Source organism: Caulobacter sp. GW821-FHT11A05, from assembly GCF_058809015.1.
Map to the genome: position 1 here is coordinate 1 of NZ_JBXASF010000017.1, position 55,675 is coordinate 55,675.

Consider the following 55,675-nt stretch of genomic DNA (forward strand, 5'->3'; position numbering starts at 1 on the left):
GCACAAACTCGCGCCGCTGCTCCATGGCCGACACCTCCATCCAAGGCATGGACCGCCCTCCTCAAGAGCCAATCCAGCAAATGATGTGTCAGCTATGTCCCCGAACACCTGTCAGGCATGTCCCCGGGCTGAACACTTGTGCCTAGGATCCCGCTGTCGACCGCACTCACGGATGCGTGGAGGCGCGGCCGCGCCTCCAAGGCAGAGGCTTGCGGCAGCTGAGCCCGGGATCCTAGGCACAAGGCCTAGGATGACGGGGTGTATGGGAGGAGGCCGTGGGGTGACCCGGTCAGGCGGCGACCGAAGTCACCTTCTCGCCGTTCGTCACCCGGTTCCGCCCGGCGCGCTTGGAGATGTAGAGGGCCGCGTCGGCGCGATCCATGGTGCAGACGCCGGTCTCGCCGGCCCTGCGGGTGGCCAGGCCGGCCGACACGGTGACGGTGCCCAGGTCCTCGTTGGTCGAGCGGCGCTTGAGCATGCGCGAGGCGACCTCGTCGCGGATCTCTTCCAGGCAGGCCTCGACCACCGCGGCGTCCTCGCCGGGGAAGATCATGGCGAACTCCTCGCCGCCGTAGCGGGCGGCGAAGCGCGGCGTGGCGCCGACCCGGCCGATGACGCTGGCGACGAAGCGGATCACCTGATCGCCGGTCTGGTGGCCCCAGGTGTCGTTGAAGTTCTTGAAATGGTCGATGTCCAGCACGGCCAGGGTCAGGGCGCCGCCCTGTTCGTCGGCGTCGGCGCAGGCGCGGGCCAGTTCGTCGTCGAAGGCCTTGCGGTTCGCCAGGTTGGTCAGGCCATCGGTGGTGGCGTCGCGGCGCACCTGCTCCAGGTGTTCGCGCAGGCGGGCGACCTCGGTGGTCGAGTCCGACAGCTTCTTCTCGAGGGTGTCGTTCTGCTTCTGGACGCGCTCGGTGGCGCTGGCCAGGGTCTGGACCATCTGCTTGATGGCGCCGGCGTCGGGGGCCGCGCCCAGGCCCTCGCTGGCCGAAGACAGGGTCTCGCCATAGGCGGCGGTCGACTTCTGGGCGGTCTGGATGGCCTTGGCGACGGCGGCCAGTTCCTTGGTCAGCTGGTCCCCGGCGTCGCGAATCTGTTCGTTCAGCTTGGCCTTGGCCAGATAGGCGGCGGCCAGTTCCTCGCTGATCGTCTCGGTCATCGGCTCGCCAGAGGCGATCAGGCGGGTCAGTTCCTTGGCCAGGGCGCCGTTCGGCTCGGCGACGAAATGCGACCAGAGCTCGAAGTTGAGCGGTGTCGGCCAGATGTTGTGGCGTTCCATCATATCGATGGCCTTGCGGGTGATCTTGTAGGCCTGAGGCCCCCGCAGGGTTTGTTCAAAATCGCCGGACATCGCGTCGTCTTCCCCCGAAACGCAGCCGCTTTCGGCGGATGCGCATGTTTCAGTCCGGTGACACTAGTGGGTAACGCCAAACGGCAGGTTAAAGGCCCTGAACCTTGTTTGCTTGCAGGGGGCGACATCCCCCGCCATTCTGATCAACGATCACCTGAGCCGGGGCAACCGGCCGCCTGGGAGGGCAACCATGACCGACGCCGCCGCCATGCAGGATATTCTCGCCCGCCAAAAGGCCGCCCACCTGCGCGACGGGGCCCCGACGGCCGAGCAGCGGATCGAGCGGATCGACCGCTGCATCGGCCTGCTGGTCGACCATGCCAAGGCCATCGAGGACGCCCTCAACGAGGATTTCGGCAACCGCTCCCGCGAGGCGACGCAGCTGACCGACATCGCCGGCTCCATCGGCCCGCTGAAGCATGCCCGCGACAATCTGCGCAAATGGATGAAGGGCGAAAAGCGCAAGACCAGCCCGGCCATCCTCGGCCTGTTCGGGGCCAAGGCCGAGGTGGTGTTCCAGCCCAAGGGCGTGGTGGGCGTGATCAGCCCGTGGAACTTCCCGGTCAACCTGACCTTCGCGCCGCTGGCCGGCATCCTGGCGGCGGGCAACCGGGCGATGATCAAGCCGTCCGAGTTCACCCCGGCCACCTCCGAGCTGATGAAGACCATGTTCGGCAAGGTCTTCTCGGAGGAGGAGATCGCCGTGGTCACCGGCGGCCCGGAGATCGGCCAGGCCTTCTCGGAGTTGGCCTTCGACCACATGATCTTCACCGGCGCGACCAGCGTGGCGCGGCATGTGATGCGGGCCGCCGCCGCCAACCTGGTGCCGCTGACCCTGGAGCTGGGCGGCAAGAGCCCGGTGATCATCTCGCGCAGCGCCGACATGGCCCTGACCGCCGCCCGGGTGATGAACGGCAAGACGCTGAACGCCGGCCAGATCTGCCTGGCGCCGGACTATGTGCTGACGCCGGAAGAGAGCGTCGGCGAGTTCGTCACCCAGGCGAAGGCGGCGGTGACAAAGCTGTTTCCGACCATCAAGGACAATCCCGACTACACCGCCGTGGTCGCCCAGCGGCACTATGACCGGATCATGGGCTACATCGACGATGCGCGGTCCAAGGGGGCCGAGATCGTCGAGATCAAGCCGGACGGCGAGGACCTGACCCAGCAGGAGCATCGCAAGATCGCCCCGACCCTGATCCTCAACCCGACCGACGACATGAAGGTCATGCAGGAAGAGATCTTCGGGCCGGTGCTGCCGGTGAAGACCTACAAGACCCTCGAAGAGGCCACCGGCTACATCAACGCCCACGACCGGCCGCTCGGCCTCTACTGGTTCGGCACGGACGAGGCGGAGAAGACCAAGGTGCTGGAAACCACCACCAGCGGCGGGGTGACCATCAACGACGTGGTCATGCACGTGGCCCAGGAGGAGCTGCCGTTCGGCGGCGTCGGACCCTCGGGCATGGGCAGCTACCACGGCCACGACGGTTTTAGGGAGTTCAGCCACCGCAAGGCCATCTACACCCAGCTGAAGAAGGACATCGGCCCGCTGGTGGCGATGCGGCCGCCGTACGGGGCGGCGATCCGCAAGATGCTGGCCGGCCAGATCACCCGGTAGCTGGCTGAACCAGGCCTGAATATCCGCGCCTGGCCGCCGGGACATAGAGCCGCAACATCCCGCCCTTCCAGCGCCGCTATTCCTACCTACATTGTAGGGGTCGCACCGATGCGACTCGAAACGGAGAATGCTCATGCGCGCCCCCATCCTGGGCGGGCTTATCCTGGCGACCCTGACCGGCTTCTCGGTTCAGGCCCAGGGCAGTGTCGACTTCCGGGCCCAGGCCCGGTGCCTTGCCGTCTATGAAGCGGCCGCCAGCGCGGTCGAGCAGGGCGGCGGCGACAAGGCCCTCGTCAAGAGCTTCGACCGTAACCGCGAACGCACCGCCCTGGCGTTGGCCGCTCGCCGCGATCTGCCCAAGGGCACCAACCCGGCGGCGATCCAGTCGGCCGAAGCCGACAAGCTGGAAGGCCAGGGCCGCGACGCCTTGGTCAACGAAGCCAAGGCCTGCGACAAGACGCTGGGGTATTAGGCTTCAGGTCTGAACGTCGAAACGCCCGCCGGCATCAAGCCGGCGGGCGTTTTGCTTTGGGGACTGGATCGCCGCGCAGGAGCGGAGATCATCGCGCTCAAACGACTGGTGCGGCGTTCCTGTCCCCGATCAGCGCCGATCGGGGACAGGAACGCCGCACCAGACACCTAGGCGCCAACGGCGCCGCACCTGCGCGGCGATCCAGTCCCCACGCTCTGCGACAGTCCCTCTAGTCGTCCTTGGACGGCGCCACGGTCGGGACCGGGCGGGCCAGGAAGGCGGGGAGTTCGTTGCCGAAGCCGACGACGCGGCGGTCGTCGTCGTCGCGCGGGGTCGGGGCGCGGACGCCGCGCACCGGGTCCGGACGGCGTTCGGGACGGGCCGAGCGCTCGTCGCGGTCGGCCCGTTCTTCACGCGCGGGACGGTCTTCACGGGCGGGGCGCTCGTCACGGGCCGGGCGGTCCTCGCGGACCTCAGTCGGCGCCGCCTCGCGGGGCGCCTCGTCGCGGGGCTTGCGGTCACGGCCACGGCCGCCGCGCTCACGGCGGGGACGCTCTTCGCGGGCCTCGCGTTCGACGGGCGCGGCTTCGGGCGCTTCAGCCTGGACGATGGCGTCCGTGCTGGCGCGTTCGGGACGCTCGGCGCGCGGGGCGCGCTCGGAGCGGGGCGCCCGCTCAGGACGGGGCTCGGGCGCGGTGATGGCGTCCATGCCGACGGTCGAGGTTTCCGACTCCGGACGGCCGCGGCTGAACTCGCGCTTGCGCTCGGGGCGGGCGCCGCCGCGCGGGCCGCGCTCGCGGTCCAGTTCCTTGCGGCGCTGGTCCTTTTCCTTGGCGCTGTTCCAGTCGAGGTCGAGCACGACCTCGGCCGGCGCCTTGCCGATCAGCTTGAGGACCTTGTCGAGGTTGCGGTCGTCGGCCGGGGTGACGATCATGTAGGTCTCGCCCAGCTTGCCGGCCCGGCCGGTGCGGCCGATGCGGTGGACGTAGTCGTCGGCGTGGTGCGGGACGTCGTAGTTGAAGACGTGGCTGACATCCGGGATGTCGAGGCCGCGGGCGGCGACGTCGGAGGCGACCAGCAGCTTGAGCTCGCCCTTGCGGAAGCGCTCCAGCGTCTTGGTGCGGGTCGACTGGTCGAGGTCGCCGTGGATCGGGGCGGCGTCATGGCCGTGGACGGTCAGCGACTTGGCGACGATGTCGACTTCGCTCTTGCGGTTGCAGAAGACGATGCCGTTGCGCACGTCGGCGCGCTCGACCAGCGACCGCAGCGCCATCCGCTTGGCGCCCGGCGAGACGATCGGCACCCGCACGATGTGCTGGGTGATGGTCTCGGCGGTGGTGGCCGGGCGGGCGACCTCGATGCGGATCGGGTCTTTCAGGAACTGTTTGGTCAGCCGGGTGATTTCCGGCGGCATGGTGGCGCTGAAGAACAGGGTCTGCTTCTTCGGCGGGGTCATCTTGAAGATGCGCTCGATGTCCGGGATGAAGCCCATGTCGAGCATGCGGTCGGCTTCGTCGACGACCAGCGTCTGGACGCCGGTCATCAGGAGCTTGCCGCGCTCGAAATGGTCGAGCAGGCGGCCGGGCGTGGCGATCAGCACGTCGACGCCGCGGTCCAGCTTCATCTCCTGGTCGCCGAACGAAACGCCGCCGATCAGCAGGGCCCAGCTGAGCTTCTGGCCCTTGCTGTACTTCTCGAAGCTGAGGGCGACCTGGTCGGCCAGCTCGCGGGTCGGGCAGATGACCAGGCCGCGCGGCATGCGGGCCTTGGTGCGGCCGGCCGCCAGTTTGTCGATCATCGGCAGGGTGAAGGCGGCGGTCTTGCCGGTGCCGGTCTGGGCGATGCCGAGGACATCGCGGCCCGCGAGGGCGACGGGGATGGCCTGTTCCTGGATCGGCGTGGCGACGGTGTAGCCGGTGTCAGCCACCGCCTGGAGGGTGAGGGGCGACAGCCCCAATTGGGAAAATTCGGTCATTATCACTTTGCTGAATTCGAAACCGCCCAGGCTGGGCGAGCGGGCGGCGCGGATTCGCCAGACCTGTCCCGAATGCCGGCCTAGATAGGCGTTATCCCCGCAAAGTCAATTCAAACCTCGATTTGCGGCAGACTTGATCAAGTCAACCAAAGCTGAACTGGCGCGTTACTGGGCGATGATGAAGTCTCTCATCCTGGCGACATCGCTCGCCCTGTTTCCGCTTGCCCAGGCCTCCGCCGCCTCGCCCGTCGAGGCCGCTTTCGGCAACACCATCGTCTCGACCTATCCCAGCGGCCGCTCGACCCGGCTGTGGCTGAAGCGCGACGGCACCTATGAGGGCCGGCGCACCAACGGCAAGCACACCTGGGGCCGTTGGACGCTGAAGGGCGGCAAGGTCTGCCTGAAACAGACCCGGCCGGCCGGCATTCCGCTGACCTTCTGTTCCAAGGTCCCGGCCGGCAGGGTCGGGATGAGCTGGTCCAGCAAGAGCCCGAAGGGCGAGCCGCTCAGGAACCGGCTGGTGGCGGGCCGTGGCTGAAAGAACGGTGGTTAACGAGTCGCCCGCTCTCCGCTAGGGTCCGCCCGCCCCGAGGGGGCTAATCAATGGTGGGAGCGAAATACATGAACATTCTGGCGAAGGCGGCGATCGCCGCCCTGGCCCTGGCCGCCTTGGCGAGCCCGGCCCTGGCTGATCCGATGGCCGGGACCTACGGCAACACGGTGGTCGTCACCTATCCTGGCGACGCCAAGGTGAAGGTCTACATCAATGCCGACGGCACCTACACCGGCACGGCCCCCGATGGTTCGGCCAGCGGCGGGACCTGGAAGATCGATGGGGCCCAGACCTGCTTCACGCAGACCGCTCCGGCGCCGATGCCCGCCGCCTGCGCCCCGACGGTCGACAAGAAGGTGGGCGACACCTGGACCGGCGTCGGCTACGGCGACGCGCCGATCACCCTGACGATCGTCGAGGGCCGTCCGTAGCTGAGGCGGGGGCGGCGTCGGGCATGACGTCCGTCCCCATCAGCCGGTCCCAAATCCGGAAGTGCAGGCCGAAGTTGGTCAGCATCCGCCTGTGATGCATGCCGTGGTGGGTGGCGGTGATCAGCCAGCCGCCGATGGGGCCACGCACGAAGCTTTGGGGCAGGATTTCGACGCCGCAGTGGTTGAGCGTCGCCGTCGCCGTCATGGCGATCAGCAGGAACAGCACCACCCCGACATGGATCGGGATCAGGAAGGTCAGCAGGGGCAGCACCCAGGCGACCAGCGCCGCCTCGGTCAGGTCGAAGGCGAAGCTGGCCCAGGCGGTCGGCGCATGGCTGCGGTGGTGGCCGGCGTGGAACCAGCGGAACATGCGCCGGTGATGCATCAGCCGGTGGACCCAATAGTAGTGGGTGTCCTGGATCAGCAGATAGACTAGCGCCGAGAGCGGGACCCACCAGAGCGGGTAGGCGCTCCAGTCGCTGTAGATGAGGGTGTGGCCGGCTTTCCACTGCTCGACGACATAGGCGGCGGGCAGGGCGTAGACGGCCGAGGAGGCCAGCGACAGCAGGATCTCGTGGCGCACGGCGCCCGGCGGCGGAACCGGCCGGTCGGGACGGCGCAGGACTAGGCCGTAGATCAGGCCGGAGGTCAGCAGGTAGCGGGCCGCGATGATGGCGGTCATGGCGGCGAAGGTGATCAGGAAGCTGGTCAGGAGCGGGCCCGGGGCGGCAGGGTGGTTTTGCGCTGTCGAAGCGATTGTAGCATATTCGGCCGAACCGGGCGCGGATAAAACGTTATAAAAAACAAGCGGATATGACCACCCTGAGGTCTGCGAACGACCTATCGGGGGGCGTCTTTCGACCGTGTTCTTAGCCGCGAGGGACCACCCGGAAACCACCCTGTATCGGCAGTCCTGTCGGCAGCGGGTGTGAACGGGCGTCGGGGACGGGCGAACTGACGATGAATATGTCTAGACATATTCATCTAACCGCCGAAGCGGCTGGAGTCGGAAGGGCGGCGTCGCTGTTCGAGCAACCCTCTCAACGCCAGCTGCCAAGCTTATGGGTGGGTCCTCCGGATCGCCCTGCGGGCGACCGAAGGATGACAGGGATGGGTGGGGTTTAGCGCGCCGTGCCGCCGACGCGAACCATGCGGGGGCTGGGTTTGGGGCGTTCGGCCAGGGCTTCCAGGAAGCCCTGCCACCAGTGGTCGAGGTTCTCGGAGTCGAGCCCCTCCTTCAGTTCGCGCCAGCGCAGCATGCGCTCGGTCAGGTCCATGGTCAGGGCCCGGTGGATGGCCTCGGCCATCTCGTCGCGGTCGTAGGGATTGACGATCAGGGCCGCCTTCATCTGGGCGGCGGCGCCGGCGAAGCGCGACAGGATCAAGACGCCGGGGTCGGCCGGGTCCTGGGCGGCGACATATTCCTTGGCGACCAGGTTCATCCCGTCGCGCAGGGGGGTGATCAGGGCGGCGCGGGCGGCGCGGTAGATGCCGGCCAGCTCGTCCTGGCGATAGCCGGAGTTGACGTAGCGCAGGGGCACCCAGTCGAGAGAGCCGTACTGGCCGTTGATATGGCCGGCGATGGCGTCGAGCCGGTTGCGGATGTCCTGGTAAGCCTCGACGCTGTCGCGGCTGAGGGTGGCGATTTGCAGCATGAAGACCTTTTCCCGGGCCTCCGGGTGGTCCTCCAGATACTGCTCGTAGGCCAGGAAGCGCTCCTCCAGGCCCTTGCTGTAGTCGAGGCGGTCGACGCCGAGGATCATCTGGCGGCCGGCCAGGCTCTTTTCGGTGCGTTTCTGGGCCTCGACCGAGGCCTCGGAGGCGTTCTCGGTGGCGAAGTCGGCAGTGTGGATACCGATCGGGAAGACGCCCAGGCGGGTCTTGCGGCCGAAGGCCTCGACGACGCCATCCTCGCCGACCTCGACGCCGCGTTCGTTGTGCAGATAGCCGGTGAAGGCCGACAGCCATTCTGCGGTGTGGAAGCCGATGAGGTCGTAGTCGAACAGCTGGGCGACCAGTTTCTCGTGACCGGGCAGGGTGGTGAACAGCTGCCGGGCCGGCCAGGGGATGTGCAGGAAGAAGCCCATCCGGTTGGTGAAGCCCAGCCTGCGCAGCTCCGCCGCCAGCGGGATCAGGTGGTAGTCGTGGATCCAGATGGTGTCGCCGGGCGCGATCAGGGCGCGCAGCGCCTCGGCGAAGCGGCGGTTCACCCGGGCGTAGCCGGCGGCGTAGGCGCGGCTGAAGTTGGTCAGGTCCAGCCGGTTGTGGAACAGCGGCCAGAGCGTGTTGTTGGAATAGCCGTTGTAGTAGTCCTCGACGTCCTGCGGCTCGAGATCGATCTTGGCGACGGTGACGTCGCCGATGCGGTCGAGGGACAGCTGGCCGGTGTGGACCGGGGTTGTTTCGCCGCTCCAACCGAACCAGACGCCCTGGTTCTGGCGCAACGCCGCCGTGATGGCGGCGGAGAGCCCGCCGACGGCGCCGCCGCCGACATCGCGCGACAGGCCCACCCGATTGGAGACGACGATCAGCCGGCTCATGCGGTCACCGGCGTCTTAAGGCAGGTTTCAAGCCAGGCGAGGAGGGCGCTGGGGTCCTCCAGCCGCCAGCGCGAGCGGCTGCGGCGCGGCTGGCCGATCAGGATGGCCTCGCCGCCCAGCGCCACGGCGGCGGCGAAGGCGTCCTCGTCGGTGAGGTCGTCGCCGATCATGATCGGCTTGCCGGCCAGGAAGGGGGGCTCAGCCATGAAGGCCTCCAGCGCCTCGCCCTTGTCGGGGCCGGGCGTGCGCAGCTCGGCGACCATATGGCCTTCCTGCAGGCTGAGGCCGGTCTGGCGGGCGAGGCGGCGGGCGCAGTCGATGACGGCGGCGCCGGCCTCGGGGCGCAGGCGGTAGTGCAGGGCGATGCTGGTCCCCTTGTCCTCCAGCAACAGGCCGCGGTCGGCCTTGGCCAGCCGGGCCAGGCATTCGCGGGCGTCGTCCAGCGCCGGATGCGGCGGGGTGGTGGTCAGGCGGCCGTCAGCGCCGCGGCGGTCGAGGCCGTGCAGGCCGGCGACGCTGGCGACGGCGCCTTCAAGGATGCGGTCGACTTCACTGATCTCGCGGCCGCTGAGCACGGCGAGGCGGCCGTTCAGGGCGCGGGAAAGGGCTCGCAGCACCTGGGTGCGGCGCGGGGCGGGACCGACCTCGCCTGGCGTTTCGGCGATGTCGGCCAGGGTCCCGTCGAGGTCGAGGAACAGGGATGTGGCGGCGAGGTCTAGACTCGGCGGGGTCTGGAAGGGGACTTCCAGGCGCTCGTCGGCAAGGGTGGTCATCGGTCTACCGTCAGCCCCAGGTACAGGCGCGGGGACCCTGCGGGCCTCCGCTCAACTTAAGGGTATGAACGCGGGGAGGGGGTGTTTGGCTCCCGGGTAGAGGGATTGTGAGTGAGAAGGTTTCGCCTCGGGGCTCCCTTCTCCCCTTGTGGGAGAAGGTGGCGCGAAGCGCCGGATGAGGGGTCGATGACCGGGTCAGCTGCGTTCCGGCGGTTCGGTTGGCAGGTAGGCTGGCGGCAGGGGCGCGCCGGTGTTGATCGCGTAGCGGTCCGTCGGTGCGTCGAAGTCATCGGTGGTGGGAAGGGCGACGGCTTGCAGGATGGCCGCAACGACGTCGTCGGGTCGATTGGACACGACGCCGTTTGGAAACCTGAGCACCCGAAAGCCATCGGACCTTAGCCAGGCGTCACGAACGGCGTCCCTCTCCGGATCGTGGAACGGGCCGTCGGCCTCGACGACCAGGCGGTGGCGGAGGCAGACGAAGTCAGCGACGTAGCGGCCCAGCGGGACCTGACGCCGGAACTTCAGATGCTCAAGGCGTCGGTTTCGGAGGAGCTTCCAGAGGAGCTCCTCGTGGAAGGTGGGGGCGTGCCGCATGCGGCGGACCAGAGCGCGTTTGAGTTCAGCCATCTCGAACGCGAACAAAACAGGAACTCTGTTCGGTGCGCAAGATCAATCTTGGCCGCCGGTGAACGCGGAATCGTCGAGAGCGGCTTGGAGAGTCTTCGACCCCTCATCCGGCCCTTCGGGCCACCTTCTCCCACCGCCGACGGAGAAGGGAACTCTCACGGCGGCTTGGTCTTTCTTGGCCGATCTAGATATCCAGTTCGCCGGCGAACTCGGCGTTCTCCTGGATGAAGCGGAAGCGGGCCTCGGGCTTGCGGCCCATCAGGTTCTCGACCAGCTCCTCGACCAGGTCCTCGGACTTGGGGAGAGTCACCCGCGCCAGGGTGCGGGTGGCCGGGTCCATGGTGGTTTCCTTCAGCTGGCTGGCCATCATCTCGCCCAGGCCCTTGAAGCGGCTGATCTCCGGCTTCTTGCCCTTGAACTCGGTCGCCATCAGCTCGTCCTTGTGGACGTCGTCGCGGGCGTAGGTCGACTTGCCGCCGTGGGTGATGCGGTAGAGCGGCGGCAAGGCGAGATACAGGGCGCCGGAGCGGATCATCTGCGGCATGGTGCGGTAGAAGAAGGTGATCAGCAGGGAGGCGATGTGGGCGCCGTCGACGTCGGCGTCGGTCATGATGATCACGCGGTCGTAGCGCAGGTCCTCTTCCTTGAACTTCGAGCCGGTCTGGACGCCGAGGGCCAGCAGCAGGTCCGACAGTTCCTTGTTCTGCGTCAGCTTCTCGCCGGTCGCCGAGGCGACGTTGAGGATCTTGCCGCGCAGGGGCAGGATGGCCTGGTTCTTGCGGTTGCGGGCCTGTTTGGCGCTGCCGCCGGCGCTGTCGCCCTCGACCAGGAAGATCTCGCTGCCCCCCGCCGCCTCGCCGGAGCAGTCGGCCAGCTTGCCGGGCAGGCGCAGCTTGCGGGTGGCGCTGGCGCGGGCGACGTCGCGGTCCTTGCGGCGCTTGAGGCGCTCCTCGGCCCGCTCGATGACGAAATCGAGCAGGGCGCGGGCGACCTTGGGCGAGGCGGTCAGCCAGTGGTCGAAGGGATCGCGCAGGGCGGTCTCGACCAGCTTCTGGGCGTCCGAGGAGCTGAGCCGCTCCTTGGTCTGGCCCTGGAACTCGGGGTTCCTGATGAAGACGCTGATCAGGGCGCCGGCGTTGGCGATGACGTCGTCGGCGGTGATGATGCCGGCCCGCTTCTCGCCGGCCAGTTCGCCGTAGGCCTTGAGGCCCCGGGTCAGGGCGGCGCGGAAGCCGCTCTCATGGGTGCCGCCCTCGGGGGTCGGCACGGTGTTGCAGTAGCTCTGCACGAAGCCGTCGGCCTCGCCAAAGCCCTGCGGCGTCCAGGTCACCGCCCACTCGACCGCCCCGGCCTCGCCGGTGCGCTCGATGCGGCCGGTGAAGGCCTCGGGGGTGACGGTGTTGATGCCCTGCGTGCGCTCGGCCAGGAAGTCGGCCAGGCCGTTGGGGAAGTGGAAGGTGGCTTCCGGGAGCGTCTTGTCCTGGATGCGGCTGGGGTCGCAGGACCATTTGATGGTCACGCCGCGGAACAGGTAGGCCTTCGACCGGGCCATGCGGTAGAGCCGGGCCGGCTTGAAGGCGACGCCTTCGCCGAAGATCACCGGGTCGGGAGTGAACTTGATGGCCGTGCCGCGTTTGCGGCTGGGGGCGATCTGCTCGAGCTTGCCCAGCGGCTTGCCGCGCGAGAACACCTGGCGGTGCTCGAAGCCGTCCTTCCAGACGGTGACCTCGACCCGCTCCGACAGGGCGTTGACCACCGAGACCCCGACCCCGTGCAGGCCGCCGGAGGTCTCATAGGCCTTGCCGGAGAATTTCCCGCCCGAGTGCAGGACGGTCATGATGACTTCCAGCGCCGACTTGCCCGGATATTTGGGGTGGGGGTCGATCGGGATGCCGCGGCCATCGTCGCGGACGGTCAGGGCGCCCTCGGCGTCGAGGCTGACCTCGATCAGCTTTGCGTGGCCGGCGACGGCCTCGTCCATGCTGTTGTCGAGCACCTCGGCGAACAGGTGATGCAGGGCCCGCTCGTCGGTGCCGCCGATGTACATGCCCGGCCGCATGCGGACCGGCTCGAGGCCTTCGAGGACCTCGATGCTGCTGGCGTTGTAGTCGCCGGAAGGCTTGGACAGGGCGGGCTTCGGCTGCGCCTTGGGCACCGGCTCGTGCGGGTTCGCCAGCGGCGGGGCGGCCGGCGGGTTCAGGGCATCGTCGAAGAGGGAGGGGAGCGGCTCTGGCTTGGACATTACGCTGGGGAGTCTAGGCGATTCGGGAGGGGACTAATGGGCTGACATGACGCCGCGCGCAACGATGTCGCGGCGATTCAGGTCGCCGCCTTCAGGTAAACCCGCGTTCCGCACAGGACGACTTCACCCGCGATGTCCGTCAGGCCCCGGTGTTTGGCCTTCTTGCGGGCGAAGGCAGGGTTGGGGAGGGTGACGTCGAAGCCGACGAGGCCTTCGCCGCGCACATTGCGAAGGGGAACGAAGCGGATTTCCCCGCCTTCCAGGGCAATCCGCCAGACCGCGCCGTCCCGGTGAGTGGGCAGTCCCAGGACCTCGCCCCAGCGCGCCGCCATGGCGGCCGGGTCCTCTGCCTGCAATTCGGCGCCGATGATGGCCTGACCGGGGCGGGCGTTGGCCTCCCAGCCCTGGCCGCCCCATTCCCAACGCTCCCACGGGTCCATCCAGTCGAGGGAGAGAATGGCGCCGCCGACATCGCGCGGGTGGTAGTGGGTGGCGGCGACGCCCTCGCGGTCGATCTGTTCGACGACGCGGGCGCCGGCCTCGGCGGCGCATCTGCGGGCGGCGGCCAGGTCGCGGACCTGCAGGATGACCATGTAGCCGCCGTCGCCGCCGCGCTTTTCGATCAGCCGGCCGGCCGTCGTGCCGGGCTGCCTGGGCGAGACCACTTCCAGGAAGGTCTGGCCGACGGCCCAGACCCCGTTGCGCAGGCCGTAGTGGCCAACGCCGGGGTCGTCATAGGGATTGGCGACGCCTAGCACCGCCTCGATGTCGGCGGAACAGGCGGCGAGGTCGGCGCCGACCAGGGCGATCTGGCGAAGGCGCATGGCGCCTATTCGAGCCCCGACAGGTAGTCGAACAGGCCCTTTTCAAAGGTCCCGGTCGAGGGGCAGGTCAGCGGCGTGCGCCGGATGCCGGTCGGGATGACGAGGAAGCGGCGCCGTCGGGCCGACTCGCCTTCACCGCTCATAAGAACGGTGACCGCCGAGCCGCCGGTGGCCGTCTTGTCGACGACGACCGAGACCTTGTAGGTGAGCCCCCGCAGGACGCCGCGCATGTGCGGGCAGTCGGTCCATTTGCCCTCCTCGGTCTTGCCCGAGGCCATCAGCGTATGGCCCTCGCGGTCCAGGCCGGATGGCGTCACCCCCATCACCGCGAAGTAGCGGACGACCCGCGACCAGGCCTCGTCCGGATTGGCCTTGAAGGTCCTGGAGGTCGGCGTGTCCTGGGCCATTGCCGGAGCGGCGACCAGGGCCACGGCGAGCGCGGCCAGCGGCAGGAGTTTCATCGGCGGGTGTCCTTGGGTCCGGCGGCTCATGGCTTGGCGTAGGCCGTCGGATAGCTCGACTTCGGCGCCGCGTAGCGGTCCCGCAGCTCGAACGCCCGAACATCCTGCGGCTGGCGCTGGCCGGCGATGAAGACGTCGGTGGGCCAGGTGGAGAGTTCCAGCGGATCGCCCGTCCAGACCACCACGTCGGCCGTCTTGCCGACTTCCAGGGTGCCGACCTGGCCGTCCATCTTCCAGATCTTCGCCGGGTTGAGGGTCAGGGAGGCCAGGGCCTGCTGGTAGGACAGGCCGTAGGATACCGCCATGCCGGCGTTGAAACGGGCCTGGCGCAGGTTGTTCTGGTCGCGGCTGCCGATGATGGCGACGGTGACGCCGGCGGCCTGCAGCCGCGCGGCGTTGTCGAGCCGCGAGGCAAGGGTCTCGAAGCTGCTGGGCAGGTCGCGCTGGGCGTCGACGATCACCGGAACCTTGGCGGCGGCGAGTTGCGGGGCGACCAGCCAGCCCTCCTCGGCGCCCTCGAGGATGACGCTGACGCCTTCCTCTCTGGCCATCTTGAGAACCTGCAGGATGTCGGAGGCGCGGCTGACGCGGACCAGCAGCGGGGTCCTGCCCTGGACCACGGGAACGAGGGCCTCCAGGTCGATGCGGGAGAGGCCGAACTCGCGGGTTTCGCCGCGGTCGTAGGCGGCCTTGTTGCGGGCGTAGGCGCGGGCGTCCTCGAAGGCCGAGCGGACCAGCACCATGGCCGCGCCGCGCGAGCCGGCGGCCTGGGCCCCAGCTTCGCCCATGTCGAGCACGACGGCCGCCTTGGCGCGGACCAGCAGGTCGGTCTGGCCCGAGGCCAGGGAGACGACGGCCGCCTGGCCGGCGAACAGGTGCGGATCGGCGTCGCCGACCCCGCCGCCGCCGGCGAAGTCATCGGCCCCGCTGTCGTCCTTGTGGCTGCCGCCGCCGCCGGAGAGCACGGGCGTGGCCACGGCGCGGGTCAGGCCGCTCTGGCGTGCCCAGGGGATCATCGTCGAGGCGGGGTTGACGCCATACTGGATGTCGAAGCCGGCCGAGAGCTTGCCCGAGCGGTCGTCGCGGGTGGATTGCACGGCCGAGACTTCCGAGACCGTCAGGTTGGAGGAGACGGCGATGAAGCCCGGCGTCACCACCCCGCCCTTGGCGTCGATGACCGTCGCGCCGGCCGGAGCCTGAACTCCGGCCCCGACGGCGGCGATCTTGCCGTCCTTGATGACGATCGTGCCGTTGGCGATGGGGCCGGCGGCCGTCACCGTCTCGATGCGGGCGTTGGTGATGGCATAGGTCTGGGCGGCGGCCGGGCCCGCGATGAGCAAGGCGGCGCCAGCGAGGAGGAGGGTTCTCATGGGTGGAAGGCCCCTTCGCCGGGTTGGCCGAGTTCGAAATCGGATTTGGGCTGGAAGCGCGGATCGCGCCGGTCGTAGGCGAGGCCGCCGTCGACGAAGACCTTCTCGGCCTGGCTGTAGACGCTGAACGGATTGCCGCTCCACAGCACGACGTCGGCGCGCTTGCCGGCGGTCAGGCTGCCGGTCTGGTCGGCGATGCCCATGGCCTTGGCCGGGTTGGCGGTGATCCAGGCGATGGCTTCGGCGTCGGTGATGCCAAAGCCGATGCGGTTGCCGGACGCCATGGCGATGGCGGCTTCCTGGTTCAGGTGCTGGGTGATGGTGTCGTCGTCGGAGTGGATGACGGTGCAGGCGCCGGCCTTGTAGGCGATGGCGGCGTTGGCCTCGATGCCGTCATAGCTCTCCATCTTGAAGGCCGCCCAGCTGGCCCAGGTGGCGAAGCAGACGTCGTTTTCCTTGAGAAGTGGGCCGATCTTGTAGGCCTCGTTGGCGTGGTGGAACATGGTGATGCGGTAGCCGAACTCCTTGGCCACATCGAGCATCACCGCCATCTCGTCGGCCCGGTAGCAGTGGTTCTGGACCAGGATGTCGCCGCGCAGGACGGCGGCCAGGGTCTCCAGCTGCAGGTCGCGCTTGGGGGCGTCGGCCTTCTCGTTCTTCTCGCGCTTGGCGTTGTAGTCGTCCCATTTGCGGCGGTACTCGGCCGCGTCGATCCAGGCCTTGCGGTAGCCAAAGACGTTGCCCATCGCCGTGGAGGGGCTGCGGCTCTTGCCGCCGTAGACGCGCTTGGGGTTCTCGCCGCAGGCCATCTTCAGGCCGTAGGGGGCGCTGGGGAACTTCATGCCCTGCATGGTGACGCTGGGCACGTTGCGCACCGTCACCGAGCGGCCGCCGAACAGGTTGGCGCTGCCCGGGAGGATCTGCAGGGTGGTCACCCCGCCGGCCCGGGCCCGGTTGAAGCCGGGGTCCTGCGGCCAGATCGAATGCTCCGACCAGACCTGAGCGGTGTTGGGGTCGGTGGCCTCGTTGCCGTCGGAGCGGGCCGAGACGCCGGGGGAGGGATAGACGCCCAGGTGGCTGTGGGCGTCGATGATGCCGGGGGTGACGTACTTGCCCTTGCCGTCGATGACGTCATAGCCGGCCGGGATCGCCGTTTCCGGTCCGCCGACGGCGATGATCTTGCCGTCGCCGAACACCACCACGCCGCCGTCGATCTGGCGACCGTCGGCGGTCAGCACCGTGGCCCCGACGATGGCCGTCGGCCGGCCGGGCAGGGGGCTGTAGGTCGAGGCATAGGGGGCCGCGTCGTCCTTGCCGCCGGCGCCGGGCGCGAGCGGCTTGGCGTCGGCCTTTTCCGCCGGCTTGGCGGGGGCGGTCCCGCCGGTGGTGGCGCAGGCGGCCAACAGGGCCGACAGCGCGACGGCGGTGGTCGCCGCCTTCCATCGAAATGTCATGTAGCGATCCCGAACAGCGGAGGCCCGAAGCAGAGGCCCGAAGCAGAGGAGAGGGAGATCAGACGAAAAGCCGCGCCGGATCAAGGGGCTGACCCAACGGCAGCTATCGCCTCCCGCGGCGGCGGCGACCATGTCGTGAACCGGCTCGGTCGGAAATGGCTATCAATTAGTACAGTTGATTTTCCGGAGGTGAAGTGGCGGCCATCGCGGAGAAAAAACCAAAATGCGACGTCGGGAGGTAAAACGACGCCTATACCCGTACTTAGCCGTCCGAAAGACATCGCGGCAGGCGAGTAGGCTGCGAACCCTGTCCTGTCCGCTTCGGACCGATGCAGGCGGATTACTACACTGTTGCCGCGGTCTCCTTCCGATCAGGCTTTGGACGCGCCGGCGTTTCCGCCGGATTCCGCACCGGAGCTTTCGATGCCTTTCGCCGCCGTCATCCAACTCAGCAGCCTCAACGGGGCCAATGGCTTCAAGATCAGCGGCTCCGGCGGCAACTTTGCCTTAGGCTTTTCCGTGTCCGCCGCCGGAGACGTGAACGGCGATGGCATCGCCGATCTGCTCATCGGCGCGCCCGGGACCGGCGGGGTGGGCGCGGTCAATGTCCTGTTCGGAAGGACGACCGGCTTTGCAGCCAACATTGTCGACACAAGCCTGACGGGCGCCACGGGAGTTCGGCTGACCAGCAACGTCGCCGGTGATGGCGGCGGCTTTTCCGTCTCTGGGCTTGGAGATATCAACGGCGACGGGATCGATGACTATGTGTTCGGCGGATACGGGGCCGATCCGAACGGTCTGACGCTGGCGGGGAGCAGCTTCGTCGCCTTCGGCAGCCTGGTCGGCACGATAGCCGGATTCGAGATTCACGGCGAGGCGGCCGGCGACAAGAGCGGACGAACGGTCTCCGCGGCGGGCGACATCAACGGGGACGGCATCAATGACCTGCTCATCGGCGCCCTCTACGCCGATCCCAACGGTAACAACTCGGGCGCCAGCTACGTGGTGTTCGGCAGATCCGCCGGCTTTGCCTCCAATGTTGAGCTTTCGGCCCTGGACGGGACCAATGGCTTCCAGATCAGCGGTGCGGCGGCGCTCGACTACAGCGGTGTCTCGGTGGCGGCGGCTGGCGACATCAATGGCGACGGCCTCGATGACCTGGTGATCGGCGCCCCGCTGGCGGATCCGAACAGCCGCCCGTCTTCTGGCGCCAGCTATGTCGTCTTCGGTCGCGTCACCGGCTTTTCCGCCAACCTGCAACTGTCCAGCCTGGACGGCGTCAACGGGTTCCGGATTGCCGGCGAACTGGCGGGCGACCGCAGCGGCTCCTCGGTCGCCGGGGCCGGCGATGTCAACGGGGATGGCGTCGACGACCTGATCGTCGGAGCGGAACTTGCCGATCCCAACGGCGCGTCCTCGGGGGCGAGCTATCTCATCTTCGGCCGGACAACCGGCTTCGCCGCCAGCCTTGACTTGGCCAGCCTGGATGGAACCAACGGCTTCCAGATCAGTGGGGGGACCGCGGGGGACCTCAGCGGCCATTCGGTGGCCTCGGCCGGCGATGTGAACGGCGACGGCCTGGGTGACCTTCTTATCGGCGCCCTCGGCGCGGACCCGAACGGCGCCTCGGATGCCGGCTCCTCCTATGTGGTGTTCGGCCGCCGGACCGGCTTCGCGGCCAACATCAACCTGTCCAGCCTGAACGGGTCCGACGGCTTCCGCATCAATGGCGTGGCGGCGGGGGACTGGTCCGGATTTTCCGTCGCCGGGGCCGGGGACGTGAACGGCGACGGCGTCGATGATCTGGTCATTGGAGCTTATCGCGCCGCTCCGACGGGGCCGCTCTCCGGGGCCGCCTATGTGGTGTTCGGGATCGCCGATGCCGTGACCTTCGTCGGCGGCGTCGGCGACGACACGCGCAACGGCGGGACGCTCGCCGACAGCCTCTCCGGCGGCGGCGGCAAGGACACCCTCAACGGCCTGGCCGGCGACGACATCCTGGACGGCGGCGACAGCAACGATGTCCTGAACGGCGGCGACGGGGCCGATGACCTGCTGGGCGGGCTGGGGGGCGACACCCTGCGCGGCGACGCGGGGGCCGACGAGCTGTCGGGTGGCGATGGGGCGGACAAGCTCTACGGCGGCACGGGGGCCGATCAGCTGAACGGCGGGACCGGCAACGACCGCATGGACGGCGAGGACGACGTCGACATCCTGACCGGCGGGGCGGGCAACGACTACCTGGACGGCGGCCTGGGCGCCGACATCATGACCGGCGGGGCCGACAACGACGTCTACATCGTCGACGACGCCGGCGATCAGACCATCGAGGCGGCGGCCGGCGGCTACGACATCATCCGAACGACCTTGAGCTGGATCCTGGCGTCCGAGCTCGAGGGGCTCGAACTGCAGGCCGCGACCAACGCCGACGGGACCGGCAACGCCGGGGCCAACAACCTGCAGGGCAATGCCGGGGCCAACATCCTGTCGGGTCTGGCCGGCGTCGACACCATCAGCGGCAATGACGGCGACGACATCATCATCGGCGGCGCAGGTAACGACCTGCTGCGCGGCGGCACGGGGGCCGATGCGTTCGCCGTCTCACACATCTTCAGCGGCGCGCTGGAGACCGACCAGATCTACGACTTCTCGACCGCCGAGGACGACATCATGGACTTCTCCGGCGCCTACGCCGGAACGATCGTCAAGGTCTCCAGCTTCACCCGCCACGCCGGCGAAATGACCCTGACCTTCGCGGGCGGGATCACCACCGTCCGCCTCGACATCGACGGCAACGGCACGGCCGAATACCAGGTCAAGATCAACGGCGACGTCACCCCTGACTACGGCGACTGGTTGCTTTAGGACAGGACCATCAGGCGAAAGCTTTCGCCGGATCAACGCCTTGTCCGGCAGCGAGCCGGGCCAGACCTCGCCGCGCCGCATAGGCGTAGACGATGACCGAGCCGGCGATGAACAGATCGAGGTTCCACTTCAGGTCCGGCAGGCAACGAAGGCGGCCGTCGGCAAGCTTCTCGATCAGGCCGGCGCCGGCCATGGCGTCGAGGATGCCGCGCACCTGCGGCCGCGAAATCTGGCAGTCCCGGGCCAGCGCCGCCAATGAGACCTCGAACGGCCCTTCGGGCGGGATGGCCCCGGTCGGTCCCTCGGCCAGCAGCAGTTCGGCGAGCACCGACATGCCGCGGAAGCGGTGCGAGACGACGTCGAGGGACGGGCCGGCCGGCCGGTAGCCCCTGAACGCCTCAATGGTGATTTCGCCGATCGCCGAGACATAGCCGGTGAGGGCCTCGTCCTTCGCGAACTGGCCACCGATGTCCAGGATGGCCGGATCGATCGGCCAGAAGACCTGGATGTCGCGCGACAGCCGAGCGCGAAAGGCTTCGATCATCCGTCGCGTCGGGACCATGGGCCGGGCGCGGCCATCCACGGTCGGGGGGCCCGGCTCGATGAAGCGGATGAAGCGCAGGAAGAGCAGGATGGAGCGCGCCCGGCCCGGGCCCGACATGCCGCTGGCGGCCAGTATCTCCGACAGGCGACCGACCGTCAGGCCGCCGGGCGTAGCGTCCAAGTGGATGGCCCAGATGCCGGTGAGGTAGCGGCCGACGTCGCGCAGATCGCGGGCCAGGCCGGACCGATCCTGCTCGGTCACCCGCCAGGTCTGCAGCCAGGGCCGCCACAGGGCGACGACCTCCGGGCGGGCGGCGATGGCGGCGAGGATCGCCACCTCACGCGACGCGGCGGCGGCATCCTTGGCGCTGCCGAGCCAGGCAGAATCGATCATGACAATTGGAGCCCCCGCCCGAATGGGGGTGGATTACTACAGTTGACAGCCTTCAACGACCCTTGATCGATAAATAACTCATCTCGGGTGGTGGCAGAGATTTTTGAGTAAAAGCAGCAAACAGCCGCCGCTCGGCGTGACCATTCGCGATGAATATCGCGCATAGAGCGAGGCAGCGGCGGCGGGCCCTAATAAATTGCGGTCGTATTACTCCACTGTCCGGCCGCAGTCGCGCCTCGCAGGATGAAGAGCGCGCAGGCCTCCTGGAGCGCGCGGCGCCCAGACAGCGAGTCCCCCATGCCCTTCGCCGCCCTTCTCACCCTCGACAGCCTTGATGGAACCAATGGTTTCCAGCTGAATGGACCTCATCTCTCCAGCCGGGCCGGCGTGTCGGTCTCCTCGGTGGGTGACGTCAATGGCGACGGTTTCGACGATTTCATTGTCGGCGCCTTTCAGGCCGGCCAGCCGGACTACGCCGGGGCGGCCTATGTGATCTTCGGCGCGGTCGGCGGATTTCCCGCCGAGATCGGTCTGGATAGCCTGACGCCGGGCAGCGGATTTCGGCTGTCGGGCACGGCCGGCGGGACAAATTTCGGCAAGCGGGTGTCCTCGGCCGGCGATCTCAATGACGACGGCATCGCCGACCTCGTCGTGGCGGCCCCCAGAGAAGGAGGGTCGGGAAACACGGGCGGCCGTCTTTATGTGGTGTTCGGAAAGACCAGCGGGCTGGCCGATATCAACGTGACCACCATGACCGCGGCGCAGGGGATCGTCCTTTCCGGGGCCTATGACGCGGGCTGCTCGGTGGCGTCGGCCGGTGACGTCAACGGCGACGGGGTCGAGGACCTGATCGTCGGCAGCGCGGTGGACGCCTATGTGCTGTTTGGCAAGGCCGGGGGCTGGAGCAATGTGTCCCTCGACGCCCTCGACGGAACCACCGGCTTCCGCATCGACACCCCGACCGCGGCGCGCGAGGTGTCGGGGGTCGGCGACCTGAACAACGATGGCTATGGCGACGTTGTCGTCGGCGCCCCGACCGCCACCATCAACAGCTTTCGGGATGGCGCCGCCTACATCGTGTTTGGGCATGCCGGAGTCTTTGCCCCTTCCATCAACACAGCCACCCTGGACGGAACGAACGGATTTCGCATGGTCGGGGAGGCCTCGCACTATCTCAACGGCCACAGCGTGGCCGGCGCGGGGGACGTCAACGGAGACGGCATCCAGGATTTGATCCTCGGCGCGCCCGAGGCGTTTTCTAATGGGGCGAGCGCGGGCAAGGCCCATGTCGTGTTCGGGCGTACTGGCGGCTTCACGGCCGACCTGAATCTCGCGACCCTCAACGGAACCAACGGCTTCCAGATTCACGGCGGGTTCGGCGACGACAAGCTCGGGACGTCCGTCAAGGCGGCCGGGGACGTCAATGGTGATGGGATCGATGACCTGATCGTCGGCGCGATCAACGTCAACGGCGATGCGGGCGCTGCCTACGTGGTGTTCGGCCAGAGCGGCGCCTTCGCCCCGACCGTCAACGTCGGCGCCCTGTCGGGCGCGGATGGATTCCAGATCGTCGCCGACTATCCCTACAGCCGGACAGGCTACGCCGTTTCCGGCGCCGGCGACGTCAATGGCGATGGCATCGACGACCTGCTGGTCGGCGCTCATCAGGCCTATCCGGCCGGCGCCAATTCGGGCGCCGCCTACGTCATCTTCGGTCAGCAGGGCGCGGTGAACTTCGTCGGCGGAGCCGCCGATGAAACGCGCAGCGGCGGATCGGCGGGTGACAGCCTGTCGGGCCTGGGCGGCAAGGACACCCTCAACGGTCTGGCCGGCGACGACACCCTCGATGGCGGCGACGGCAACGACCTCCTGAACGGCGGCGACGGCGCCGATGACCTGCTGGGCGGCCTGGGCGGCGACACTCTGTTCGGCGACGCGGGCGCCGATGAGCTGTCGGGCGGCGATGGGGCGGACAAGCTCTACGGCGGCGCCGGGGCGGACCAGCTGAACGGCGGGACCGGCAATGACCGCATGGCCGGCGAGGCCGACATCGACACCCTGACCGGGGGCGGAGGCAACGACTACCTCGACGGCGGCCTGGGGGCCGACGTCATGTCCGGCGGGACCGACAACGACGTCTATATCGTCGACAACGCCGGCGACCAGACGATCGAGGCGGCCGGCGAAGGCTATGACGTCGTCCGCACCGCCCTGGACGGCTGGGTGCTTTCCGCCAACGTTGAGGCGCTGGAGCAGCAGGGCTCAAGCGACATCGACGGGACCGGCAACAGCCTGGCCAACATCATGCAGGGCAACGGCGGGGCCAACACCCTGTCCGGCGAGGCCGGCAACGACACCCTCAACGGCAATGACGGCGACGACATCATCATCGGCGGCCTCGGCGGCGATCTGCTGCGCGGCGGCCTGGGGGCGGACATCTTCCTGGTCACCCACGCCTTTGGAGCCAGCCTGGAAACCGACCAGATCTACGACTTCAGCGCCGCCGAGGGCGATATCCTCAACCTGTCGGGCGCCTATGGCGACACGTTGGCTGTTGTCGGCGCTTTCACCAAGGTCGCCGGCCAGATGACGGTCGGGTTCGCCGGCGGCGTCACCACCGTGAAGCTGGACATCAACGGCGACGGCAAGGCCGACTACCAGATGCGGATCAACGGCGATGTCAGCAGCGAGACCGGCGACTGGCTGCTGTAGGCGGAATCGTTCAGGCGACGTTCAGCCGGTTCCTGCGTTACCTTGCCTCGACAAGGAGAGACGCCCGATGATCCGCCAGCTTCGCACCCTCATGCTCGTGGGCCTGACCGGCCTGACCATGACCGCCTGCCAGACCGACGGCTCGGCCCATCCGGCCCCGGGTCCCGACCCGCGCGCGCCCAAGGGCGTCGGCGAGATGTGCGGCGGCATCGCCGGCTTCCAGTGCCAGACCGGGCTCTACTGCCAGATGACCCCGGAGATGCAGAAGATCGCCGACGGCTCGGGAACCTGCCGCCAGCGGCCGCAGATGTGCACCCGCGAATACCGGCCGGTCTGCGGCGTCGACGGCAAGACCTACGGCAACGCCTGCACCGCCGCCTCGGCAGGGGTCAGCGTCGCCAAGCCCGGTGAGTGCTGACCTAGCGCTTCTGCGGATAGATGGTCTCGCCGCGTTCTAGCATCTCGACGAAGGCGGCGATCTTCTTGCTGCGGCCGGCCTCGGTCTTGAGGTTGTGGATGCGGAAGGCGAGGGCGAAGCGGTTCTGGGCGGTTAGTTTCGGCAGCATGGCCTTCGCCTTCGGACTGGCGTCGATGGCGGCCTGCAGGTCGTCGGGAATCGGCAGGCCCTTGCCGCTGCCGTAGGCCCGGTCCCAGCGGCCGTCGGCCTTGGCCGCCTCGACTTCGCGCAGGCCGTGCTCGGTCATCCGGCCCTCCTTGATCAGGCGGGCGACGTTGTCGACGTTCACTTTGCTCCAGATGCTCTTCCTGCCGCGCGGGGTGTAGCGCTGGAGAAAGCTGGCGTCATCGAAGCTCTTGCGGACGGCGTCGATCCAGCCCCAGCAGAGGACAACGTCGATCGCCTGTTTGGCGTTGATCGAGGGCAGGCCGGAAGCGACCTTGTGGATCTTGATCCAGACCTCGGTCTCGCGGTCGTGGTGTTTCGACAGCCAGTCGTAGAAGGCGTCGCCATCGACGAATTCGTGGACCTTGGCGGGATCGACGACGATGGCGGCCATGAACGCTCCTGAGGAAAACGAAAGGGCCGGAGATTGCTCCCCGGCCCCTCGTTCTAGCTCAGCTTTCGCCGACTAGCACTTGTAGTACATGTCGAATTCGACTGGGTGCGGGTGGAGCTGGAGGCGCATGACCTCTTCCATCTTCAGCTCGATGTAGGCGTCGATGAAGTCGTCATCCATGACGCCGCCCTTCTTGAGGAAGGCGCGGTCCTTGTCGAGGTTCTCGAGGGCTTCACGCAGCGAGCCGCAGACTTCCGGAACCTTCTTCTGCTCGCGGGGCGGCAGGTCGTAGAGGTTCTTGTCCATGGCGGGGCCCGGATCGATCTTGTTCTCGATGCCGTCGAGACCGGCCATCAGAAGCGCCACGAAGGTCAGGTAGGGGTTGCCCATCGGGTCGGGGAAGCGGGCTTCCAGACGCTTGGCCTTGGGGCTGTCGACATGCGGGATGCGGATCGAGGCCGAGCGGTTGCGGGCCGAGTAGGCCAGCTTCACCGGGGCTTCGTAGCCGGGCACCAGGCGCTTGTAGCTGTTGGTGGTGGAGTTGGAGAAGGCGTTGATGGCCTTGGCGTGCTTGATGATGCCGCCGATGTACCAGAGGCACTCTTGGCTCAGGCCGGCGTACAGGTCGCCGGCGAACATCGGCTTGCCGTTCTTCCAGATCGACTGGTGGACGTGCATGCCCGAGCCGTTGTCGCCGAACATCGGCTTGGCCATGAAGGTGACCGTCTTGCCGTAGGCGGCGGCTACGTTGTGGATGACGTACTTATAGAGCTGCAGCCGGTCGGCCATGGTGACCATGGTGTCGAACTTCAGGCCAAGCTCGTGTTGGGCGGGCGCCACCTCGTGGTGGTGCTTTTCCGGCTTCATGCCCAGCTCGCCCATGACGGCCAGCATCTCGCCGCGAATGTCCTGGGCGCTGTCGACCGGGTTCACGGGGAAATAGCCGCCCTTGGGACCCGGGCGGTGGCCCATGTTGCCCTCGGCGTATTCCTTGGCCGAGTTGCCGGGCAGCTCGGTGGAGTCATAGCTGTAGAAGGTGTTGTTCGGGGCGGTCGACCAGCGGACGTCGTCGAACATGAAGAACTCGGCCTCGGGGCCGAAGTAGACGGTGTCGCCGATGCCCAGCGACTGCACATGGACCAGGGCGGCCTTGGCGATCGAGCGGGGGTCGCGGTTGTAGGGCGTGCCCGTGTCCGGGTTCACGATGTCGCACATCAGGCAGAGGGTGGTCTGCTGGTAGAAGGGATCGATGATGGCGCTGCCGAGGTCGGGGCGCAGCTTCATGTCGCTCTCGTTGATGGCCTTCCAGCCGGCGATCGACGAGCCGTCGAACATGGTGCCGTCTTCCAGGAAGTCCATGTCGACCAGGTCGATGTCGAAGGTGACGTGTTGCAGCTTGCCGCGGATGTCGGTGAAGCGGACGTCGACATACTTGACGTCCTTTTCCTTGATCATCGCCAGAATGTCTTTAGCGGTCGTCATAGAACCTATCCCCTAGGTATTTGAATTGCTGAGAGTTTACTAAAGCTAGATGGCTTGCGCGCCGCTTTCGCCGGTGCGGATGCGGATGACGTCGGTGATGTCGGAGACGAAGATCTTGCCGTCGCCGATGCGGCCGGTGCGGGCGGCGTTCTGGATGGCCTCCAGGGCGCCGGCCAGCTGGCCTTCGTCGACCACCACCTCGACTTTGATCTTGGGCAGGAAGTCGACGACGTATTCAGCGCCGCGATAGAGCTCGGTGTGGCCCTTCTGGCGGCCGTAGCCCTTGGCCTCGAGCACGGTCATGCCCTGGACGCCCAGCTCCTGCAGGGCTTCCTTCACCTCGTCCAGCTTGAACGGCTTGATGACGGCTTCGATCTTTTTCATGACATTCCCAAGGGCCTGGGCCCGAGCAATTGAGGGCGAACGAACACAGGGGCGGGGCAGGGGACAAGCCTTGAGACAACCCACACTGTGGAGTGTGCAGTTGAGGCTGTGCGGCGCCGCAAATCAAGGCGCCCCATGCTCAGGATTCGGGCATGGCCGGAAAGGGCTTGGATACCGTCGCGTCAGGGCCTTATCCGGGCCCTGACCACCATCGCGGGAGTGCGGAAGATGCGGGACGACACGCCGGTTCTCATCGGAGCGGGCCAATTCACGTATCGGGGAAAACCCGAGACCGCGCCGTCGCCGCTGGAATTGCTGAAGATTGCGGCGGATCGCGCCGCCGCCGACGCCGGGATCGATGTTTCGGCGCTGGCGCAGCTGGACGCCGTGGCGGTGGTCGGCTTCACGGTCGATGCGCCGGGCGCGCTGCAGAACCTGCCGTTCCCGCGGCTGAAGAATCCGCCGGCCAGCCTGGCGCGGGCGCTGGGCGCCGAGCCGACCTACGCCCCCTACAGCCACATGGGCGGCAACAGCCCGCAGCAGCTGATCAACATCCTGTCGGAGCGCATCCAGAAGGGCGAGACCGACTTCGCCTTCGTCAGCGGCGCGGAGTTCCTCGGTTCGCTGATGAAGCGGCTGAAGGGCGGCATGTCGTTCGACGGCTATGGCGACGAGATCGAGACGGCGCCGGAGCGGATCGGCGACCCGAGGCCGGGCGCCACGCCCTATGAGTCGGCCCACGGCCTCGACCGGCCGATCAACATCTATCCGGTGTTCGAGAACGCCCTGCGGGCCCGTGACGGCCGCTCGATCGAGGACCACCAGGCGCGGCTCGGGAAGCTGTTCGCGCCCTTCACCAAGGTGGCGTCGCAGAACCCGGAAGCCTGGTTCCCGACCGAGAAGTCGGCCGAGGAGTTGATCACGGTCAGTGAAAAGAACCGGATGATCGGCTTTCCCTACCCGAAGAATCTCAACGCCATCATGCAGGTCGACCAGTCGGCCGGGGTGTTGCTGTGCTCGGTCAGGAAGGCGCGGGAGCTGGGGGTGCCGCAGGAGAAGTGGGTGTTCCTGCACGGCTGCGCCGACGCCTCCGACCTGTGGTTTCCGCTGGATCGCCAGAACTACCACTCCAGCCCGGCCATGCGGCTGACCGGCCAGCGGGCGCTGGAGATGGCCGGGGTCAGCATCGACGATATCGATGTCATCGACCTCTACAGCTGCTTCCCGATCGCCGTGGAGGTGGGGGCCGAGGAGCTGGGCATCGCGCTGGACGATCCGCGCGGGCTGACGGTGACCGGCGGGCTGCCCTATTTCGGCGGGCCGGGGAACAACTACGCCCTGCACTCCATCGCCGAGATGATGCAGCGGCTGCGGGCGAAACCGGGAGCCTGGGGCCTGTGCACGGCCAACGGCTGGTTCCTGACCAAGCAGTCGACGGGGGTCTATTCGACGACGCCGCCGGACAAGCCCTTCGACCGTCAGGATCCGAAGGTCATCCAGGCCCAGATCGACGCCCTGCCGCATCCGGAGATCGTCGAGGCGCCGGAGGGCCGGGGGACCATCGAGGCCTACACGGTGATCCATGACCGCGAGGCCTATCGCGGCGGGGTGGTCATCGGCCGCGACGAACAGGGCCGGCGGTTCGTGGCGGTGACGCCGAACGATCCGGTGGTGCTGAAGAGCCTGGAAACCGCCGAGGGCGTCGGCCGAAGCGGTGTGGTAGGCCGCCACCCCGACGGCAAGCGCAACCTCTTCGTTCCGGACTGAACACCCATGAGCCACGTCCACATGATCCGCCACGGCAAGCCGGCCTCGACCTGGGGCGACGCCGACGAGGATCCGGGGCTGGACGAGACGGGGCAGGCCCAGGCGCGCGCCGTCGCCGAGACGCTGCTGGCCTTGCCGGAAAAGCTGCGGCCGACGCGGGTGGTCAGCTCGCCGCTGCGGCGATGCCGGGAGACGGCGCAGCCGTTCGCCGAGGCGCTGGGCGTGGAGGTCATCATCGATGCGCGGGTCGGCGAGATCCCGACCCCTAAGGCGCTGTCGGCCGACGAGCGGCCGGCTTGGCTGCGCAACGCCTTTGGCGGCCACTGGCATGAGATCAAGGGCGACCTCGACTACGACCAGTGGCGGCGCGGCGTGGCGGCCGCTGTGGCGGGCTATCCGGGGACGGCTGTGTTCAGCCACTACGTCGCCATCAACGGCGCCGTCTCGACGGCCATGGACGACACCCGGGTCATGGCCTTCCGGCCGGACCACACCTCGATCACGACGTTCGAGATCGTCGACGGCGGTCTGACGATCGTCGAGCGCGGCCGCGAGGCGGCGACGCAGGTGTTGTAGCCTGGCGCTGGTGACAGTCTTCCGGCGCAGCCGGATGACTGTCACCGTCCGTGAGCGAGAAACGGTGACAGTCACGCTGCGCGAGACAGCCACCGGCGGCGATTGAGCTTTCGCCGCTCGCCGTGCCACTGTCGCGCGATGGCCCGTGAAATCCTTACCGTTGCGCAGATGACCGCCGCCGATGCGGCCGCCGTCGCCGCCGGGACGCCCAGCCTGACCCTGATGGAGCGCGCCGGGACGGCTGTGGCCGAAGCCGTCCGGGCCCGTCATCGGGCCTGCAAGGTGGCGGTGCTGTGCGGGCCGGGGAACAACGGCGGCGACGGTTATGTCGTGGCGCGGCTGCTCAAGCGGCGCGGCTGGGAGGTCTGGGTCGAGGCGTCGGCGCCGCCGGCCAGTGCTGACTGCAAGGCCAACGCCCGGCGCTGGGCGGGGCCGGTCTACCGGCTGGGCGCGGGACCGCGCTGCGACGTGATGGTCGACGCCCTGTTCGGGGCCGGCCTGACCCGGCCGCTGGACGGCGAGGCGCTGGCGGCGGCGCGGGCCTCGCACGGTCACCCGGCGGTGGTGGCGGTCGACATGCCTAGCGGCGTCGACGGCGACACCGGCCGGGCGCTCGGCCAGACGGCCTTTCGGGCCGACCTGACGGTCACCTTCCACCGACGCAAGATCGGCCACGTTCTCCAGCCGGGGGCGGGGGCTTGCGGCGAGGTGCTGGTTGCCGACATCGGCCTGGGGGGGATCGAGACCACGCTGTTCGAGAACGGGCCGGAGCTGTGGCGGCGAGCCATGCCCTTTCCTACGGCCAGTTCGCACAAGCATTCGCGCGGTCGCGCCGTCGTGGTCGGCGGCGACGCCCTGCACACCGGCGCCGCCCGGCTGTCGGCGCGGGGGGCGCTGCGGATCGGGGCGGGGCTGGTCACCCTGCTCAGCCCGGCCGACGCGGCCCGGACCTACGCCGCCGCCCTGGAGGCGGTGATGCTCAGCCCCTTCGAGACCGACGCCGACCTCGCCCAGCTGGCTGAAAAGGCCGACGCCGCCGTCATCGGCCCCGCCGCCGGCGTGACGCCGCAGACGCGCGCCAACCTCTTCGCCCTGACCCGCACCGGCGCGGCCTTGGTGGTCGACGCCGACGCCCTGACGGTGTTTCGCGAGCGGCCGGACGACCTGTTCGACGTGCTCGACAAGGACGATGTGCTCACGCCGCATCCCGGCGAGTTCGAGCGGCTGTTCCCTGGCCTGCTGGCCGCCGGCCCGACCCGCATCGACGCCGCCCGCGCCGCCGCGGCGCGGGCCGGGGCCGTGGTGCTGCTGAAGGGGGCCGACACGGTGATCGCCGCGCCCGACGGCCGGGCGGCAGTGAACCTCAACGGCACGCCCTGGCTGGCGACGGCGGGGTCGGGCGATGTGCTGGCCGGCTTTATCGCCGGGCTGATCGCCCAGGGGATGGAGAGCTTCCAGGCGGCCTGCGCCGGGGCGTGGATCCATGCCGATTGCGGTGCGCGGTTCGGACCGGGACTGATCGCCGAGGACCTGCCGGACCTGGCGCCGGCCTCCCTCGGCTGGCTGCTCGCCCGGCCGCTCTAGGCCGGATAGTTCGCCCGCACATAGCCGGCCGTCGGGCTGCTGATGTCATGGCAGGCGACGATCTGCTGCACGCCGCCGGAGGTCGCAAGGGCGGCGACGATGCGGGCGATGCGTTGCACCTTGAGGGTCGGCGAACTGGGCACAATGGTTTCGTCGTCCTGGATGTAGGCCAGGGTTCCGACGCTGGCGTAGCCGGGGTCGATGTGGCTGAGCAGCATGCTGACCAGCGGCGGCGCGCCCAGGGCCCCGACGATGCTGGTCTCGGCCGGCAGGTGGGGCACGATGTCGTTGCCGTACTCATAGCGGATGTGGTCGGCGCCGTTGTTGTAGGCCGCCGCGAAGACCGCGTCGCCGACCCGGGCCCCGGCGAAGCTGCGCACGACGATGCGCTTGCCCGGATAGTCCTGCCGCAGGCGCCAGGCGACCAGCGGGCAGATGGCCCCGCCCTTGCTGTGGCCGGTGACATAGATGGTCTGGTCGGGGAACGATTTGACGACCGCCTTCACGGCCGGCCCGAGCTTGCTCCAGAGCTGCATGAAGGAGGTGTAGAAGCCCAGGTGGATGTCGCCCGGGAACCCCGGCGGACTACCGGCCGCCGGCAGAAGCACGGCCAGGGCGTCGCTGCACCAGTCGACGATCACCTGCCGGGGCGGCTCGCCAGCCAGCGGCGGGGTGGTGCCGCGGATGGCGACGACGATGCCCTCGGGGATATTGCCCACCAGCCCGGCGTCGTCGTTGGCCAGGCCGGCAACGACGCCGTAGGGCGCCGCCATCCAGCCGATGGCGTTGGACGAGGTTGGCGCGGGACCGTCGTTGATGAGCGGGACCGGCCCGTCGCCGGTGATGGCGTAGGTCTGGCGCGCGACGCTCAGCAGCCGCGAGGTCAGGGTGTAGGCCACGTCGATTTCCCCGGGGTTGGACCAGCGGGGCGACGTTAGGCGTCAGGTTGTATTTTGCAAGGTACGCGTCACGGCGGTCAGTGACCGTCGTGACCCGCCGGTTTGCCATCGCCCAGCCGGAGCACCTTGATCGCAGTCACCAGCCGGGCCGAGCGGGCCGGGCGCAGGTCGCCCTCGACGATCAGGCGAAAGGCGCCGTCCTTGGCGGGCAGGGGCTGGCCATCCATGCGGTCGGCGAGGATGATCTTGTTGGCGCGGGTCCCGGGGTCGGCTTCGGCCAGGCCGATGACCACCTGATAGCCATCCGAAGCTGTGACGATGACGGCGTTGGAGAGCTCGCCGCCGCGCAGGGCCTTGCCGGTCGGGGCGCCGACCTTGGCCAGGACGTCGATCAGCAGCGGGCCCTCGAAGCTGTTTTTCTGGCCATGGGCGTCGAGGACGACGGCATGGCGGGGCAGGGCGGCGAGGTCGGCGGCTGTGACGGTGGCCGTCTGACCGGCCGGGCCGGTGAGGTCGAGCGACTGGGCCAGGGCGGGAACCGCGAGCAGGGAGAGGCAGGCGGCGAGGATCAGGGGGCGCATGGGGGCTCCTTGGTCTGGTGATGTTAGAGCGCGCCGAGAGCCTCGTCACCGGTGCTCAATCGCTCCGAACATGCGCCGACGAGAGTGGGCGGCACCTGGACCAGAGAATCGTGTCGCTCACGCATGCGACAGTTTTGGCATGCCGTGTTACAGCCACAGATTGTTCGTATCGAAGAGGTCTGTATAACAACGTTCGCTCCGATACTCGGCGCGACAGGTTCGACAAAGGGAGGTTTGCATGAGTGAATCGACACCCGCGCTCAGGAAGCTCTGGAAGGCCTACGAGTGCGCAGAAGCGAATATGGTGACCATCGCCTTCGGCCCGGACAGGATCAAAGTCGCACCTCCGACCGTGGATGCCTGGAAAGCGCTCGCCGCCGTGATGGCCGGGCATCGCTATGAGATTCGAACGACGGACACCGATAGCTACAATTGTCGAACCATCACCGGCGGCACCGAGAAGAGCCTGCATTCCTATGGCATCGCGCTCGACGTCAACTGGACCACCAACCCGTACATTGACCATACCGGCGATCGGGATGTCCGTTTCTCCTCCAAGGCGACCCAAGCGGCGCGAGCGCTCGATGTGAAGCAGGCGCTCGCAGACACTGACATGACGCCGGCGATGATCGCGGACGTCTCGGCCATCAAAACGAAGGGCGGGAAAAAGGTCTTCGAGTGGGGCGGTCACTGGCGGACGGTGAAGGATTGCATGCACTTCGAGATGGACGTCTCGCCGGACGACCTGGCAGCTGGTATCGACTGGTCCACGGTTAACGGATCGGCGACGTCGGAGCCTCGGTCTGGCGACCTGTTCAAGGTCATTGCGAGGTCCGGCCTACGTCTGAGAGAGGGGCCTGGACCGGAGTTCGCCGCCCGACGGACCATTGCCTACGGAACTGTCGTCGCTGTCCTTGGCTATTCGGGGGATTGGGCGCTCATCGATCTGGAAAGCGATGGCGCCGCCGACGGACATATGCACAGCGCCTACCTAGCGGCGGTTTGAAGAATGGGCAGCGACGGGAACCATGCCGGGGAGCTGGACAAAACGAACCGCACGCCTGTGCCAAAAAGCGAAATCGAGACGGACTTCGATCTCCTCGACCGTTACCAGGCCTTCTGATCTGTGCGGCGGCCGCCGCCCTCGCTCACCGCTATTTTTCGACCGACGGCATGTACTATCGCATGAAGGCCTTGAGAACGGTCGGTCCTGAGAGTTCGAGCGCGACCGACAAGGGCAACGAGATGTTCAACCGATCTGGGATCGCCATCAAATTTGCGCCGGCCTTTGTCGTGTTGGGAATCGCCAGCCTCGGTCTTGCTCTGATCATGGCCTTGTCGATGCCTGACGGACGCGCTCCCTCAGACAAGGCTCCCACCGCGTCATCGTCGTCCCTTGCCTCGCCCGCCAAGGCCCCGTAATCGAGCCGCGAACCTTGCGGATGTGGCGGAACTGGTAGACGCACTGGATTTAGGTTCCAGCGCCGCAAGGCGTGGAGGTTCGAGTCCTCTCATCCGCACCACCGATCGCGCCCTGACGGGCGGGGGACGCCTTAAGTCATGTTGCTCACCAGTCTCGCGGCCGCCGCCGCGCTCGCGTTCCAGCCCGCGCCCGCCGAAAAGCCGCCGGAAGACGCCACCGTGTCGGGTCTCGTCATCAGCGCGCCGCCGCTCGACGAGAAGAAGGCCATTGAGTCCTTCGTCGAGACGGTCGCCGCCGACAGCGGCAACGGCCGTATCGCCCGCTGGGACCGCAAGGTCTGTCCGGGCGTGGCCGGGGTGAAGCCGGAATATGCGCAGGTGGTCGCCGACCATATCGCCGCCCTGTCGCTGAAGGTCGGGCTGGAGCCCGGGGAGCCGGGCTGCAAGGTCAATGTGCTGGTGGTGTTCACCGCCGACGCCGACGGCTTCGTCAAACGCTCGCTGAAGGAAACCCCTCAGGCCTATTCGCGCTACGACCTGGAAATGACCTCGGGCCGCAAGGCGCTGCGCCAGTTCCAGGGGTCCGACGCGCCCGTGCGCTGGTGGCACGTCACCCACCGGGTGACCGAGGACGGGACCAAGTACAATTCCGGGGACCAGGTGCAGGTCTATTCGACGGGCCGCATCTCCAGCCGCACGCGCGACGATTTCGACCGGGCCATCGTGGTGGTCGACGCCAAAAGGGTGGGGCAGGTGCGGTTCGCCGCCCTGGCCGACTACCTGGCCTTCGTGTCGCTGGCCCAGATCGATCCGCAGGCCGAGCCGAAGACCGGCAGCTCGATCCTCAACCTGTTCGCCGACAAGGAGGCCGGCATCGAGCCCAGCGAGGCGCTGACCAGCTGGGACGTCGCCTACCTGACCGGCGTCTACGAGGCCCGCCGCGACACCCGCAACTCCGACGGCCAGAAGCGGGACATCACCCGCACCATGGGCAAGGAGCTCAAAGAGGGCGAAGAGGGCGGGGATAAGCCTAAGGAATAGGCGTCCATGCCGCCCTTGGGGCTTGGCCCTAGGGGCCCTGCGTGACATAAGGCCCGCTTCGCGCCGGGCCGGGCCTTATCATGGCCCTGTTCGGCGCGCCCGATCCAACCCCGACGCGGGGTGATCCGCTCCACTTGTAGCGGCGCGCCGCCAGATGAAGACGAACCATGCAGATTGTTGAAAAGTCCGGTGAAGGCCTGAGCAAGGTCTACGGTGTGACCGTCCCCGCCGGCGAACTGGCCGCGCGTCTGGAAAAGCGGATCGAAGAGATCCGGCCCCAGATGAACATCAAGGGCTTCCGCCCCGGCAAGGTGCCGGCCGCGCACGTCAAGCGCGTCTATGGCAAGGGCCTGATGGGCGAGGTGATTGACGCCGCGCTGAACGAGACCACCCAGAAGATTCTGGACGACAACAAGCTGCGCCCCGCCGCCCAGCCCGACCTGAAGCCGACCGTCAACATGGACGAGGTGATGGATGGCAAGTCGGACCTGGCCTACGACCTGTCGGTCGAGCTGATGCCCGACTTCGAGCCGCTGGACGTCTCCAAGCTGAAGCTGACCAAGCCTGTCTATGAGCCGACCGACAAGGAAGTCGATGAGGCCCTTGCCGACCTGGCCAAGCAGGCCCGCACCTACGAGCCGCGCACCGGCAAGACGGTCAAGGCCAAGGCCGACGACCAGCTGCTGATCGATTTCGTCGGCAGCATCGACGGCGTCGAGTTCCCGGGCGGCAAGGCCGAGGGCGCTGAACTGGTCATCGGTTCGGGCCAGTTCATTCCGGGCTTCGAAGACCAGCTGACCGGCGCCAAGCCGGGCAGCGACGTCACCGTGAACGTCAAGTTCCCGGAAAACTACCAGGCCGCCGAACTGGCCGGCAAGGATGCCGTCTTCGAGGTGAAGGTGCATGAAGTGCGCGCGCCGAAGGACAGCGAAGTCAACGACGAGCTGGCCACGCGCCTGGGCCTGTCGGACCTCGCCGCCCTGCGCGACATCCTCAGCAAGAACCTGGCCGACCAGTACGGCCGCGCCAGCCGCTTCAAGCTGAAGCGGGCCCTGCTCGATGAGCTGGACAGGGGCCACGACTTCCCGCTGCCGCCCGGCATGGTCGACGCCGAGTTCAACGGCATCTGGCAACAGGTCGAGGCCGACAAGACCGGCGGCAACCTGCCCGAGGAAGACGCCGGCAAGTCCGACGAGGACCTGAAGGTCGAGTACAAGAAGATCGCCGAGCGCCGCGTGCGCCTGGGCCTGGTGCTGGCCGAGATCGGCCGCATCAACAACGTCACGATCAGCGACCAGGAGCTGCAGACCGCCATCCAGCGTGAGGCCATGGCCATGTCGCAGCAGTACGGCCTGCAGCCGCAACAGGCCTTTGACCTGCTGCGCCAGAACCCCCAGGCCCAGGCCCAGATCCGCGCCCCCCTCTATGAGGACAAGGTCGTCGAGCTGATCTTCGACAAGGCCACGGTGAAGGACAAGAAGGTCTCCAAGGCCGAACTGGAAGCCGAAGACGACATGCCGGAAGGCTACTGATCGGTCTCACCGACCTGACATGATCAAGGCGCCCGGGCGGAAACCCGGGCGCCTTTTTCTTTGCCCGCCCGCGGACGTCAGCGGCTGACGAGGGCCTGCATGGTCGCGGGGTAGCGGGCGCCCAGCACCTCGATGGCCGACAGGGCGGCGGCGATCTCGGCCAGGTCGCCGGGCGTGAGCTCGAGATCGGCGGCGCCAAGGTTCTCTTCCAGGCGGTGGAGCTTGGTGGTGCCGGGGATGGGCACGATCCAGGGCTTCTGGGCCAGCAGCCAGGCAATCGCGACCTGGGCCGGGGTCGCGCCCTTGTCGGCGGCGATCTGGCCGATGCGGTCGACGAGGCCCTGGTTGGCCTTGCGGGCCTCCTGGGTGAAGCGCGGCGCGATGTTGCGGAAGTCGCCGGCCGCGAACTGGGTGCTGTCGTCGATGGCCCCGGTCAGGAAGCCCCGGCCGAGCGGGCTGAAGGGCACGAAGCCGATGCCCAGTTCCTCGAGGGTGGGCAGGATTTCCGCCTCCGGCTCGCGCCACCACATCGAGTATTCGCTCTGCAGGGCGGCGACCGGCTGCACCGCGTGGGCCTGACGGATGTTTGCGACGCCGGCTTCGGAGAGCCCGAAGTGCAGCACCTTGCCCTCGGCGATCAGGTCGCGGACCGTGCCGGCGACCTCCTCCATCGGCACCTGGGGATCGACCCGGTGCTGGTAGAAGAGGTCGATGCGGTCGGTGCGCAGGCGCTTGAGCGCCTCCTCGGCCACGAAGCGGATGCGTTCGGGGCGGCTGTCGACGCCGACGGTCGGCCTGCCGTCTTTGAAGCCGAACTTGGTGGCGATGACGACCTGGTCGCGGACCGGGGCGAGGGCCTCGCCGAGCAGCTCTTCATTGTCGCCGGGGCCATAGGCCTCGGCGGTGTCGAAGAAGGTGACGCCGCGATCGACGGCGGCGCGCAGCAGCCTGACGCCATCCGCCGTGGCCATGGCCGGACCATAGGCGAAGCTCAGGCCCATGCAGCCGAGGCCGATGGCGGAGACTTCGAGGCCGCCGGTTCCGAGTTGTCGTTTTTGCATGGGGAGTCCTCGCTTTCTATCCGCAAGGTAGGGCGTGGGCGCTTCTGCGATTAGCCGATAAGATGTGCATGTAGTCATGATCGAGGCTCATGAATGGCGCGCGAAACCCTCAACGACCTGAACGCTTTCGTCGCCGTGGCGCGGGAACGCAGCTTCACGCGGGCGGCGGCCCAGCTGGGGGTGTCGCAGTCGGCGTTGAGCCATACGATCCGGGGACTGGAGGAGCGGCTGGGCATCCGGCTGCTGACCCGCACCACCCGGATGGTCACCCCGACGCAGGCCGGCGACCGCCTGCTGGCGACGATCGGGCCACGGCTCGAGGAGATCGAGGCCGAGCTGGCCAACCTCAGCGCCCTGCGCGACAAGCCGGCCGGGTCGCTGCGCATCACGGCGGGCGACCATGCGGTCGAGACCATCCTGCTGCCGGCGCTGGCCCGCATCCTGCCCGACTATCCGGACATCAAGGTCGAGGCGGTAATCGACTACGGCCTGACCGACATCGTCGCCGAACGGTTCGACGCCGGCATCCGGCTGGGCGAGACGGTGGCCAAGGACATGATCGCTGTGCCGGTGACGGGCGACCTGCGGATGGCGGTGTTCGGCTCGCCGGACTATCTGGCGCGCCACGGGGTTCCGAGGACGCCGCAGGACCTGACGGCGCACAATTGCATCAACCTGCGAATGCCCACCTACGGCGGCCTCTATGCCTGGGAGCTCGATGTGGGCGGACGGGATATCCGGGTGCGGGTGGACGGCCAGTTGGTGTTCAACGGCAGCCGGCCGATCGTCCAGGCGGCGCTCGCCGGCCTGGGCCTGGGCTGTCTCATGGAAGGCCAGGTGCAGGAGCATCTGGACAGCGGCCAGCTTGTCCGGGTCCTGGACGACCGCTGCACGCCGTTCCCGGGCTACCACCTCTACTATCCCAGCCGCCGGCAACAGTCGCCGGCCCTGGCCGTGCTGATCGACGCCCTGCGCTATCGCGGGTGACGGAGTCTTAAAGGACAAAAAGGTCTCCAAGGCCGAACTGGAAGCCGAAGACGACATGCCGGAAGGCTACTGATCCTCTCCAGGGATCGGATGAGATCAGGGCCCCGGAGTGATCCGGGGCCCTTCTTCTTTGGGCGGGGAGGGGGCCGTCCATGTTCATCATTGGTCAGGCGCTTGAGGTGACAATCCGCCGCGCGGATCGGCCAAGTGTCCGCCGCCATCCGCCGAGGAGCCGTGATTGTTGAAATACCTGGCTATCCTTGTGCTTGGGATCATCGCCCTGGCGGTCGCAGCGGGAGCTGCTGTCGGCCTCTGGCAGAACCCCAACACACCGAAGCAAGCCGAGGCAGCCTGCCAAATGGTCGCCCGGCTGGAAAGCGAGCGTGAGCAGGCCGCGGCACGCAGTTGGGGGCGTGAACCCAATCTGTCCTATGACTACGTTCTGCGGGCAGCGCCGGGTCCTGTTCGCCGGGAAAGCCTCAAAGGCGTGAACCTCGCTGATCGCGCTAGGATTGCCTTGCTTGAACTCAAGCGTCGCATCCACGCCGAAGCCTACGACCGACCGCTCGACTGTTCGGCGGCCTTTCAAGCGCGACAGTTCCCCCGCGATCCCGGTTCGCAGGCCCGCGAGGCGCTGGCGCGCAGTCATCCGCTTCGTAGTGCTACGGTGGTCTCATCGGCCCGGCCGGTGGTCGGGTCCGATGGGTGGATGCTGATTCGACGAACGGAATTCGTCTGCGTCGCCAGCCATCACCTGCACCGCCCCAGTCACCCGGATATGCACACCCAGGCAATGAGGCTGGAAGGCGGGAAGTGGAGGTCGGTGGGCGACTATTCGCGGACGCTCCTGTATCGCGTCCTGCCCCTGGACCGCTGTCCGACTCCTTGAGGCCCCGGCCCTGTGACGACCGCTACGCCGTCTTAAGGCCTGGGCGATAGCCTGTTGGGATCTCGGAGACCTCCATGCCGCCCTGGATCATGGCCCTGATATTCGGATCGCTGGCGCTGGTCGCCGGCTGGGCGCTGGTGCGCGACATTCAGAGCGGACGGTCGGGCGACGATATCTGGCGGTTCAACGCCGACACCAACCCCGCCGGCTATGCCTCGCTGCTGGCCGGCAAGGTCTTCGTGCTGGCCTACGGGATCGCCACCGTGACCTGGGCGCTGGGGTTCAATGAGAACCCCTTTCTCCTGCTCAAGCGCATCTTCGACCCGGGTGCGCCTTAGCGCCGCCCTTGCATCCTGTTAACCCCGGACCGATATCCGGGAGAAGGGCGTCGGCGCGGCTCGATTCGCGACACGCCAAGCGCATTTCAAGGAGCCCTCATGTATTACGACGACTACGAACGCACCGCCATGAACCTCGTCCCCATGGTGGTCGAGCAGACCAGCCGCGGCGAGCGGGCCTTCGACATCTTCTCGCGCCTGCTGAAGGAGCGGATCATTTTCCTGACCGGGCCGGTCGAAGACGGCATGAGCTCGCTGATCTGCAGCCAGCTTCTCTTCCTGGAGTCGGAGAACCCCAAGAAAGAGATCCAGATGTACATCAACTCGCCGGGCGGTGTGGTGACGTCGGGCCTCGCGATCTACGACACCATGCAATACATCAAGAGCCCGGTGACGACGCTTTGCATGGGCATGGCCGCCTCGATGGGCAGCCTGCTGCTCTGCGCCGGCGCCGCCGGTCAGCGGATCGCCCTGCCTAACGCCCGCATCATGGTCCACCAGCCCAGCGGCGGCTTCCGCGGCCAGGCCTCGGACATCATGCGTCACGCCGAGGACATCCTGAAGACCAAGCAGCGGCTGAACGAGATCTACGTCAAGCATTGCGGCCGCACCTATGAAGAGGTCGAGACCACCCTCGACCGCGACCACTTCATGAGCGCCGACGAAGCCAAGGCCTGGGGTCTGGTCGACCATGTGCAGGCCTCGCGCGACGAGACCGAAGAGAAGGCCGGCTAGGCCAGGGCCTGCCGGACCAGGGCGAGCAGGGCCACGCGCTCGGCCTCGTCCTGGACCCGGAAGCGGTCGAAGTCGTCGCCGGCCAGTCGCAGGTCGGCGTGGAGGCCGGACGGGTCTTCGTGAAAATGCAGGAAGGCCCGGGACCGTCTGTAGAAGACGCCCCGGGCCTTTTCCTTGAGGCCCTCCAGGCCGCGCAGATCGTTCAGCAGGGGCTCCAGCTGGTCCAGCGCCGCTGGTCCGGCATGCTTCAAGGCTTGCCCTTGAAGACGCGGTAGCCCTGCTCCTGCGCGATGCCGAGCATCTCCTTGTCGCCGGAGGTGTCGCCGTAGGCGGCGGTCAGGGTTAGGGCCTCGCCGTAGGTCTCGCGCAGGCGGCGGACCTTTTCCGGCCCGCGGCAATTGGCCCCGGCCAGCACGCCCAGGCAGCGGCCGTCGGCGTCGAAGGCCAGTTCGGTGCCGATCAGGCCGTCGGCCCCCAGGCCTCGGGCGAAGGGGGCGACCACGAAGTCGGGCGAGGCGGTGACGATGACCGTCTTGGCCCCCTTCGTGCGCCAGCGCCGCCAGGTCTCGACGGCGTCGGGGCGCAGCAGGCGGCCGGAATTCTTTTCGGCGAACAGGCGGGCCTGCTCCTGCAGTTCACTCTGGCGGGCCCCTTTGAGGAACTCGCGGACGGCGGCGGCCTTCAATTTCCCGCGATTGTGGTCGAACAGGTAGGCGAAGGAGGCCGGGGCCAGTTTCACACAGCCGGTGAACCAGCGCAGCCCGCCGGCCCGCCATTTGAGGAAGGCGGTGAAGCTGTCCCTGACAGTCATCGTCCCGTCGAAATCGAAGGCAACCATCCCAAGCTCGTGAAGAGGATCGGTCATGATCCCCCCGCCGACGTTGAGCCGTCCGAGCATTGTCGCTTTGCGCGCCATGATCCCCATATAGCCCGGAATACCGAGCCTTCCCCTATACTGCGCCCGCTTGCATCACGATTCGTCACATTCGAGCGATGCGGCAGCGCCACAGCCGTTGTGCGGATACAACGGACACACCATCTAGTTTGTTAACGATGGGGCGGCCATTCGGGACGCCTCGGAGGCAATGTTCTGGTCCCTGTGGCATCGCGGCGCTTGCCGCGAAGCGGCGGATCGGGGAATGTCAAGGTTTAGACAACCCGCACAGTGTAACCTGCGAAATCCACTCGCAGGATCGTTCCGCGGGGAGGGGGCGTTACAGCCGTAAGGCTCGAGACGTCGCCGGAGTGTGAGAAGCGAAATGACCAAGGCCGCCAGTGGCGACTCGAAAAGCACCCTGTACTGCTCCTTCTGCGGAAAGAGCCAACATGAGGTGCGCAAGCTGATCGCCGGCCCGACCGTGTTCATCTGCGATGAATGCGTCGAGCTCTGCATGGATATCATCCGTGAGGAGCACAAGATCGCCTTCGTGAAGTCGAAGGACGGCGTGCCGACGCCCAAGGAGATTCGCGAAGTCCTCGACGACTACGTGATCGGCCAGGAGCACGCCAAGAAGGTGCTCAGCGTGGCGGTGCACAACCACTACAAGCGCCTCAACCACGCGACGAAGAATTCCGACGTCGAGCTGGCCAAGTCCAACATCCTGCTGGTCGGCCCGACCGGCACCGGCAAGACGCTGCTGGCCCAGACCCTGGCCCGAATCATCGACGTGCCGTTCACGATGGCCGATGCGACGACGCTGACCGAAGCCGGCTACGTCGGCGAAGACGTCGAGAACATCATCCTCAAGCTGCTGCAGGCGGCCGACTACAATGTCGAGCGGGCCCAGCGCGGCATCGTCTACATCGACGAAATCGACAAGATCAGCCGCAAGTCGGACAACCCCTCGATCACCCGCGACGTGTCGGGCGAGGGCGTCCAGCAGGCTCTGCTGAAGATCATGGAAGGCACCGTGGCTTCGGTCCCGCCCCAGGGCGGCCGCAAGCATCCCCAGCAGGAGTTCCTGCAGGTCGACACGGCCAACATCCTGTTCATCTGCGGCGGCGCCTTCGCCGGCCTGGAGAAGATCATCTCCAGCCGCGGCGTCGGCACCTCGATCGGCTTCGGGGCCAAGGTCACCGATCCGGACGAGCGCCGCACCGGCCAGATCCTGCGCGGCGTCGAGCCTGACGACCTGCAGCGCTTCGGCCTGATCCCCGAATTCATCGGCCGTCTGCCGGTCATCGCCACCCTTGAGGACCTCGACGAGGCGGCGCTGATGACCATCCTGACCGAGCCGAAGAACGCGCTGATCAAGCAGTACGGTCGCCTGTTCGAGATGGAGAACGTCGGCCTGAAATTCACCGACGACGCCCTGATGGCCGTGGCCCGCAAGGCCATCCTGCGCCGCACCGGCGCCCGCGGCCTGCGCTCGATCATGGAAGGCATCCTGCTCGACACCATGTTCGACCTGCCATCGTACGAGGGTGTCGAAGAGGTGGTGGTCAACGCCGAGGTGGTCGAAGGCCGGGCTCAGCCGCTGGTCATCTACGCCGAGAAGAAGGGCGGGGCGGGGGCGGCGTAAAGCGCCAACCTCACCGCTGGAATTGCGAAGGCCCGCTGGGAAACCGGCGGGCCTTTTCGCTCTCCGCCCCCGAGAGGGGGCGGAGGACGGTTCGGAGCGTGAGCGACGGACCAGGAGGCGGGGCCGCACCGGCGGTAGGGAGGTCCCTCCTGAACCGGCGGTGGGGACCCCCTCGGTTTGGCTCGCTTGCAGCGCTCGCCAAAGCCACTCCCCCATTTCATGGGGGAGAGCGAAGCGTCGAAAGCGCCGCCTAAAACGCCGCCTCCAGCGGAACCCCGGCCATCGTCACCCGGTGCATGAGCCGATAGTGGCCGTGGTAGTCGTTTTTGGCGAAGTGCCAGGTGGCGCGGTTGTCCCAGATGGCGACGGAGCCAGGCTCCCATTGGAAGGCGCAGGTGCGCGACTTGTCGATGGCGTGGGGGAGGAGCTGGTAGAGCAGTTCCTGGCCCTCTTCCTTGGACAGACCGACGAAGCCGGTGGTGAAGGCCGGGTTGACGTAGAGGACCGGCTTGCCGCTGCCGGGGTGCTTGATGACCACCGGATGGACGGTCTCGGGCAGGTCGCGGCTGCCCGACAGGGCGTCCTGGTCGGACTGGGCGTAGGCGCCGCCTTCGCCGAAGACGTGGGCTGTCGAGTGGATGGCCTGCATGTGGCGCACCCGGTCCTGCAACTCAACGGGCAGGCTGTCCCAGGCGGCGTACATGTCGGCGAACAGGGTGTCGCCGCCGCTGGGGGGCAGGTCGCGGGCGACCAGGATGGAGCCGAGGGCCGGTTCGGCGTCGTAGGAATGGTCGGTGTGCCAGCCGCCGCCGATGTTGCTAGTCTGGTCCTTGGTCTTCTCGACCTTGGCGATCTCCGGCCAGTCGGCGTCGGCCGGGAAGAAGCGGTTGACGTCGATGGGGGCGAAGGCGCGGGCCAGGTCCAGGTGCTGCTGGCGCGACAGGGTCTGGCCGCGGAAGAACAGGACGCCGTGCTCGAACAGGGCCTCGCGCAGGACGTCGGCCAGCTTGGCGTCGATGCGGGCGAGGTCGACGTCATGGACCATGGCGCCGCAGCCGGGCAGCTTCTCGACGGTCAGGGCTTCCTGGATCATGGCGTCCTCCTTGGTTGGCTGAATGAAGCCACGGGGGACGACAAGGGATTGTCACCGAGGTAACAGTTGATGATGGACCCGCAGCTCGCCCCCTATCGCGAACAGATCGAGCGGCTCGGCTGGCTGGCCGAACAGCCGACGGGGCTGCGCGAGGCCCTGCTGGCGGCGGCGCGGCTGCGCTGGCTGGCCCAGGGGGAGTGGGCGCATGGCGAGGGGGACGAGGCGGCCGGGGTGCTGCTGGTGCTGGAGGGGCGGCTTCGGCTGTTCGCCCAGGCGCCGGGGGACCGCGAGGCGCTGATCGGCGTGCTGGGGCCGGGGGCGGCGATCGGCCAGAGCCCGGTGTTCGGCGGCGGGCCCCGGCTGGTGACGGCGGTGAGCGCCGGGCGCAGCCTGGTCCTGACCCTGTCGGACGGCGCGCTTCGGCGCGTGCTGCAGGACTGGCCGGGCGTTTGGCAGGTGATCTCGCAGCTGATCTATCGCCAGCTGCAGTACTCGGTGCAGGTGGCGGCCGAGCGGGTGGCGCTGCCGCCAAAGGCGCAGCTTGCTTCGCGCTTGCTGATGCTGGCGCTGGGCGGGGAGACGGTGGCGGCCAACCAGTCGGACCTGGCCGAGCTGCTGGGGTTCAGCCGCAAGGCGGTGAACGGCTGGCTGGGCGAGCTGGAGGCGGTGGGGGCGGTGCGGCTGGGCTACGGGCGCATCGAGATTGTCAGCCGGCGGGGGCTGGAGCGGGCGGTGGCGCAGGAGCGGTGACGAAACGCGATCGGCGTGCGATCAGTCGGGCATGAATCTGCTCTACGACACGCTGACGGGCGCCGGCGCGGCCGAGGCGCCCTTCCTCGAACGGCCCGACGGCGCGGTCATCCGCTATGGCGACCTCGAGGGGCTGACCGGGCGGTGGGCCAATGCGCTGGTCCAACTGGGCGTGAAGCCCGGCGACCGGGTGGCGGTGCAGGTCGAGAAGAGTCCGGAGAACCTGATCCTCTATCTGGCGACGGTGCGGGCCGGCGCGGTCTTCCTGCCGCTGAACACGGCCTACACGCTTGTCGAGTTGGAGTATTTCATCGGCGACGCCGAGCCGGCGCTGATCGTCTGCGACCCGGCGGTCGAGGCTGGCGTGAGCAGGCTCGGCAAGACAGCGACCCTGGATGCCAAGGGGCAGGGGAGCCTCGCCGACCTCGCCGCTTCCGCCCCGGAGGCTTTCGAGACGGTTGAGCGCGCGCCGAAGGACCTGGCGGCGATCTGCTACACCTCGGGCACCACCGGCCGGTCGAAGGGGGCGATGCTGACGCATGGCAACCTGACGGCCAATGCGCTGACCCTGGTGAGCCTGTGGCGGTTCACGGCGGCGGATGTGCTGATCCACGCCCTGCCGATCTACCATGTGCATGGGCTGTTCGTGGCGACCAACGTCATCATGGCGGCCGGAGCCTCGATGATCTTCCGGGCGAAGTTCGATGCGGCCGAGGCGCTGTCGCTGATGCCGCGCGCGACGGCGCTGATGGGCGTGCCGACCTTCTACACGCGGTTGCTGGATCAGGCGGGGCTGACGCCGGAAGCGACGGCAGGGATGCGGCTGTTCATCTCCGGCTCGGCGCCGCTGCTGGCCGAGACGCACCGCGCGTTCGAGGCGCGGACCGGGCAGGTCATCCTCGAGCGCTACGGCATGACCGAGACGAGCATGAACACCTCCAACCCCTATGAGGGCGCGCGGGTGGCCGGAACGGTGGGGCCGCCGTTGCCGGACGTCGACCTGCGGATCAGCGACCCCGAAAGCGGCGCGTCGCTGGCGGCGGGCCAGATCGGCATGATCGAGGTGCGCGGGCCCAATGTGTTCGCCGGCTACTGGCGGATGCCGGAGAAGACGGCGGCGGAGTTCAAGCCGGGCGGCTGGTTCGTCACCGGCGACCTGGGGAAGATTGATGAGGCCGGCTACGTCCACATTGTCGGCCGGGGCAAGGACCTGATCATCACCGGCGGGCTGAACGTCTACCCCAAGGAGGTTGAGGCGGAGATCGACGCCCTGCCCGGCGTCGTCGAGAGCGCGGTGATCGGGCTGGCTCATCCCGACCTCGGCGAAGGCGTGACGGCGGTGATCGCCACCGGCGGCAAACCAACCGGGCTGACCGAAGAAGCGGTGCTGGCGGCGCTCTCCGAGCGGCTGGCGCGGTTCAAGCAGCCCAAGCGGGTGCTGTTCGTCGACGATCTGCCGCGCAACGCCATGGGCAAGGTGCAGAAGGCCCTGTTGCGCGAAACCCATTTCGACCTCTACAGGGGCTCATGAGCGACATCATCATCATCGGCGGCGGTCACAACGGTCTGACCTGCGCCTTTTACTTGGCCAGCGCCGGCCTCAAGGTCACCGTGCTGGAGAAGCGCGACGTGGTCGGCGGGGCGGCGGTCACCGAGGAGTTCCATCCCGGCTTCCGCAACAGTGTGGCGGCCTACACCGTCAGCCTGCTCAATCCCAAGGTCATCCGCGATCTCGACCTGCCCCGGCACGGGCTGAAGGTGGTCGAGCGCAAGGCGGCCAACTTCCTGCCGATCAGCGACAGCGACAGCCTGGTCACCGGCGAGGGCCGGACCCATGGCGAGGTGGCGCGGTTCTCCCAGAAGGACGCCGACCGGCTGGACGCCTACAACGACCGGCTGGACGCCATCGCCGACGTGCTGCGCGACATTGTCCTGCAGACGCCGCCGGACATGGTCGAGGGCGGTTGGCTGCAGGCGCTGCCGGAACTGCTGAAGAGCGCCGCGCTGGGCAAGCTGGTTTCCAACCTGGACACCACGGCGCGGCGTGACCTGCTGGCGCTGTTCTCGCAGTCGGCGGGGGACTGGCTGGACGGCTGGTTCGAGAGCGATCCGATCAAGGCGGTGCTGGGTTTCGACGGCATCGTCGGCAACTACGCCAGCCCCTACGCCGGCGGCTCGGCCTATGTGCTGCTGCACCATGTGTTCGGCGAGGTGAACGGCAAGAAGGGCGCCTGGGGCCACGCCATCGGCGGCATGGGCGCGATCACCCAGGCCATGGCCGCCGCCTGCCGCGAGAAGGGCGTCGAGATCCGCACCGGGGTCGGCGTGGCGACCATCCTCAAGGAAGGCGGCCGGGCGGTGGGCGTGGTCACCGACGCCGGCGAGACCCTGCGGGCGCGGGCGGTGGTGTCCAACCTGCATCCCAAGCTGACGTTCGAGACCCTGCTCGATCCGGCCGACCTGCCGACTGACTTCGCCGAGCGGATCGCGCGCTACCGGTCGGGGTCGGGCACGTTCCGGATGAACGTGGCGCTGAGCGAGCTGCCGAAGTTCACCTGCCGGCCGGAAGACGGCGACCACATGAGCGCCGGCATCATCATGGCCCCCAGCCTGGCCTATATGGAGCGGGCCTATATCGACGCCCGGACCCACGGCTGGTCGAAGGAGCCGATCGTCGAGATGCTGATCCCCTCGACCCTGGATCCGAGCCTGGCGCCCGAGGGCCAGCACGTGGCCAGCCTGTTCTGCCAGCATGTGGCGCCGGTGTTGTCCGACGGTCGGTCGTGGGATGACCACCGCGAGGAGGTGGCCGACCTGATGATCGCCACGGTCGACAAATGGGCGCCGGGGTTCAAGGCCTCGGTGCTGGGGCGGACGATCAAGAGCCCGCTGGACCTGGAGCGGACGTTCGGCCTGATCGGCGGGGACATCTTCCACGGGGCGCTGACCCTGGACCAGATGTTCTCGGCCCGGCCGGTGCTGGGGCACGGGGCGCACCGGGCGCCGGTGAAGGGGCTCTACATGTGCGGGGCGGGCACGCATCCGGGCGGCGGTGTGACCGGTGCACCGGGGCACAACGCGGCGCGGGAGATCCTGAAGGACGCCAAGGCGCGTCGGTTCTAGAAATCCGCGGCGCCTTCCGCCACGGCGCCCCTTCACGCGCGGTCCGCGTTCGATATCGTCGCTCCACGCCGCGTCAGACGGCGTCAGGGAGAGACCACCATGCGCGCCGTTGTTCGCCGTTCGGGCCAGCTCATCTGCGACGAGGTCGCCCAGCCGACGCCGGGGCCGGGGCAGACGCTGGTCAAGACCCTGCTGTGCGGCATCTGCGGGTCGGACCTGCATGCGCTGCACTACCTCGACCACATGGTGGCGCTGGCCAAGAAGGCCGGCGGGTCGGACCGGATGGATCCGACGGCCGACATGGTGTTCGGCCATGAGTTCGTCGCCGAGGTGATCGAGCACGGGCCGGCCGGCGGGCGGTTCAAGGCCGGGACCCGGGTGGTCAGCGTGCCGATGACCTTCGGCCCGGCCGGGTTCGAGGCGGTCGGCTATTCCAACAACTTCCCGGGAGGGTTCGCCGAGTACATGGCCCTGACCGAAGCCATGCTGCTGGAGGTGCCCAACGGGCTTGCGACCGACCTAGCGGCGCTGACCGAACCGATGGCCGTCGGCGCGCATGCCGTGGAGCAGGCGGACCTGCAGCCGGGCAGCGCCTCGCTGGTGCTGGGTTGCGGGCCGGTCGGCCTGGCGGTGATCGCGGCGCTGAAGCTGCGTGGGCATGGGCCGATCATCGCCGCCGACTTCTCGCCGGCCCGGCGCAGGCTGGCCGAGACGCTGGGAGCCGACGTTGTCGTCGATCCGGCCGAAGGCAGTCCACACCTGAAGTGGAAGGATTTCGGGGTGCCGTCGTCGCTGATGGAACACGCGATGGCGCGGATGGCCGGGCAGCTCAAAGGGCGGTCGGTGGTGTTCGAATGCGTCGGCGCGCCCGGCGTTCTGCAGAGCGTCATCGAAGGCTGTCCGCCCGGGTCGCAGATCCTGGTGGCCGGGGTCTGCATGGAGCCCGACAGGATCGAGCCGTCGCTGTGCATCAACAAGCAGCTCGATCTGAAGTTCGTCCTCGGCTACTCGCCCGAGGAGTTCGCCGGGACCCTGCACGACATCGCCGAGGGCCGGCTGGACGTGGCGCCGCTGATTACTGGCACGGTCGGACTGTCGGGCGTGGCCCAGGCGTTCAGCGACCTCAAGGACCCCGAGGCGCACGTGAAGATCCTGGTCAATCCGTCGTTGGCGTAACGTCCGCTCCGGAGCAGGCGGTCGATCAGAGACCCAGGCTGACGATAAACGGATAGCGATCCAGGATGGTCTCTATGCGTCGCTCATACTCGTCCAGGAAGTCGAGCAGGGCCTTCCGGTGAAATTTGCGTCGGCGCAGTGGCAACCGCAACCAGGCACAGCGTGCGTGCTTTTTGAGGATGACGTCGAAGTGCAGGCCAGCCTTCACATCCCGTCTCAACGCGGAAAACTGAGCCAGGACATCGCGCCATGCAGACGCCGGAATCCAGGCGACGCCGGTATAGTAGCCCTTGTCCCAATCAGGGTAGGCCCGGGCGATCATGGGTTCGATGAACTGGAAGGCATTGGCGCTGATCGTGAAGACGCCCGGAAGAGACTTGTCGTAGTCGTAGCGGCCCTTGAACCCCTCTTCGGAGGGCACATAGCTGAATGACAGCCCGCCGAAGGCGCCGTCCCTGATCCGATAGTCGATTTTCATGGAGTAAGCGGACGCTGTGCGCCGCGAGTTGCGATGGCCGGTGGGTAGCAGCCGGAACGGCGAGGTTCAATCCTGGCCTTGTCGTTGCCGGTCTAGGACGCCGTGAGCGCCACTGCCTCGGCCACCCGCGCCCGGTACAGCGCCGCGATCAGGTCGGTCTGGGTGACCATGCCGACGACGGTGCGATCTTCGCCGAGGATCATCACCTCGCGCCATTCGCCGTGCGAGAGGACGGGGAGGAGTTCGTCGATGGCGGTGGCTTCGCGGGCCGTCGGCGGGTTGGTTTCCATGGCCTCGACGACTGGGCCTTCGCCGCCGGCCAGCAGGATGGCCCGGGTGATCAGGCCGAGCAGGCGGCCGTTGGCGTCCAGCACCGGGGCGGAGCGGAAGTCGTGGCCGGCCAGGAGGGCGCGGGCGTCAGCCTGGGTGGCGTCAGGGCCGACGCTGACGACGTGCCGGGACATGACGTCGGCGCAGAAAATGGCGCCGTGCAGGCGGCGGTGGGCCTGGACCTCGACCTGGCGGAACAGGGCGTCGAGGTCTTCGCGGGAAACGTCGAGCAGTTCGCCGTAGCGGCGCAGGGCGGCGTCGATGTCGGCCAGGGTGAAGCCGACGCGGGTGTCGGGCGCCGGGTCAGCCGTGCCGCGCGGCGCGGGGGCCGGGGTGTGGGCGACGTGGGGGTAGGAGCGGCCCGACAGATTGTTGAAGATCAGGCCGACGGCCAGCAGCAGGAGGGAGTTGAGCGCCACCGGCATCAGCACGAAGCCGTAGCCGGCGGCCAGCACCACCGGGCCGCCGACGGCGGTGGTCAGGGCCACGGCGCCGCCGGGCGGGTGCAGGCAGCGACAGACGCTCATCAGCAGGATGGCGCTTGCCACGGCGGCGGCGGCGGCGAAAGTCGGGTCCGGGATCAGCTGGACGCAAGTGACGCCGGCCAGGCCGGAGATGATGTTGCCGCCGAGGATCGACCAGGGCTGGGCGAGCGGGCTGGCGGGGACGGCGAACAGCAGGACGGCGCTGGCCCCCATCGGGGCGATCAGCAGCGGCAGGGCGCCGGCGTCTGGGACGGTCAGGTGGGTGACCAGGCTGGTGATGGCGATGCCGATCAGGGCCCCGGCGAAGGCCTTGAGGCGTTCGCCGAGCGGCTGCGGCGGGGTCTGGGGGAGGAATCGGCGGAGGTACGCGAACATGGTGCGGGCTTTTTGGGCAGGATTTGCCCGGAATCCAAGCAGGCTTTGGGCGGGTGGTATCGAAGCGGCGAGACTATTGTACCGCGTTTTGAGGGCGGAAGGGCATGGTGCGGAAAAATAGTTCTGAAATAACAGTCTATTATGACCAACCGCTCAGTTGCTTTTGTCCGTCTTCCGCTGCCGTTTTAGCCCTCCGAAGCGCCGTATCGACCACCCTTAGACCTACGCCTTCCACCGTCGGCGGCGGGCTCAACCCGACCCTCGGGTCCCGGCGAGCAGGAGGGGACATGAATATGTCTAGACTTATCCGAACAGAGCCTCGTGGCGGGCCTGGATGGCGGGCCAGAGGGTCGCTGCTTCGGGGAGATCCAGGTCGAAGTCGGCCTTGAGGGTGGCGACGTAGTCGTCGGCGTCGGCGATGAGGCGATCAGCGGACCCGTCGGCTGTCAGAGTGCGCAGCGCGCGGCCGCGTAGCATCAGCAGGCGGTCGGGCTGATGGCGCTGGGCGACGGCGTTCTGGACGAAGCCGGAGGCCGGGTCGGTCTGCAGCCAGTGGCAGCGGTCGGCCATGGCCTGCTCGTCGGCGGGAGCGATCTGGAAGTCGAAGCTGGGGGCGCCGCCGGCCGGGTGGTTGTGCAGCCGCCACCAGCCGTCGGCCATGGCTTCCAGGCTGTAGGCGAACAGGCCGGCGTCCACGGGGCCGGGCTTGATCGGATAGGGATCGACCGGGCCGTCGCCGAAGCCGACGTCGGCCATCCAGGATCCGTCGTCCAGGTCGACGCGCAGGATCAGGTGGTTGCTGATGGCGATGTCGCCGTCCTGCTCGCGGCGGACGCCGGCCATCATGCGGGTGACCTTGAACCCGATCTCGCCGAGCGCCCAGCCGAGCAGGCCGTTCATCTCGTAGCACCAGCCGCCGCGCCGCCGGGTGACGATCTTGTCGAAGGCGGCGGCCGGGTCGGTGGTCACGGTGCGGCCCAGCTGGACGTCCAGGTTCTCGTAGGGGATGGCGAAGTGATGGGCCCGATGGACGGCGCGCAGGGTGGCGAGGTCGGCGGCGACGGGACCGGTGTGGCCGATGCGATCGAGGTAGGCGGCGAGGTTCATGGCGCGAGACTAGGCGAGGCGGGCCTGGATGTCGCGCCAGGCGGCGGCGATGAGGGCATGCAGGGCGGCCTCATCGACGGGCTGGCCCCATTTGAGCTTCACGTGGCGCATGCGCTTGCCGCTGCCTTCGAGGAGGCGGTGAGGGTCAGGGAGGTCGGCGCCGAAGTAGAAGCCGACGGCCGCGTGGGCGCTGAAGGCGTCGACATAGGCGAAGGCGGCCTCGCCGGCGCAGGCGGTGGGGTGGCCGTCGTGGAGGAGTTCGCGGACGTCGGGGTCGGCAGCGCGGAGGGCTTCGAACCAAGGGCGGACGAGTTGGCGGAGCGGATCGGGCGCGGTGAGCCAGGCGTCGACGTCGGGGTCGTGCTGGCGGGCGCTGGGGAAGAGGAAGAGCTCGTTCACCGGGGGAGATTGGCAGGTTGAGGCGGATGAGCGCAAACCCCTTGCTGTCATCCTTCGGGCCCGCGAAGCGGGAGCCGGAGGACCCACCTACCCGCCAGGCTGCTGGCGCGTCCGGTGTGCGGCCGTCGTTGACGGCGGGCTGAGTCCAGCTGGTTCCGCCCTTGCGGTGGGTCCTCCGGATCGGGCTGCGCCCGACCGAAGGATGACAGGGGTGTTGGGGCCCTACTCCGGTTTCTTGCCCATCCCCATCGCTTCCAGGATTTCCGGCCGGATGTTGTCCGTGCCCTTTTCCTGGATGTGCTGGGCCACCCGGGCGCCGACGGCGGCCATGGCCTCGCCGATGAAGCGCGGGCGGTTCTCGGCGGCCCATTTGAGGGAGGTCTCGCGGTTCTCGTTGAGGCCCTGGAACTTCGGGGTCACGTAGCGGGCGAAGAGTTCGTAGGAGTGCTTCTTGGCCGCCCAGGGGGCCCAGTTGTGGTCCATCATCAGGAAGGCGCCGAAGCCGCCCGACTGGGCCTGCAGACGCTCGACCTGGGCGATGGCGTCGTCGGGCGTGCCGATGACGGCCATGCCCGAGGCGATCAGGGCGTCGACCGGGTCGGAGCCGTCCTGCGGGGCCAGCGGCAGGGCGGCGACCTCGCGGAAGTAGTAGAGCCAGTCCTCCAGGCCGAAGCGGACGTCCTCGCGGGCCTGCTCGCGGGTCTCGGCGATGTGGACGGGGCCGACCAGGCGCCATTGGTTGCGGTCGACGGACGTGCCGTTGTCCTTGGCCGCCTCTTCGGCGATGGCCCAGTTGGAGGAGAGGGCGTTGAAGCCGCCCGACTGGGTGGCGCCGATGCTGAGCATGCCGACGCCGTGCTTGCCGCTGGCCTTGGCGCCGGTCGGCGAGACCTGGCTGGCGACGCAGATCTCCACCGACGGGCGGGAATAGGGGGTCATCTGCAGGCGGGCTTCGTTGAGCTCGAACCAGTCGGTCTTGGCCGAGACCTCCTCGCCGCGCAGCAGCGGGACGAGGACGTCTATGGCCTGGTCCATGCGGTCGCGCTGGGCGCTGACCGGGATGCCCATCATGAAGGCGTCGGAGGGCAGGGCGCCGGGGCCGACGCCGAACATCACCCGGCCGCGGGTGATGTGGTCCAGCTGGTTGATGCGGTCGGCCAGCATCAGCGGGTGGTGGTAGGGCAGGGAGGAGACGCCGGTGCCGAGGCGGATGTGCTTGGTGCGTTCGGCGGCGGTTGCGATGAACAGTTCGGGGGAGGCGATCAACTCGTAGCCGGCCGAATGGTGCTCGCCGATCCAGGCTTCCTCGTAGCCCAGGCGGTCCATGTGCTGGACCAGCTCCAGGTCGCGCTCGATGGCGAGGGTGGGGTTCTCGCGCAGCGGATGGAAGGGGGCGATGAAGGCGCCGAAGCGCAGTTTGGCGCCAGCCATGGCGGTGTCTCTCCCGTTTGTTATTGGTGATCACCTTAGCGGGCGAACGGCGGTTGGGAAGGGTGACTTGGGGGAAAGGGCGGAGCGGGTTCCTTCTCCCGCTTGTCGGGAGAAGGTGGCGGCCCTCCGGGTCGCGCGCAGCGCGCCCGAGGATAAACTCCGGCCGACGGATGAGGGCAGCGCGGAAGGTTGGCGGTTGGCGGTGGTGACGCCCGCGCCAGAGCGAGGATGATCGGCCGGGGTCGGCGCTGCCCTCATCCGACCCCCTTCGGGGGCCACCTTCTCCCGACAAGCGGGAGAAGGGACGCTATCGCTCCAACAGCCGGATCACCGCCGTCTCGAAAGCTCGCTCGCTGCTGCTCGGTTTGAGTTTCAGCTTGCGGGCCGCGAAGGCGTCGAGGATGGCGGGGTGGATGTAGGCCTTGCGGCAGACGGCGGGGGTGTTGCCGAGGCGCCGGGCGACGGCCTTCACACAGGCGGTGATGGTCGCCCTGGTCGCCGTCGTGTCGGTCTCGGCGCAGAGGATGCGGGCGGCTTCGAGGGTGCCGGCCCAGGTGCGGAAATCCTTGGCGGTGAAGTCCTCGCCGGTGGCGTCGCGCAGATAGTCGTTCACGTCGCCGGAGGTGATCCCGCAGATGGCGCCGTCGTCCGTGCGGTACTGGAACAGCCGCTGGCCAGGCAGGTCCTGGCAGGCCTTGACGATGCGGGCCAGGCGGCGGTCGTGGAAGGGGGTGCGGTGGACCTTGCCGCTTTTGCCGGTGAACTCGAAGAGACCGCCAGTGGTCTTCAGCCGGGCGTGGCGGTCACGCAGTGTGGTCAGACCGAAGCTCTTGTTGGCCCGGGCGTATTCGTCGTTGCCGACGCGGATCAGGGTCTGTTCCAGCAGGCTGACGACGGCGGCGACCACCTTGGGCTTGGGCAAGCCCTTCTTGCGCAGGTCGGCGGCGATGGCCTTGCGCAGGCGGGGCAGGGCGCGGCCGAAGGCGGCGAGGCGGTGGAACTTGTGCGCGTCGCGGTGGGCGCTCCAGTGGTCATGGTAGCGGTACTGCTTGCGGCCCCGGGCGTCGCGGCCGGTGGCCTGGATGTGGCAGCCGGGGCGCGGGGCGATCCAGACGTCGGTCCAGGCGGGCGGGATGACCAGCTTTTCGATGCGGTCGAGGGTGGCGGCGGCTTCGATGCGGCGGCCGATCTGGTCGTAGTAGGCCCACCGGCCGGCCAGCTTGCGGCGGGTGAAACCGGGGCCGTCGTCGCTGCAATAGGCGAGGCCTTCGGGCAGGCTGTGGGGGAGTTCGCTGTCGCGGGGCATCAGGTGGCGACCTGTTTGTGTTTGACCTCGGCGGCGTTTCTGAAAAGACCGGACATCGAACCTGGGCTTGCCTCCGCACGCGCAACGTGGCCGGAGGGAGGCTTGTTCCGCAGCGAGGGGCCGCCGCCTTGAACTATCGCCACGCCTTCCACGCCGGGAACTTCGCCGATCTGGTGAAGCATGCCGGGCTGACCCTGTTGCTGGACGCGCTGATGGCCGATTCCTCGCCGTTGGTCATCGTCGATACGCATGCGGGGGCGGGCGGCTATGACCTGGAAGGAGAACTGTCGCGGCGGACCGGGGAGGCGGCGCAGGGCATCTTCCGGCTGATGGAGGATGCGGGCGCGCCGGCGGTGTTCGAACGGCTGAAGGCGGCGGTGGCCGGGCTGAACCCGGGCGGTGGGGTGCGGTTCTATCCAGGCTCGCCGCGGCTGATCGCGGCGGCCCTGCGGCCGCGGGATCGCTACACCGCCTGCGAGGTGCGGGACGACGACCTGGCGCTGCTGGCCGAGACCCTGGCGCCCTATCCGGAGGCGCGGGCGGTGCAGGCCGACGGCTATGCGACGGCGCCGGCCACCGTGCCGCCCAAGGGGCGGGCGCTGGTGCTGATCGACCCGCCGTTCGAGCGGCCGGACGACTATCAACGGATCGCCCAGGCGCTGGCGGCGGTGCGGGCGAAGAACCCTCGGAGCGTGGTCGCGGTCTGGCTGCCGCTGAAGGACCTGGAGACATTCGACAGTTTCCTGCGCTCGGTGGAGCCGCTGGCGCCGGACGCCCTGGTCGCCGAATGCCGGCTGCGCAGGCTGGACAATCCGATGAAGATGAACGGCTGCGCCCTGGTCGTCGCCGGGGCCCCGGCCGGGCTGGAGGGGCCGCTCGGCGAGGTCTGCCGGTGGGTGGCGGGCCTGGGCGAGGGCGCGGGGCGCGGCGAGGCCTGGCGGCTGGACGGCTGATCACGAACTTTCGCACTTGCGAAGTGATAGGCCGTGTTATGTTGCATTGCACAATGAGCGGCCAGGCCCCGTTGGCCGCCTGCGCGGAGCGATGCCATGACCCTTGCGGACACCAAAATCCCCGAACTCGATGAGACCACCGCCAAGGCGTTGCGCCTGCCGGTGGGGATTTCCTCGCCCCTGTGGCTGATGATCGGCAGCGCCGCCATGGTCGGCGCGGCGGTGTTCTGGGCGACGCGGTGGATGACGCCGGTGAACCTGGAAGCCCTGCTGCCGACCCCCAAGTCGCTGCCCAAGCCGGAACCCGAGGTCGAGGCGGCCATCGAGAAGGCGGCCGAGGCCGCGCCGGCGGTTGTTGAGGCCGTAGTCGAGACCACCCAGGCGGTGGTCGAAGCGCCGCTGGCGGTGGCCGAGGCTCTGCTCGAAGCCGCGCCGGAACCTGAGGTGGTCATCGACCCGGTGATCGAGGCCCCGGTCGTGGTCGCCGAAGCGGTCGAGCCGGAACCCGTGGCCCCGGAACCGGCGGCGCTCGAGCCCGACGACCTGACGGTGATGACCGGCATCGGCCCGAAGATGGCCGCGGCCCTGGCCGAACGCGGCATCACCCGCTTCGCCCAGATCGCCGCCTGGAGCGACGAAGAGGTC

52 protein-coding genes and 1 tRNA gene (1 of these 53 cut by a window edge) are annotated in these 55,675 nt (G+C 68.1%); 26 read left to right on the top strand and 27 right to left on the bottom strand.

Annotation, left to right across the window (positions count from 1 at the left end; all coding sequences use genetic code 11):
- Positions 1-289: 289 nt before the first annotated feature.
- A complete protein-coding gene (locus AC1RSK_RS20250; RefSeq protein ID WP_492909494.1) occupies positions 290-1,348 on the bottom strand; it encodes a GGDEF domain-containing protein in 1,059 nt (352 codons plus the stop codon).
- Positions 1,349-1,538: 190 nt separating this feature from the next.
- Here AC1RSK_RS20250 and AC1RSK_RS20255 point away from each other — a divergent pair, with 190 nt between their 5' ends.
- Complete coding sequence (locus AC1RSK_RS20255; protein WP_492909495.1) at positions 1,539-2,969, top strand: coniferyl aldehyde dehydrogenase; 1,431 nt, start codon at positions 1,539-1,541, stop codon at positions 2,967-2,969.
- 133 nt (positions 2,970-3,102) lie between these two features.
- On the top strand, positions 3,103-3,441 hold the full coding sequence (locus AC1RSK_RS20260; RefSeq protein ID WP_492909496.1) for a hypothetical protein: 339 nt from the start codon (positions 3,103-3,105) through the stop codon (positions 3,439-3,441).
- A 229-nt stretch (positions 3,442-3,670) separates the two neighbouring features.
- On the opposite strand, the gene AC1RSK_RS20265 is transcribed toward AC1RSK_RS20260, so the two are convergent.
- The gene (locus AC1RSK_RS20265) at positions 3,671-5,416 is read right to left on the bottom strand and encodes a DEAD/DEAH box helicase (protein ID WP_492909497.1); all 1,746 of its coding nucleotides are present in this window, start codon (positions 5,414-5,416) and stop codon (positions 3,671-3,673) included.
- Positions 5,417-5,594: 178 nt separating this feature from the next.
- On the opposite strand from AC1RSK_RS20265, the gene AC1RSK_RS20270 reads away from it, so the two are divergent.
- Positions 5,595-5,954: a hypothetical protein gene (locus AC1RSK_RS20270; RefSeq protein ID WP_492909498.1), complete on the top strand. Its 360-nt coding sequence runs from the start codon at positions 5,595-5,597 to the stop codon at positions 5,952-5,954.
- Positions 5,955-6,037: 83 nt separating this feature from the next.
- Positions 6,038-6,400, top strand: a complete 363-nt coding sequence (locus AC1RSK_RS20275; RefSeq protein WP_492909499.1) for a hypothetical protein — start codon at positions 6,038-6,040, stop codon at positions 6,398-6,400.
- On the opposite strand, the gene AC1RSK_RS20280 is transcribed toward AC1RSK_RS20275, so the two are convergent.
- From AC1RSK_RS20280 to AC1RSK_RS20320, 9 genes are all read right to left on the bottom strand, one after another.
- Positions 6,369-7,082, bottom strand: coding sequence for a sterol desaturase family protein (locus tag AC1RSK_RS20280; protein ID WP_492909500.1), 714 nt, complete (start codon positions 7,080-7,082; stop codon positions 6,369-6,371). The genes AC1RSK_RS20275 and AC1RSK_RS20280 overlap by 32 nt on opposite strands.
- Positions 7,083-7,521: 439 nt before the next feature.
- Positions 7,522-8,940, bottom strand: a complete 1,419-nt coding sequence (locus AC1RSK_RS20285) for an alpha,alpha-trehalose-phosphate synthase (UDP-forming) (protein ID WP_492909501.1) — start codon at positions 8,938-8,940, stop codon at positions 7,522-7,524.
- Positions 8,937-9,713, bottom strand: a complete 777-nt coding sequence (otsB, locus tag AC1RSK_RS20290) for a trehalose-phosphatase (RefSeq protein WP_492909502.1) — start codon at positions 9,711-9,713, stop codon at positions 8,937-8,939. Before otsB ends, AC1RSK_RS20285 begins: the two co-directional genes overlap by 4 nt.
- A gap of 195 nt (positions 9,714-9,908) precedes the next feature.
- Positions 9,909-10,358 (bottom strand): endonuclease domain-containing protein, encoded by a 450-nt coding sequence (locus AC1RSK_RS20295; protein ID WP_492909503.1) that lies wholly within the window; start codon positions 10,356-10,358, stop codon positions 9,909-9,911.
- 169 nt (positions 10,359-10,527) lie between these two features.
- Positions 10,528-12,585: a DNA topoisomerase IV subunit B gene (parE, locus tag AC1RSK_RS20300; protein WP_492909504.1), complete on the bottom strand. Its 2,058-nt coding sequence runs from the start codon at positions 12,583-12,585 to the stop codon at positions 10,528-10,530.
- A 77-nt stretch (positions 12,586-12,662) separates the two neighbouring features.
- A complete protein-coding gene (locus AC1RSK_RS20305; RefSeq protein ID WP_492909505.1) occupies positions 12,663-13,409 on the bottom strand; it encodes a hypothetical protein in 747 nt (248 codons plus the stop codon).
- Positions 13,410-13,414: 5 nt separating this feature from the next.
- Positions 13,415-13,870 (bottom strand): hypothetical protein, encoded by a 456-nt coding sequence (locus AC1RSK_RS20310; protein ID WP_492909506.1) that lies wholly within the window; start codon positions 13,868-13,870, stop codon positions 13,415-13,417.
- 26 nt (positions 13,871-13,896) lie between these two features.
- Positions 13,897-15,240 carry an amidohydrolase family protein gene (locus AC1RSK_RS20315; RefSeq protein WP_492909507.1) on the bottom strand — a complete coding sequence of 448 codons (1,344 nt, stop codon included), beginning with the start codon at positions 15,238-15,240 and terminating at the stop codon, positions 13,897-13,899.
- Positions 15,237-16,694 carry an amidohydrolase gene (locus AC1RSK_RS20320; RefSeq protein WP_492909508.1) on the bottom strand — a complete coding sequence of 486 codons (1,458 nt, stop codon included), beginning with the start codon at positions 16,692-16,694 and terminating at the stop codon, positions 15,237-15,239. The genes AC1RSK_RS20315 and AC1RSK_RS20320 overlap by 4 nt, the downstream gene beginning before the upstream one ends.
- A 423-nt stretch (positions 16,695-17,117) precedes the next feature.
- Between AC1RSK_RS20320 and AC1RSK_RS20325 the strand changes: the two genes are divergently transcribed.
- Positions 17,118-19,559, top strand: coding sequence for a beta strand repeat-containing protein (locus tag AC1RSK_RS20325; RefSeq protein WP_492909509.1), 2,442 nt, complete (start codon positions 17,118-17,120; stop codon positions 19,557-19,559).
- Positions 19,560-19,569: 10 nt separating this feature from the next.
- Here AC1RSK_RS20325 and AC1RSK_RS20330 read toward each other — a convergent pair whose 3' ends face one another.
- Positions 19,570-20,496 (bottom strand): hypothetical protein, encoded by a 927-nt coding sequence (locus tag AC1RSK_RS20330; RefSeq protein ID WP_492909510.1) that lies wholly within the window; start codon positions 20,494-20,496, stop codon positions 19,570-19,572.
- 297 nt (positions 20,497-20,793) lie between these two features.
- On the opposite strand from AC1RSK_RS20330, the gene AC1RSK_RS20335 reads away from it, so the two are divergent.
- Together AC1RSK_RS20335 and AC1RSK_RS20340 are read left to right on the top strand one after the other, a co-directional pair.
- Positions 20,794-23,208 (top strand): hypothetical protein, encoded by a 2,415-nt coding sequence (locus AC1RSK_RS20335; RefSeq protein ID WP_492909511.1) that lies wholly within the window; start codon positions 20,794-20,796, stop codon positions 23,206-23,208.
- Between the two features lie 67 nt (positions 23,209-23,275).
- On the top strand, positions 23,276-23,626 hold the full coding sequence (locus AC1RSK_RS20340) for a Kazal-type serine protease inhibitor family protein (protein WP_492909512.1): 351 nt from the start codon (positions 23,276-23,278) through the stop codon (positions 23,624-23,626).
- Position 23,627: 1 nt separating this feature from the next.
- Here the strand turns inward: AC1RSK_RS20340 and AC1RSK_RS20345 are convergent, their stop codons facing one another.
- The 3 genes from AC1RSK_RS20345 to AC1RSK_RS20355 all read right to left on the bottom strand — a co-directional run bounded on the left by AC1RSK_RS20345 (position 23,628) and on the right by AC1RSK_RS20355 (position 26,090).
- Entirely contained in the window at positions 23,628-24,224 is a 597-nt protein-coding gene (locus AC1RSK_RS20345; protein WP_492909513.1) for a YdeI/OmpD-associated family protein, read from the bottom strand.
- Between the two features lie 72 nt (positions 24,225-24,296).
- Positions 24,297-25,706 (bottom strand): type I glutamate--ammonia ligase, encoded by a 1,410-nt coding sequence (gene glnA, locus AC1RSK_RS20350; protein WP_492909514.1) that lies wholly within the window; start codon positions 25,704-25,706, stop codon positions 24,297-24,299.
- A 45-nt stretch (positions 25,707-25,751) separates the two neighbouring features.
- Complete coding sequence (locus AC1RSK_RS20355) at positions 25,752-26,090, bottom strand: P-II family nitrogen regulator (protein ID WP_492909515.1); 339 nt, start codon at positions 26,088-26,090, stop codon at positions 25,752-25,754.
- A 228-nt stretch (positions 26,091-26,318) separates the two neighbouring features.
- On the opposite strand from AC1RSK_RS20355, the gene AC1RSK_RS20360 reads away from it, so the two are divergent.
- The 3 genes from AC1RSK_RS20360 to AC1RSK_RS20370 all read left to right on the top strand — a co-directional run bounded on the left by AC1RSK_RS20360 (position 26,319) and on the right by AC1RSK_RS20370 (position 30,017).
- Positions 26,319-27,857, top strand: coding sequence for an acetyl-CoA acetyltransferase (locus AC1RSK_RS20360; protein WP_492909516.1), 1,539 nt, complete (start codon positions 26,319-26,321; stop codon positions 27,855-27,857).
- 6 nt (positions 27,858-27,863) lie between these two features.
- The gene (locus AC1RSK_RS20365) at positions 27,864-28,433 is read left to right on the top strand and encodes a histidine phosphatase family protein (protein WP_492909517.1); all 570 of its coding nucleotides are present in this window, start codon (positions 27,864-27,866) and stop codon (positions 28,431-28,433) included.
- Positions 28,434-28,571: 138 nt separating this feature from the next.
- On the top strand, positions 28,572-30,017 hold the full coding sequence (locus AC1RSK_RS20370; RefSeq protein WP_492909518.1) for an NAD(P)H-hydrate dehydratase: 1,446 nt from the start codon (positions 28,572-28,574) through the stop codon (positions 30,015-30,017).
- Here the strand turns inward: AC1RSK_RS20370 and AC1RSK_RS20375 are convergent.
- Positions 30,014-30,916 (bottom strand): lipase family protein, encoded by a 903-nt coding sequence (locus AC1RSK_RS20375; protein WP_492909519.1) that lies wholly within the window; start codon positions 30,914-30,916, stop codon positions 30,014-30,016. The two genes, AC1RSK_RS20370 and AC1RSK_RS20375, sit on opposite strands and share 4 nt — an antisense overlap.
- A gap of 77 nt (positions 30,917-30,993) precedes the next feature.
- Positions 30,994-31,497: a molybdopterin-dependent oxidoreductase gene (locus tag AC1RSK_RS20380; protein WP_492909520.1), complete on the bottom strand. Its 504-nt coding sequence runs from the start codon at positions 31,495-31,497 to the stop codon at positions 30,994-30,996.
- A 238-nt stretch (positions 31,498-31,735) separates the two neighbouring features.
- On the opposite strand from AC1RSK_RS20380, the gene AC1RSK_RS20385 reads away from it, so the two are divergent.
- From AC1RSK_RS20385 to tig, 5 genes are all read left to right on the top strand, one after another.
- Entirely contained in the window at positions 31,736-32,503 is a 768-nt protein-coding gene (locus AC1RSK_RS20385; RefSeq protein ID WP_492909521.1) for a M15 family metallopeptidase, read from the top strand.
- A gap of 167 nt (positions 32,504-32,670) precedes the next feature.
- Entirely contained in the window at positions 32,671-32,919 is a 249-nt protein-coding gene (locus AC1RSK_RS20390) for a hypothetical protein (protein WP_492909522.1), read from the top strand.
- Positions 32,920-32,935: 16 nt separating this feature from the next.
- Positions 32,936-33,020 (top strand) — tRNA-Leu (locus AC1RSK_RS20395).
- A 37-nt stretch (positions 33,021-33,057) separates the two neighbouring features.
- Positions 33,058-33,960: a hypothetical protein gene (locus AC1RSK_RS20400; RefSeq protein ID WP_492909523.1), complete on the top strand. Its 903-nt coding sequence runs from the start codon at positions 33,058-33,060 to the stop codon at positions 33,958-33,960.
- Positions 33,961-34,127: 167 nt separating this feature from the next.
- On the top strand, positions 34,128-35,492 hold the full coding sequence (gene tig / locus AC1RSK_RS20405) for a trigger factor (RefSeq protein ID WP_492909524.1): 1,365 nt from the start codon (positions 34,128-34,130) through the stop codon (positions 35,490-35,492).
- Positions 35,493-35,569: 77 nt separating this feature from the next.
- Here the strand turns inward: tig and AC1RSK_RS20410 are convergent, their stop codons facing one another.
- Positions 35,570-36,553, bottom strand: coding sequence for an aldo/keto reductase (locus AC1RSK_RS20410; RefSeq protein WP_492909525.1), 984 nt, complete (start codon positions 36,551-36,553; stop codon positions 35,570-35,572).
- A gap of 93 nt (positions 36,554-36,646) precedes the next feature.
- Between AC1RSK_RS20410 and AC1RSK_RS20415 the strand changes: the two genes are divergently transcribed.
- The 4 genes from AC1RSK_RS20415 to AC1RSK_RS20430 all read left to right on the top strand — a co-directional run bounded on the left by AC1RSK_RS20415 (position 36,647) and on the right by AC1RSK_RS20430 (position 39,502).
- Entirely contained in the window at positions 36,647-37,540 is an 894-nt protein-coding gene (locus tag AC1RSK_RS20415; protein WP_492909526.1) for a LysR family transcriptional regulator, read from the top strand.
- A 238-nt stretch (positions 37,541-37,778) separates the two neighbouring features.
- On the top strand, positions 37,779-38,429 hold the full coding sequence (locus AC1RSK_RS20420) for a hypothetical protein (protein WP_492909527.1): 651 nt from the start codon (positions 37,779-37,781) through the stop codon (positions 38,427-38,429).
- Between the two features lie 74 nt (positions 38,430-38,503).
- On the top strand, positions 38,504-38,767 hold the full coding sequence (locus AC1RSK_RS20425) for a hypothetical protein (protein ID WP_492909528.1): 264 nt from the start codon (positions 38,504-38,506) through the stop codon (positions 38,765-38,767).
- A 99-nt stretch (positions 38,768-38,866) separates the two neighbouring features.
- Positions 38,867-39,502, top strand: a complete 636-nt coding sequence (locus AC1RSK_RS20430; protein ID WP_492909529.1) for an ATP-dependent Clp protease proteolytic subunit — start codon at positions 38,867-38,869, stop codon at positions 39,500-39,502.
- Here the strand turns inward: AC1RSK_RS20430 and AC1RSK_RS20435 are convergent.
- Complete coding sequence (locus tag AC1RSK_RS20435) at positions 39,499-39,753, bottom strand: hypothetical protein (RefSeq protein ID WP_492909530.1); 255 nt, start codon at positions 39,751-39,753, stop codon at positions 39,499-39,501. The genes AC1RSK_RS20430 and AC1RSK_RS20435 overlap by 4 nt on opposite strands.
- On the bottom strand, positions 39,750-40,418 hold the full coding sequence (locus AC1RSK_RS20440) for an HAD-IB family hydrolase (RefSeq protein WP_492909531.1): 669 nt from the start codon (positions 40,416-40,418) through the stop codon (positions 39,750-39,752). Before AC1RSK_RS20440 ends, AC1RSK_RS20435 begins: the two co-directional genes overlap by 4 nt.
- A gap of 343 nt (positions 40,419-40,761) precedes the next feature.
- Here AC1RSK_RS20440 and clpX point away from each other — a divergent pair, with 343 nt between their 5' ends.
- Positions 40,762-42,024, top strand: coding sequence for an ATP-dependent Clp protease ATP-binding subunit ClpX (clpX, locus tag AC1RSK_RS20445; RefSeq protein ID WP_487298158.1), 1,263 nt, complete (start codon positions 40,762-40,764; stop codon positions 42,022-42,024).
- 250 nt (positions 42,025-42,274) lie between these two features.
- On the opposite strand, the gene AC1RSK_RS20450 is transcribed toward clpX, so the two are convergent.
- Positions 42,275-43,117 (bottom strand): TauD/TfdA dioxygenase family protein, encoded by an 843-nt coding sequence (locus tag AC1RSK_RS20450; RefSeq protein WP_492909532.1) that lies wholly within the window; start codon positions 43,115-43,117, stop codon positions 42,275-42,277.
- A gap of 72 nt (positions 43,118-43,189) precedes the next feature.
- On the opposite strand from AC1RSK_RS20450, the gene AC1RSK_RS20455 reads away from it, so the two are divergent.
- The 4 genes from AC1RSK_RS20455 (at position 43,190) to AC1RSK_RS20470 (ending at position 48,166) form a co-directional block, all read left to right on the top strand.
- On the top strand, positions 43,190-43,867 hold the full coding sequence (locus AC1RSK_RS20455; protein WP_492909533.1) for a Crp/Fnr family transcriptional regulator: 678 nt from the start codon (positions 43,190-43,192) through the stop codon (positions 43,865-43,867).
- 31 nt (positions 43,868-43,898) lie between these two features.
- Positions 43,899-45,398 (top strand): malonate--CoA ligase, encoded by a 1,500-nt coding sequence (locus AC1RSK_RS20460; RefSeq protein ID WP_492909534.1) that lies wholly within the window; start codon positions 43,899-43,901, stop codon positions 45,396-45,398.
- A complete protein-coding gene (locus AC1RSK_RS20465) occupies positions 45,395-46,990 on the top strand; it encodes a phytoene desaturase family protein (RefSeq protein ID WP_492909535.1) in 1,596 nt (531 codons plus the stop codon). The genes AC1RSK_RS20460 and AC1RSK_RS20465 overlap by 4 nt, the downstream gene beginning before the upstream one ends.
- A 99-nt stretch (positions 46,991-47,089) precedes the next feature.
- Positions 47,090-48,166: a zinc-binding dehydrogenase gene (locus AC1RSK_RS20470; protein ID WP_492909536.1), complete on the top strand. Its 1,077-nt coding sequence runs from the start codon at positions 47,090-47,092 to the stop codon at positions 48,164-48,166.
- Between the two features lie 25 nt (positions 48,167-48,191).
- On the opposite strand, the gene AC1RSK_RS20475 is transcribed toward AC1RSK_RS20470, so the two are convergent.
- The 6 genes from AC1RSK_RS20475 to AC1RSK_RS20500 form a co-directional block, all read right to left on the bottom strand.
- Positions 48,192-48,644 (bottom strand): hypothetical protein, encoded by a 453-nt coding sequence (locus AC1RSK_RS20475; RefSeq protein WP_492909537.1) that lies wholly within the window; start codon positions 48,642-48,644, stop codon positions 48,192-48,194.
- A gap of 92 nt (positions 48,645-48,736) precedes the next feature.
- On the bottom strand, positions 48,737-49,834 hold the full coding sequence (locus AC1RSK_RS20480) for an HPP family protein (RefSeq protein WP_492909538.1): 1,098 nt from the start codon (positions 49,832-49,834) through the stop codon (positions 48,737-48,739).
- 303 nt (positions 49,835-50,137) lie between these two features.
- The gene (locus AC1RSK_RS20485) at positions 50,138-50,941 is read right to left on the bottom strand and encodes an arylamine N-acetyltransferase family protein (RefSeq protein WP_492909539.1); all 804 of its coding nucleotides are present in this window, start codon (positions 50,939-50,941) and stop codon (positions 50,138-50,140) included.
- Positions 50,942-50,950: 9 nt separating this feature from the next.
- Positions 50,951-51,340 (bottom strand): DUF1801 domain-containing protein, encoded by a 390-nt coding sequence (locus tag AC1RSK_RS20490; RefSeq protein ID WP_492909540.1) that lies wholly within the window; start codon positions 51,338-51,340, stop codon positions 50,951-50,953.
- A 222-nt stretch (positions 51,341-51,562) separates the two neighbouring features.
- A complete protein-coding gene (locus AC1RSK_RS20495; RefSeq protein WP_492909541.1) occupies positions 51,563-52,771 on the bottom strand; it encodes an LLM class flavin-dependent oxidoreductase in 1,209 nt (402 codons plus the stop codon).
- Between the two features lie 307 nt (positions 52,772-53,078).
- Positions 53,079-54,077, bottom strand: a complete 999-nt coding sequence (locus AC1RSK_RS20500; RefSeq protein ID WP_492909542.1) for a DNA topoisomerase IB — start codon at positions 54,075-54,077, stop codon at positions 53,079-53,081.
- 128 nt (positions 54,078-54,205) lie between these two features.
- Here AC1RSK_RS20500 and rlmJ point away from each other — a divergent pair, with 128 nt between their 5' ends.
- Together rlmJ and AC1RSK_RS20510 are read left to right on the top strand one after the other, a co-directional pair.
- Positions 54,206-55,030 carry a 23S rRNA (adenine(2030)-N(6))-methyltransferase RlmJ gene (gene rlmJ, locus AC1RSK_RS20505; protein WP_492909543.1) on the top strand — a complete coding sequence of 275 codons (825 nt, stop codon included), beginning with the start codon at positions 54,206-54,208 and terminating at the stop codon, positions 55,028-55,030.
- Between the two features lie 96 nt (positions 55,031-55,126).
- A protein-coding gene (locus tag AC1RSK_RS20510) for a helix-hairpin-helix domain-containing protein (RefSeq protein WP_492909544.1) crosses the window boundary here: on the top strand, positions 55,127-55,675 show its 5' portion. 87 nt of this gene lie beyond the right edge of the window; only the first 549 of its 636 coding nucleotides appear in the window; it begins with the start codon at positions 55,127-55,129; its stop codon lies off the right edge, out of view.

Coding starts and splice junctions, on each gene's coding strand:
- AC1RSK_RS20345 (WP_492909513.1), bottom strand. CDS start 24,224: ATGGCCGCCATCGTCGTCGATCCCGCCAAGGTCCACGAATTCGTCGAT.
- AC1RSK_RS20340 (WP_492909512.1), top strand. CDS start 23,276: ATGATCCGCCAGCTTCGCACCCTCATGCTCGTGGGCCTGACCGGCCTG.
- AC1RSK_RS20265 (WP_492909497.1), bottom strand. CDS start 5,416: ATGACCGAATTTTCCCAATTGGGGCTGTCGCCCCTCACCCTCCAGGCG.
- AC1RSK_RS20280 (WP_492909500.1), bottom strand. CDS start 7,082: ATGACCGCCATCATCGCGGCCCGCTACCTGCTGACCTCCGGCCTGATC.
- AC1RSK_RS20270 (WP_492909498.1), top strand. CDS start 5,595: ATGAAGTCTCTCATCCTGGCGACATCGCTCGCCCTGTTTCCGCTTGCC.
- AC1RSK_RS20485 (WP_492909539.1), bottom strand. CDS start 50,941: ATGAACCTCGCCGCCTACCTCGATCGCATCGGCCACACCGGTCCCGTC.
- AC1RSK_RS20250 (WP_492909494.1), bottom strand. CDS start 1,348: ATGTCCGGCGATTTTGAACAAACCCTGCGGGGGCCTCAGGCCTACAAG.
- AC1RSK_RS20440 (WP_492909531.1), bottom strand. CDS start 40,418: ATGGCGCGCAAAGCGACAATGCTCGGACGGCTCAACGTCGGCGGGGGG.
- clpX (WP_487298158.1), top strand. CDS start 40,762: ATGACCAAGGCCGCCAGTGGCGACTCGAAAAGCACCCTGTACTGCTCC.
- AC1RSK_RS20255 (WP_492909495.1), top strand. CDS start 1,539: ATGACCGACGCCGCCGCCATGCAGGATATTCTCGCCCGCCAAAAGGCC.
- AC1RSK_RS20315 (WP_492909507.1), bottom strand. CDS start 15,240: ATGAGAACCCTCCTCCTCGCTGGCGCCGCCTTGCTCATCGCGGGCCCG.
- glnA (WP_492909514.1), bottom strand. CDS start 25,706: ATGACGACCGCTAAAGACATTCTGGCGATGATCAAGGAAAAGGACGTC.
- AC1RSK_RS20260 (WP_492909496.1), top strand. CDS start 3,103: ATGCGCGCCCCCATCCTGGGCGGGCTTATCCTGGCGACCCTGACCGGC.
- AC1RSK_RS20365 (WP_492909517.1), top strand. CDS start 27,864: ATGAGCCACGTCCACATGATCCGCCACGGCAAGCCGGCCTCGACCTGG.
- AC1RSK_RS20500 (WP_492909542.1), bottom strand. CDS start 54,077: ATGCCCCGCGACAGCGAACTCCCCCACAGCCTGCCCGAAGGCCTCGCC.
- AC1RSK_RS20370 (WP_492909518.1), top strand. CDS start 28,572: ATGGCCCGTGAAATCCTTACCGTTGCGCAGATGACCGCCGCCGATGCG.
- AC1RSK_RS20480 (WP_492909538.1), bottom strand. CDS start 49,834: ATGTTCGCGTACCTCCGCCGATTCCTCCCCCAGACCCCGCCGCAGCCG.
- AC1RSK_RS20425 (WP_492909528.1), top strand. CDS start 38,504: ATGCCGCCCTGGATCATGGCCCTGATATTCGGATCGCTGGCGCTGGTC.
- otsB (WP_492909502.1), bottom strand. CDS start 9,713: ATGACCACCCTTGCCGACGAGCGCCTGGAAGTCCCCTTCCAGACCCCG.
- AC1RSK_RS20415 (WP_492909526.1), top strand. CDS start 36,647: ATGGCGCGCGAAACCCTCAACGACCTGAACGCTTTCGTCGCCGTGGCG.
- AC1RSK_RS20380 (WP_492909520.1), bottom strand. CDS start 31,497: ATGCGCCCCCTGATCCTCGCCGCCTGCCTCTCCCTGCTCGCGGTTCCC.
- AC1RSK_RS20475 (WP_492909537.1), bottom strand. CDS start 48,644: ATGAAAATCGACTATCGGATCAGGGACGGCGCCTTCGGCGGGCTGTCA.
- AC1RSK_RS20320 (WP_492909508.1), bottom strand. CDS start 16,694: ATGACATTTCGATGGAAGGCGGCGACCACCGCCGTCGCGCTGTCGGCC.
- AC1RSK_RS20385 (WP_492909521.1), top strand. CDS start 31,736: ATGAGTGAATCGACACCCGCGCTCAGGAAGCTCTGGAAGGCCTACGAG.
- AC1RSK_RS20335 (WP_492909511.1), top strand. CDS start 20,794: ATGCCCTTCGCCGCCCTTCTCACCCTCGACAGCCTTGATGGAACCAAT.
- tig (WP_492909524.1), top strand. CDS start 34,128: ATGCAGATTGTTGAAAAGTCCGGTGAAGGCCTGAGCAAGGTCTACGGT.
- AC1RSK_RS20330 (WP_492909510.1), bottom strand. CDS start 20,496: ATGATCGATTCTGCCTGGCTCGGCAGCGCCAAGGATGCCGCCGCCGCG.
- AC1RSK_RS20400 (WP_492909523.1), top strand. CDS start 33,058: ATGTTGCTCACCAGTCTCGCGGCCGCCGCCGCGCTCGCGTTCCAGCCC.
- AC1RSK_RS20355 (WP_492909515.1), bottom strand. CDS start 26,090: ATGAAAAAGATCGAAGCCGTCATCAAGCCGTTCAAGCTGGACGAGGTG.
- AC1RSK_RS20275 (WP_492909499.1), top strand. CDS start 6,038: ATGAACATTCTGGCGAAGGCGGCGATCGCCGCCCTGGCCCTGGCCGCC.
- AC1RSK_RS20465 (WP_492909535.1), top strand. CDS start 45,395: ATGAGCGACATCATCATCATCGGCGGCGGTCACAACGGTCTGACCTGC.
- AC1RSK_RS20495 (WP_492909541.1), bottom strand. CDS start 52,771: ATGGCTGGCGCCAAACTGCGCTTCGGCGCCTTCATCGCCCCCTTCCAT.
- AC1RSK_RS20470 (WP_492909536.1), top strand. CDS start 47,090: ATGCGCGCCGTTGTTCGCCGTTCGGGCCAGCTCATCTGCGACGAGGTC.
- AC1RSK_RS20390 (WP_492909522.1), top strand. CDS start 32,671: ATGTACTATCGCATGAAGGCCTTGAGAACGGTCGGTCCTGAGAGTTCG.
- AC1RSK_RS20410 (WP_492909525.1), bottom strand. CDS start 36,553: ATGCAAAAACGACAACTCGGAACCGGCGGCCTCGAAGTCTCCGCCATC.
- AC1RSK_RS20285 (WP_492909501.1), bottom strand. CDS start 8,940: ATGAGCCGGCTGATCGTCGTCTCCAATCGGGTGGGCCTGTCGCGCGAT.
- AC1RSK_RS20460 (WP_492909534.1), top strand. CDS start 43,899: ATGAATCTGCTCTACGACACGCTGACGGGCGCCGGCGCGGCCGAGGCG.
- AC1RSK_RS20325 (WP_492909509.1), top strand. CDS start 17,118: ATGCCTTTCGCCGCCGTCATCCAACTCAGCAGCCTCAACGGGGCCAAT.
- AC1RSK_RS20450 (WP_492909532.1), bottom strand. CDS start 43,117: ATGATCCAGGAAGCCCTGACCGTCGAGAAGCTGCCCGGCTGCGGCGCC.
- AC1RSK_RS20430 (WP_492909529.1), top strand. CDS start 38,867: ATGTATTACGACGACTACGAACGCACCGCCATGAACCTCGTCCCCATG.
- parE (WP_492909504.1), bottom strand. CDS start 12,585: ATGTCCAAGCCAGAGCCGCTCCCCTCCCTCTTCGACGATGCCCTGAAC.
- AC1RSK_RS20455 (WP_492909533.1), top strand. CDS start 43,190: ATGGACCCGCAGCTCGCCCCCTATCGCGAACAGATCGAGCGGCTCGGC.
- AC1RSK_RS20310 (WP_492909506.1), bottom strand. CDS start 13,870: ATGAAACTCCTGCCGCTGGCCGCGCTCGCCGTGGCCCTGGTCGCCGCT.
- AC1RSK_RS20360 (WP_492909516.1), top strand. CDS start 26,319: ATGCGGGACGACACGCCGGTTCTCATCGGAGCGGGCCAATTCACGTAT.
- AC1RSK_RS20305 (WP_492909505.1), bottom strand. CDS start 13,409: ATGCGCCTTCGCCAGATCGCCCTGGTCGGCGCCGACCTCGCCGCCTGT.